A 56,720-nucleotide genomic window follows, 5' to 3' on the forward strand; every position below is an offset into this window, starting at 1 on the left:
CGCAAAGCCGCTCGCTCGCTACGGCGCTATGTAGGGGCGCGCTTCGCGAGCGGCTTTGCTAATCAGCTACACCACTCCCTGGGACACGACCCGCTTGCGAGCCTTAGGGGTGCCCAGCTGTTGGGCAGCCGCATTGAGCAGAGGCGCTATAGCGATGGCACACCAGCGGCACCTCCCCAGACCTTCAGACACGCATTCGGCATTCCTGCTCCGGTCGTATCTCCCGAAATGATTTTCTGATCAGGAAGCCAAGCAGGAATGTCTGCATTTGGCCGTCAGCTGAACACCGCGAGAGCCGTTGCCATGTCTGCGGCCGGAGGAATGCCGGACGTCGCCTAATGATGGGCAGACCACTGCTTTTGGCCCATAGCGGACCCTGCTGCAATCGTAGAAGTCAACCGCATTTGATCGATCGCGACCATCCTCAGGCGAATGCCGCCGGAGCAACGGGCTCGCTAAATTGCAGCATAGACCGCTGCAAGGTGCTAACCTCACCAGCGAATGGCGTGGCCCATACGAGGGGGGACACATGCGACGGCGGGAGTTTATTGGAAATCTCGGCATTTTTGGCGCTGCAGCAGGATCGACATTGTTTGGTCGGGGCTCAAGCGCGCAGACTGTGCGAAAACGTCCCCTCATCGCATGGGCGGGAGCTGCGCCTCCGGGGGTGACGTTGCCCCAATTCATCGTAGACTTGGCCTTCGGCAATTTCGTTAAGGGGCTCTCCGAGTTCGGCTACGAGCAAGGGCGGAACATCGATATCGTTCGGCGAACGGACATCTTCCCGGACCGGGTACCACCCATTGAGGAAATGGTGGCTCTGCTCAAACCCGATATCATCGCTGTGCCTGCAACGCTGGAAGCCGTCGCTGCCCGAAAGGCAACATCGACAATACCGATTGTCTGTCCCGCGCTTGCCGATGCGGTCCATCTCGGCTTGATTGCCAGCGAGGCTCGCCCAGGAGGAAATGTAACGGGCATTGAGCCCTACCTCGCGGGTTTGCCGACCAAGCAAATTGAACTCGCGCGAGAAATCGCTCCGAAGGCACGGCGCATCGGACTGCTGACCAACATGAACGATCCGAAGGGGCCGCCTCAAGTCGGGGATTTGAGGGCGGCTTGTGGGGCGTTGAGCCTCAGCGTGGTCGAAGCAGATACCAGTGCGGCGAAGGACATCCCGAATGCACTTGCTGCGCTGGCGAACGAAAAGGTCGATGTCGCCGTTGTCCTTCAGACCAACCTGCTGCTCAACATGAGCGAGCAGATCGGCGCTATCACGCTTGAAAAGCGGCTGCCGACGGTCTTCGGATATCGCGAGCACGTTATCCACGGCGGCCTCGTGAGCTATGGCGTCGACTTGCGCTGGTGCTTTCGTCGCGCCGGCTATTTTGTGGACAAGATACTCAGGGGGACGCACCCCGGCGACCTCCCCATCGAATTTCCAAGCAAGCTGTGGCTGGCAGTCAACCTCAAGACGGCAAAGGTACTCGACGTCGCGATACCAGCAGCACTCCTCGCCCGCGCCGACGAGGTGATTGAATAGTTCCGCTTGTGGCCCAAGGGCGACCTGCGTCAATGTTTGCTTGACGTCTCCTTTGGAGAGCAAAGCCGACCTGACATGAACTTCGAGCGCAGGCCCTAGGCAAGGCCCGCATCGACGCGAAAGCACTGGCTGGTGATGCGCTGGCTTTCGTCGGAGGCGAGGAACAGCGCCATGTTGGCGATGTCCTCGGGCGTCACAGCATCGGGAACGGCCTGACGCGAGCGCATCTCGGTGATGACACGTTCGTCCCGATACCACAGCCGGCGCTGCCGTTCGGTGACGACCATGCCGGGGGCAATCGCGTTGACGCGGATGCGGTCGGGGCCGACCGAACGCGCCAGCGAGTTGGTGAAACCGACGATCGCTGCCTTTGCCCCGGCATAAACCGGCAGCGCCGGCGCACCGCGCATCCAGGCGATCGACGACATGTTGATGATCGAGCCGCCGCCGCGCGCCTGCATCTGCGGCACCACCGCTTGCGCGGCAAAGAACACGTGCTTGAAATTGACGCCTATCATCCAGTCGAATTCGGCGGGCGTCACCTCCGCGAGCACCTGGCGCTGGTCATTGGCGGCGTTGTTGACGAGCACAGCGGCGTTACCGAGCGATCGCTGGACCTCCGCCATGGCAGCGCGCAAGGCGTCGATGTCGAGGAGGTCGCAGGGCACGAACAGCGGCGCGGTACCACATGCGGACGCGACCTCCGCAACCAACGCTCCGCCGGCTGCTTCGTCGATATCGAGGAACGCGACGTGGGCGCGCTGGGCGGCGAAGGCGCGCACGAAGGCCGCACCAATGCCGCTTGCGCCGCCGGTGATCAGCACCACGTGGTCCGCTAGGCCGGCATAGCTCGTCTTGGTCATGCGATCAGTCGCTCCGTCTCGGGGTCGAACAGGCAAACGCGGCGGGTGTCGAGCGCGAAAGAGGCGGACGCGCCGGGCACGGGCCGGATATCGGGCGAGATGCGCGCCATCGCCGTCTCGCCCCCGAGCCGCAGCGACACCATCGTCTCGGCTCCGGTCGGCTCGACCATGTCCACGGGCGCGTCGACGAGGACGGGCGCATCGTTCGAAAACGCGCGGCTGCCCTCGGCAATGCATTCCGGCCTGATCCCGAACACCACGTCGCGTCCGACAAAGGGCGCTGCGCCATCATAGTCTCTCAGGCGCAGACGGATCTCGTCCGGCCGGCCTGCGCCGATCACGACCACCAGCCCGTCGTTCTCGGCCTCGAGCCGTGCCGGTATCGTGTTCATCGGGGGCGAGCCCATGAACCGCGCGACGAACAAATTGGCGGGATAGCGGTACACGGTATCGGGCTCGGCGAATTGCTGCACGCGGCCCTGATGCATCACGGCGATCCGTGTTGCCATCGTCATGGCCTCGATCTGGTCGTGGGTGACATAGACGATGGTGGCGCCGATGCGCTGGTGCAGGCGCTTGATCTCCATCCGCATCTCCACGCGCAGCTTGGCGTCGAGATTGGAGAGCGGCTCGTCGAACAGGAAGAGCAGGGGATCCCGGACCAGTGCGCGTCCCATCGCGACGCGCTGGCGCTGGCCGCCGGAGAGCTGCGACGGCTTGCGGCCGAGCAGCGTCTCGATCTGAAGGAGTTTTGCGACATTCGCGACCGCCTTCTCCTGCTCGGCCTTGGGCACATGACGGCATTCCATGCCGAAGGTGATGTTCTGCCGCACCGTCATCGACGGATAGAGCGCGTAAGACTGGAACACCATGGCGATGTCGCGGTCCTTCGGCGGGACGTCGTTGACGACGCGTCCGCCGATCTCGATCGTCCCCGCGCTCGGGTAGTCGAGCCCAGCGACGATGTTGAGCAGTGTGGACTTGCCGCAGCCGGAGGGGCCGACCAGCACCGTGAATTCGCCGCTCTCGATGTCGAGTGCGATGTCCTTCAGCACCTCCAGATTGGCGTAGCGTTTGGACAGGGCGCGAATGCTCAGTGCTGCCATGACGACTCCATCATTTCACGGCCCCGGCAGTCAGGCCGCGGACGAAGTACTTGCCGCCGATGAGGTAGATCAGCAGCGTCGGCAGCGCGGCGATGATCACCGCTGCGCTCTGCACGCCATGCTGCGGGATATCGGCCACTGCGGCGGAGAGCGCGATGAGAGCTGCCGTGACGGGCTGCTGCTGGCCGGTTGTGAACGTGACGCCATAGAGGAACTCGTTCCAGATGTGCGTGAACTGCCAGATCACCGTGACGATCAGGATCGGCCCGGAGAGCGGCAGGATAATGCGCCAGAAGATGCGGAAGAACCCGGCGCCGTCGATTCGCGCGGCCCTTATCAATTCATGGGGAATGGCGACATAATAGTTCCGGCAGAACAGCGTGGTGAAAGAGAGACCCTGGATGGTGTGGATCAGCACGAGGCCAGCCAGCGTATTGATGAGACCGATGTCCCGCAGCACGATGGTCCAAGGCAAGAGGCGCATCTGCTGAGGCAGGAAAAGGCCAAGGGTCACGATGCCGTAGATCCAATTGTCGCCGCGAAAGCGCCAGAGCGATATGGCGTAACCGGCGATCGCGCCGAGCAAGGTCGAGAAGATCGTCGCAGGGATAGTGACCAGCGCGGAGTTCAGCATGTACGGCCGGATGCCGGAGCAGGTTTCGGCAACGCAGAATCCGCTCCAGGCCGCGGGGTAGTTGCTCCAAGCCAGATGTTGCGGCCAGCCGATCATCGACCCCTGCGCGATCTCCTCGTTGGACCGGAGCGAGTTCAGAACGACGACGGCCAGCGGCGCGAGCCAAGCCGCGGCGATCAGCGTAACGACGAGATAGATCCAGATCCGGCTCGGGGCGAAGCTATGATCACGCATGAAGGGCCCGCCGCCGCTGGACATACCGCCACGCCGCATAGGGCAGCAGCACCGCGAGAAGAATGAGCAGCATCAGCACTGCCGCCGCGGCTCCGCGGCCGAGCAGGCTGCGCTGGAACATCAGGTCATAGACGACGAGGGCGGGCAGCTGCGTCGCAATTCCCGGTCCCCCGTTGGTAAGGGCGCGGACGAGGTCGAACGTCGAGATCGCGAACTGCAGCTGGATCACGACGACGGTAACGGTGATAGGCCAAAGCGAGGGCAGAACGATGCGGCGGTAGATGCGGACCGGCCCGGCGCCGTCGATCTGCGCGGCCTTGACGATGTCGGCGTCGACGGACCTGAGGCCGGCAAGAAAGAGGGCCATGGCAAAGCCCGAGGATTGCCAGATCGCGGCGATGACGATGGTCCAGATCGCCATGTCGCGGTCGATCAACCAGTCGAACTTGAAGGAGGTCCAGCCGAGATCGTGGACCAGCTTCTGAATCCCGAGGCCAGGATTGAGCAGCCAGCTCCAGACCGTGCCGGTGACGACGAAGGACACCGCGAGGGGATAGAGGAAGATGGAGCGCAGCGCGTTTTCGCCGCGAATGCGCTGATCGAGCAGGATCGCGAGGATGAGGCCGGTCGCCGCACTCAACACGACGAACGCGCTGCCGAACAGCAGCAGATTGTCGAAGGCGATCTGCCAGTTCCGCGACGCCGCGACCGCCGTGTAGTTGCGCAAGCCCACCCAGCCCGAGACCGGGACGAGCGTGGACGGCGTGAACGAGATCCAGATCGTCCACAGCGAGAACGAGATGAGGTGCGCCGCGGACAGCAGCAGCGGCACCCAGATCATCAGGTATTCGGGCAGCCGGCGCACCCATTCAGGAAGCGCCGGCCGGCCCGGCCTTATCGCGGCGGCATTGCTCAACGCGCGCCCTCGACGGCCTCGGCGAGGCGGATGGCCGCCTGCTCGGGCTTGATCGTCTTGTTCTTCACGTACTCCGTAATCACGTCGATCATCGCAGCGGTCATGCCGTTTTCCTGCGCCATGTTGTGCGCAAGACTGAGGACGGCCTGGTTGCTGGCGATCGCGTCCTTCAGGGCTGCTGCGGTCCGCCGTTGCCCGTCCGACCAGCCTTCGCCGGACAGATCGACATCGGTGCGCACGGGGATCGATCCCGTGATCTGCGAGTACATAGTCTGGATCGCCGGATCCATGACGAGCTGGGCCATCAGCGTCTGGCCGGCCTGCAGGTCCGCCTCCTTGCGCTGCCAGAAGATGAAGGCATCGGCGTTCAACAGAAACACCGGCTTGCCGTTGTTGCTGGGGCCCGGCGCAATCGTGAAGTCCTCGAGCTTGAAGCCGGCATTGCGCAACACGCCCTGCGCCCAGCCACCCATGATCATCATGCCCATGTCGCCTTCAATGAAGCGCTTCAAATTGGTCGAGAAGTGTTGGGCGCCGACGTTGGGGTCCATCCAGTCGGCGATCTTGCGCACTTGCGCGAACGCAGCCTTGATCTCCGGACCCTCCAGAGCCTTCTTCTCGAGATTCATGATGGCGGCGCGGTATGCGAGCGGACTGATGCCGGCCAGGGCGGCCTCGAATTTCTGCCCGTCGTCCGGACGGGTGCCGCCGTTGGCGATGGGATAGGGAACTCCGCCCGCTTTCATCTTCTCGGCGAGGTCGTTGAAGTCTGCCCAGGTGACCGGGATCTTGTCGGCCTTGGCCTTGTCCATGGCGCGCTTGGACAGGAACAGCATGTTGGTGCTGTAGATCTGCAGCGGCAGTGCGATCCATTTGCCGCCCGGCTTGTGCAATTTCGCAAGGTCCGGCGCGACGACCTTCTCGTAACCGGCGGCAGCGACGACGGCGTCGAGATCGACGGTCGGGGCTATCTTCGACCAGGCCGCGATCTCTGGACCCTTGAGTTGCGAGCAGGCCGGCGGATCGCCGGCCATGATCTGAGCGCGCAGCTTGTTCATCATCTCGGTGGTGAAGCCGGGGACGGGCGAATGCTGCCAGACGCCTCCCTTCTCCTCGAATTTCTTGCCGAGTGCCGTGATGGCCGCGCCATCGCTGCCCGCCGACCATTGCGAGATGGCGGTCAGGCGCGGCTTGACCGCGCTTTGCGCGCGGGCAAATGCCGGCAGTGCGAGCGTGGCAACGGATCCAGCGAGCAGACGACGCCTTGTTGTTGTGATCGGCATGGCAGTTCCTCCCGGTGTGAAGTCTCGGCGCGTGTGGGACGTGCAGGCTCAGCGCATGTCAGGCCGCCTCCGTCGATGCCGCGGGCATGCCGCCACGGCTGGCGAGGCAAAAGGCGGCGAAGGCGAGCGCGGCCTGCGGATCGTTGCCGGTCGACGGCGGCACGAAGGCGAGGGACACTTGCGCCAATTTGCGTCCACCCAGCAGGCAGGCATCGATTCCTTCGACCACGGCGTTGCGATCGTCGTCGGCGAGAAGCGACGGCCAGCCGCTGATCGCAACGCCACCGCACGGTTTCACGTTCAGCGTGTTGCCGATCGCAAGGCCAAGCCGGAACAGCCGCCGGCGCAGCTCCTGCCGCACGCGCGATGAGAGCGGGATCGTGTTCCCCCATTCGTTGCCGAGCTGAAGCAACTCGGTTTCGGAAATGCCGAGAAGCTCGACCAGCGCCGGAATCGACGCATAGGCCTCGACGCAGCCATGATGTCCGCAGCGGCAGCGCGGTCCCTCGGGCGCGAATACCATGTGGCCGAGCTCGATCGGCTGCAGGGCATCGGCCTTCGCCGGATCGTCCATCCAGGCGCCGGCAACACCGTGGCTGACGAGCACGAACAGATGCGTGTCGTTGAATGGATAATTCTCCGTGCGGCAGCGGTGAAAGGTGGCGTGGGCGACGACCGAATTGGTGAATTCGAGCGGCACGCCGGCGAACATCTCGTCGAACATCTCGCTCACGCGCCCGACATCGCAGGGAATGATTGGATTGGCCGATATGCTGAGACGGCCAAGGCCGGGAATGGAGACGCCGATCTGGGAGAGGGTGATGCGGCGGCGCCGCGTCCAGTCGCGCAACAATGTCATGGCTTCGCGAAACACCCGGCCGACGGTCTCGGCGGTCGGCGTCCTCGGCAGGTTCACGCGCTCGGTGTAGTGCAGTTCGCCCGACAGGCCGCCGACGCCGACGCTGAGATGCTGAGTGGTCAGCTCGAAGGCTGCAAGCGCCACCGCGCCATCGAGCGACACGAGGCCGGTCGGGCCGCCGACGTAAGGGGCAGGGCGCCGCACCTCCTCGATCAGGCCTTCGGCCTTCAGGTCGAACAGGATGCGCGACAGGCTCGCTTCCGACAGGCGCACGGCCTTGGCCAGAGGCGGACGAAACGAGCCGCCCGCCTGAAGCAGATGGGTCAAAATGGCAGCGCGCGTCTGCCGCCGACTTCTCGGCTGCTCCGGCATTTCCATCCCTGTCGTCATTCTTACTTAGTGTAAGAATGCGCGCGGCGCGGTTCGACTGTCAAGCGTTCGGGGGCGTGATGCGCCGACTTGTTGTTGTGCGCGGCAGCACGCTTTGCCCACCTACGGCATCTCTGCGCAAAACGAAAACGGCGCCATCTTGCGATGGCGCCGTTCCGTTGGATTGTTCCGTCCGATCTTACTTGCGATCCTTCATCGCGACGTAGTCGCGGCGGGTGACGCCGGTGTAGAGCTGGCGGGGACGACCGATCTTCTGCTGCGGGTCCTCGATCATCTCGCTCCACTGGCTGATCCAGCCGACGGTGCGTGCGACCGCGAACAGCACGGTGAACATCGAGACCGGGAAGCCCATCGCCTTCAGCGTGATGCCCGAATAGAAGTCGACGTTCGGGTACAGCTTGCGGTCGATGAAGTACTGGTCGCTGAGCGCGATCTTCTCCAGCTCGAGCGCCACCTTCAGCATCGGATCGTCGCCATGGCCGGTCTCCTTGAGCACGGCGTGACACATCTTCTGCATGATCTTGGCGCGCGGATCGTAGTTCTTGTAGACGCGGTGGCCGAAGCCCATCAGGCGGACTTCGGAGTTCTTGTCCTTCACCTTGGCGATGAACTCGGGGATCTTGTCCACCGAGCCGATCTCGGCGAGCATCGCGAGCGCGGCCTCGTTGGCGCCGCCATGCGCCGGGCCCCAGAGGCAGGCGATGCCGGCGGCGATGCAGGCGAACGGGTTGGCGCCGGAGGAGCCGGCGATACGCACCGTCGAGGTCGAGGCGTTCTGCTCGTGGTCGGCGTGCAGGATGAAGATCTTGTCCAGCGCGTCAGCGAGCACGGGGTTGATCTTGTACTCCTCGCACGGCACGGCGAAGCACATGTGCAGGAAATTCTCGGCGAACTTGAGCGAGTTCTTCGGATACACGAAGGGCTGGCCGACCGTGTACTTGTAGGCCATCGCCGCCAGCGTCGGGATCTTGGCGATCATGCGCATGGAAGCGATCATGCGCTGCTTCGGATCGTTGATGTCGGTCGAGTCGTGGTAGAATGCGGCGAGCGCGCCGACTGCGGCCACCATGATCGCCATCGGATGGGCGTCGCGGCGGAAGCCCTGGAAGAAGCGGGCCATCTGCTCGTGCACCATCGTGTGATGGATCACGCGGTAGTCGAAATCCTTCTTTTGCGCGGCGGTCGGGAGATCGCCAAACAGCAGAAGGTAGCAGGTCTCGAGGAAGTCGCCGTTCTCGGCGAGCTGCTCGATCGGATAGCCGCGGTATTCCAGCACGCCCGCGTCGCCGTCGATATAGGTGATCTTGGACTGGCAGCTCGCGGTGGAGGTGAAGCCGGGATCGTAGGTGAACAGGCCGGACTGGCCGTAGAGCTTGCCGATATCGATGACATCAGGCCCGACGCTGCCGCTGTGGATCGGGAGATCGTAGTTCTTGTTTCCGACCGTCAGCGTAGCGGTCTTTGGGCTTGGTTTTGCGTCCATCAGAGGTCCCCGATGTATGGTGAAACGGGCCAGAGCCGGAGCCCCCTAGGCAGATCATGGGGGCAGGCCGGATGTTCCAGGAGGTTCGGGGGAGATGGGTATATTATTGCTATGTGCGCTGCAAGATCGCCGCACGCATGGTCGACTTACGTCGTAGACTGATCCTTAAGCCGGGCGAGGCTCTCCTGGCGTCCCAGGACGTCCAAAACCTCAAATATACCAGGCGACGTCGTCCGTCCGGTTAGCGCCGCCCGCAGGGGCTGGGCGACCGCGCCGAGTTTGAGACTATTTTCCTCGGCAAAAGTGCGCAGTGCGGCTTCGGTGGTGGCGCCGCTCCACGTCTCGACTTTCTCCAGCGCGGAATGAAGCTGGCCGATCAGCTTGCGGTTCTCTGGCGTCAGCAGCGCCTGCGCCTTGGGGTCGAGCTCTAGCGGGCGGTCGGCGAAGATGAAATAGGCGCCGTCGATCAGCTCGATCAACGTCTTGGCGCGCTCCTTGAGGGCCGGCATGGCCTTCACGAGCTGCGCGCGCGTGGTGTCATTTAACTTGGCCTTAAGCTCGCCCCGTCCCGGCAGGTGGTCAAGCACGTCCTCGAACATCTTCACGAGCGATTGATCGTCGGCGTGGCGGATGTAGTGGCCGTTGAGGTTTTCAAGCTTGGCGAAATCGAAGCGCGCGGCGGCGCGGCCGACGCTGGCGAGGTCGAAGGCTGCGATCATCTCCTCGGTCGAGAAGATCTCCTGGTCGCCATGGCTCCAGCCGAGCCGGACGAGGTAATTGCGCAGCGCCGCCGGGAGGTATCCCATGGCGCGGTAGGCATCGACCCCGAGCGCGCCGTGGCGCTTCGACAGCTTCGAGCCGTCCGGACCATGGATCAGGGGAATGTGGGACATGCTCGGCAGCGTCCAGCCCATCGCATCGTAAATCTGCTTCTGGCGGGCGGCGTTGATCAGATGGTCGTCGCCGCGGATCACATGGGTGACGCCCATGTCGTGGTCGTCGACCACCACGGCGAGCATGTAAGTCGGATTGCCATCGCCGCGCAGCAGGACGAGGTCGTCGAGGTTCTCGTTCTGCCAGACCACGCGGCCCTGAACCTGGTCCTCGATCACGGTCTCGCCGGTCTGCGGCGCGCGCAGGCGGATGGTCGGCTTCACATCGTTTGGGGCGGTCGCGGGATCGCGGTCGCGCCACATGCCGTCATAGAGGCGGGTGCGCCCCTCCGCGCGCGCTTTCTCGCGCATGGCGGCGAGCTCCTCGGCGGTGGCGTAACAGCGATAGGCCTTGCCGTCGGCGAGCAGCTGCTCGGCGACCTCGCGGTGACGGGCGGCGCGGCTGAACTGGTAGATGACCTCGCCCTCCCAGCCGAGCTCAAGCCATTTGAGGCCGTCGAGAATGGCGACGATCGCGGCCTCGGTGGAGCGCTCCCGGTCGGTGTCCTCGATCCGCAGCAGCATCTTGCCGCCGTGCTTCTTGGCATAGAGCCAATTGAACAGCGCCGTGCGGGCGCCCCCGATATGGAGGAAGCCGGTCGGCGAGGGGGCAAAGCGGGTGACGACGGAATCGGTCATTCTTGGCAGGGCCTATGCATTGGAGGCGGTGGTGTATAGCAGGAACGTGACATAACTAAAGCCCGTCGGCGGACCTGTGGGGGCTTGCTTGAGCCGTGCTTAAGCTCTTGGCTCAGCCTCCCGAATTTGGCAGAAGGACCGCTGATTTCCCGACAGGATTTTCGTAATGACAGAACCGGTGGCAGCTGAGGTTGGGCGCGATTTCATTCGTGACATCATCCAGGCCGACCTCGACCAGGGCAGGTACAGGGAGATCGTGACCCGGTTCCCGCCGGAGCCGAACGGCTACCTGCATATCGGCCACGCCAAGTCGATCGCACTCAACTTCGGCATCGCCCAGGAGTTTCCGGGCCGCTGCCATCTGCGCTTCGACGACACCAATCCGGTCAAGGAAGAGCAGGAATATATCGATTCCATCCAGGCCGACGTGCGCTGGCTCGGCTTCGACTGGGGCAAGAACCTGTTCTTCGCCTCCGACTATTTCGACCGCCTGTACGAATGGGCGGAGCAGCTGATCCGCGACGGGCTCGCCTATGTCGACGACCAGACCCAGGAGGAGATCCGCGCCTCCCGCGGCACGCTGACCGAGCCGGGCAAGAACTCGCCGTTCCGCGATCGCAGCATGGACGAGAACCTCGACCTGTTCCGTCGGATGAAGGCCGGCGAATTCCCGAACGGCGCGCGCGTGCTGCGGGCCAAGATCGACATGGCCGCCGGCAACATCAACCTGCGCGATCCCGTGCTGTACCGCATCCTGCACGCGCACCATCCGCGCACCGGCACGAAGTGGCACATCTATCCGAGCTACGATTATGCGCACGGCCAGTCGGACGCGATCGAAGGCATCACGCACTCGATCTGCACGCTGGAGTTCGAGGACCACCGGCCGCTCTACGACTGGTTCATCGAGAAGCTGCCGGTACCGTCCAAGCCGCACCAGTACGAGTTTGCGCGGCTGAACCTCACCTATACTCTGCTGTCCAAGCGCGTGCTGACCCAGCTCGTCCGCGACGGCCATGTCGCGGGCTGGGACGACCCGCGCATGCCGACCATGGCGGGGATGCGCCGCCGCGGCGTGCCGCCGGCGGCCTTGCGCGAGTTCGTCAAGCGCATCGGCGTCGCCAAGGCCAACAGCGTCGTCGATGTCGGCATGCTGGAGTTCTGTATCCGCGAGGAGCTGAACCGCACCGCGCAGCGGCGCATGGCGGTGCTGAAGCCGCTCAAGGTCGTGATCGAGAACTATCCGGAAGGGCAGACCGAGGAGCTCGAGGCGATCAACCACCCGGATGATCCCAGCGCGGGCACGCGGAAGATCACGTTCGGCCGCGAGCTCTATATCGAGCAGGACGACTTCATGGAGAACCCGCCGAAGAAGTTCTTCCGCCTGTCGCCGGGCAACGAGGTGCGGCTGCGCTACGCCTATTTCGTCAAGTGCACCGGCGTGATCAAGAACGACGCCGGCGAAGTGGTGGAGCTTCGCTGCACCTATGATCCCGCGACCAAGGGCGGCAACGCGCCCGACGGCCGCAAGGTCAAGGCGACCATGCATTGGCTGCCGGCGGCGGCGTCGAAGCCTGCGGAAGTCCGCATCTACAACCAGCTATTCGCCAATCCGAGCCCGGATGCCTCGAACTTCGCGGCCGATCTCAATCCGAACTCGCTGGAGATCCTGGCCGATGCGCGCATCGAGGCATCGGTGGCCGAGAGCAACTCGACCGAACCGATGCAGTTCGAGCGCCAGGGCTATTTCGTGCGCGACAAGGACTCGACACCCGGCAAGCCGGTGTTCTCGCGCACCATCGGCCTGCGCGACACCTTCGCGAAGGAAGTTGCGAAGGGCTGAACACGCATGAGCACGGAGGCCGACGTCATCGTTTCCGCCATCATCGCGAAATGGTGCGCCGGCTTCGCGAGCCTCGATGCAGCCGCGCTGTCGTCGCTGTATGCGAAGAACGCGTTCTTCTTCGGCTCGAACCCGAAACTCTATCGGGGCAGGAGCGGGGTGGCGGACTATTTCAATGGCCTGCCGCGATGGCGCCAGCCGAGCGTCGGCTTCTCCGAGGTGGCTGCGGCTCAGGTCTTGCCCGATGTGATTAACATGGCCGCGATCGCATCATTCGATCTCGACGAAGAGGCCGCGCCGCTCTCGGTCAAACTCACCTGGGTGATCGTGCGCGAAGACGGCGACTGGAAGATCGCGAGCCACCACGTGTCGTCCAGGGCTGCGCTGATCTAACGCCGGAGGCGTACTTCACCGCAACCGCTTCATCCGGTCGCTACAGTTTGTAGCCGATCTTCCTCAGGAGGTCCTTCCGCCACGCAATGTCGGCGTCGGTCTCGATACCCAGCGGTGAGGCGCCATCCACTACGCCGAGCACGCCACGGCCGAGCTCGGTTTGCGCGACGATCACCTGCGTGAGGTTGGCCGTCGCGCAGTAGATGCGGCAGACCTCCGGCACCGAGCGCACGGCAGCTAGGACGTTGACCGGAAAGAAGCCGTCGCCCAGGAAGATCAGAAAAGTGTGGCCGGCGCCGATGGCTAATGCGTTGTTGCGGGCGTGGGTGAGGGCCGCTTCGTCATTGCCCGACCAGCGCACCAGCCGCTTGCCGGAGGCCTCGCAGAAGGCCAGCCCGAAGCGGATGCCCGGAACCGTGCCAACCAGCGCCTCGTGGAGGTCTTCCACGGTCTTGATGAAATGCGACTGACCGAAGATGAAGTTGGCCGCGTCCGGCTTGACGATGGGTACGACGATGAGTTCCATGGCCGCGCTCCTCCCAGGGGAGAGCTATGCATGTTAGGCCGACGGAAAGCGATTGTCAGCCGCTGCCCGAGCCGCTTCGTGGAACCGGCGGACTCGCTCCAGGTCCTTGGCATGCGAACCGTCCCGATCCGTCTTTGTCTTGGAGTCGACGCCGGCTGGACGGACGGTTCGGATCGCTCCTGCGACGTTGTCCGGTCCAAGGCCGCCTGCGAGGACGACCGGAACACGGACGACGTCCACGATGCGGCGACTGATATTCCAATCATGCGTCACGCCGAGCGCGCCGATCTGCTTGTCCGTGGACCGATAAGTGTCGAGCAGCAGAAAGTCTGCAATGCCATCGTAGCTTTGGGCAATCTCGACGCTTTCCTCGGAGAACACCGGTATGCTTCTCATCACGACGATCCCGGGCAACATGCGTTTGAGCGAAGCAACATCTTGCGGGGAAAGCAGTTCGGCGCTGGCTCCCAAATGGACGATCGCGGGGTTGAGCTCGCGCGCCCACGACGCAATCAAGGAGAGATCGCGGGTCAGAAACAGTGCCGAGAATTTCGATGGCGGTACAATTGCCGCGCCGATCTTGGAAGCCGCTGAGATCGACAGTTCTCGCGGAAATTGGCCGTCTCCGACGAGCACGCCGATATGGTCGACACCAATGGCCGAAAGTGCTGACGCCTCTTCGGGGGTGGAGATTTCATAAATCTGGGTCAACATCGGGCGTAACCTCTCCGAGTCTCAGGCGCGAGGTGCCCCAAACGCCGCCATCACCTCGGCCAGCATCCGCTCCTGCTCTCCCGCATAGCGCGGAGAGAAGTGAAAGGGCTCGACGCGGCGGACATTGGCTTCTCGTGCGATTTCTCCGGCAGCCGTGGTGGTAAGATGAGCCCGCTCCTTCGCTATTGCGGCGTCCGCGTCCGCAAACGCCGCCTCGATGAAGAGGATGTCTGCATTCTGAATTAGCGCCACGATGGAGGCACGATTGGCCGGCGTGTCGGCAACATCGGTCACATAGGCGATTTTCTGGCCGGCAGTGACCGTCACAAGATCGCGCAGGCTTGCGAGTGGCACGAGGCGATCCGACTTGGCCGCTTCTTCGATACGGATCAAATGATCTTCCGCGCGACGCTCGACGACGGCCTTCTTTAGCGACAGCAACCAGTGTCCGACGGGTAGTCCACGCTCCGAGAGCCTGTTCTTCCATACGTTGACATGGGCCGCCTCCTGCAGCGCAAAGCAGAGGCAGGGCGTGCCATGTTCAAGGATCGCGGCTGACATGCGATGGGTAGGTTCATCGCAGAGTGCGCCCGCAATGGTCTTACGAGAGCCGGATGGCTCTGCTGCGAAGCCTTTCCTCAGATGGAACCGCGTGGCGGAAATGGAATTGTCCGCTCCAAGTTCGCTGACATCGAAAACAAGATCGCAGCGATAGTTTTCGACCAGGTTCCAGCGATAGGCCTGAAGCTTGTGAAAGACGTGCTCGGCTAAGCCGGGCGGACCGAACAGCTGCACCGATTTCTCGTGCCCGACGAGCAAACGCAGCAGATGGTCAAAGCCAACGAAATGATCGATATGCGCATGCGAGACAAAGACCTGGTCGACGCGTCGGATCTTCCGTGGCGCCAGTGAAGCAATCTCTCCAATATCGAACAGCAGACTTCGCTTCTCGAGCAGCGTTTCGACATAGACCGTCGGATCGCCGTAGCGACCGTTAACGAGGCTCGGATGGAAAAGCGGTCGCATGACGAGCTATTTTGCTGCAACAGTTCCCAATGCGTCTCCCCTCATCTTAGCTGACGGCGATGGATTCCGCACCGGGCAGGACCGAGCTAGAATACATCATTCGGATCGAGGAGAGAGCCATGAAACTCGTTTCAAGCGCCTTCGCCGATGGTGCCGCAATTCCGCGACGGTTTACCTGTGACGGCGAAAATCTTTCGCCACCTCTGCAATGGAGCGACGCGCCGGAGGGGGCGCGGAGTCTTGTCCTGCTCTGCGACGATCCCGATGCGCCTGCCGGCAAATGGCATCATTGGGCAGTCTACAACATTCCGCCGGCGGTCACGGAATTTGCGATCAACGCTGCGCAGAACGCCAGAATGAAGCAAGCCGTCAACGATTTTCGGAAGGTGGGCTATGGCGGCCCGTGTCCACCGCATGGCCATGGGCCTCATCATTATCACTTCCGACTGCTTGCCCTCTCGATCGAGGGCCTGCCGGCAAAGGCCAATGCATCCTGCGCCGACGTCGAGCGAGAGGCGCGCAAGCACGTGATCGCGGAAGCGACCCTCGTCGGTTGGTATGAGAGGTAGGCCGGCGAAAAAATGCCCTAGATGTCGTAGTAGAGATGGAACTCGTAAGGGTGAGGGCGCAGCCGGATAGGATCGACCTCTTTCTTGCGCTTGTAGTCGAGCCAGGTTTCAATCACGTCGGCGGTGAAGACATCGCCGCGCAGCAGGAATGCGTGATCGCGCTCGAGCGCGTCAAGTGCCTGATCCAGCGATCCCGGCGTCGACTTCACCTCCTTCGCCTCCGCAGGCGGGAGGTCGTACAGGTTCTTGTCGATCGGGCTGCCCGGGTCGATCCGGTTGTCGATGCCGTCAAGGCCGGCCATCAGCATTGCAGCGAAGGCCAGGTAGGGATTGCAGGACGGATCGGGTGAACGAAACTCGACGCGCTTTGCGCGTGGATTTGGCGAATACATCGGAATCCGGCAGCAGGCGGAGCGATTGCGCTGGGAGTAGACGAGGTTGATCGGAGCTTCATAACCCGGAACCAGACGCCGATAGGAGTTCGTGGTGGGGGCGCAAAGCCCGCACAACGCCCAGGCGTGGCTCAATAGCCCGCCGATATAGTAGCGGCCGAACTGGCTCAACTCGGCATAGTCAGCTTTGTCGTAGAATAGATTGGTCTCACCCCTCCACAGCGATTGGTGAACGTGCATGCCCGAAGCGTTGTCCTCGAACAGCGGCTTTGGCATGAACGTCGCGGTCTTGCCGTGCTGATGCGCGGTGTTCTTCACCACGTATTTGTAGATCATCAGATTGTCGGCCATGCGGGTGAGGGTGGTAAAGCGCATGTCTATCTCGTTTTGACCGCCGGTCGCGACCTCATGGTGATGGGCTTCAATCTGGATCCCCAGCGATTCCATCGTCAGCACCATTTCGGTGCGTAGCGCCTGCATGCTGTCGGTTGGGGGAACGGGAAAATATCCCTCCTTCGGGCGCGGTTTGTGGCCCAGATTCGGTGCTTCCTCTGCGCCGGTGTTCCAGCTGCCTTCGCTGGAATCGATTTCGTGCATGGCGTAGTTGATGCCCTGTCCGTAGCGTACGTCGTCGAATACGAAGAACTCCGCTTCCGGGCCGAAGTAGCTCGTATCGGCCCGCCCGGTGCCCTTGAGGTGGGTTTCGGCTTTCTGGGCTATGTAGCGGGCGTCCCGGCTATAGGATTGGCCGGTCACCGGGTCTCTGATGTTGCAGATGAGGACCAGCGTCTTTGCCTGACTATAGGGGTCAACGAAGGCCGTCGCCGGATCCGCGACAACCAGCATGTCGCTTTCCTGGATCTCCTGGAAGCCGCGGATCGATGAGCCATCGAATCCAATGCCCTCATTGAGGGCATCGGCATTCACCGCGCTTGGCGGGACGGAAAAATGTTGCCACATCCCCGGCAGGTCGGTGAACCGCAAATCGATCATCTGGACGTTGTCGTCCTTGATCGCCTTCACGAGATCGTCGGCTGTCGCACATTTCGCAACCATGGCTTCGCTCCCAGATCAGCGTCCTGAGATCGCGTTGCCGTTCGGCCGCAACCGAGCGGCTTGCGACGGACTGTGGTCCACGTTCAACGCTGGCGCCGCGTCAGCCTCAGTCCGGCATGGCGCAGCTCGCAGTCAGGCAGTTTTGCGCGCGCGGCGGCCGCTTCAGCTTTGGTGTGGCCCGCGCATGAGCTTCATGGCGTCTTCGATATGCCGCCAGGTTCGGGCCAGTTCGAGCTCGCCCTTTGACTCGAGATCGATGGCGTTTTGGGCGGCTTCGGCAATGGCTTTGGGGCCATGTGCTTCCAGCAACTGCCGCGCATAGTCGTGGATTTCCATTTCTCGCATGGCGTCATCTCCCTCTTGTTCCGGGCGCGAACTGGGTAGGCCGGGAGCGGTAGACATTGACACCTGTCAAGCTCGGACAATCTGCATCCTGGTGCGCCGCACTCGCAAGGGCCTTTGCAGGGCATGGGTGGCCAGGATTGAACGCAGGTTCCGGACCGGCAGTCGCGGCAACACAACGCAGGCCGGAGGGATGATTCTTCAACGGTGCGCCCCATATAAATACCAGAGGGGAGGTGAGCATTATGCGCATCCAACATTGGCAAGACGCTGCCAGCCTGTTGGTGGGCGTGTGGCTGGTCCTGTCGTCCTTCGTCCTGGGTTCATCCGGGGCGGCGGTCTGGATCACCATCGCGCTTGGGCTCGGCGTCATGCTGTTTGCCGTAGAGGCCTTTGTCATCCCGTCTTACCTGGAAGAGTGGGGCGAAATGCTGCTGGGCCTGGCGCTGTTGCTGGCGCCTTGGACCATTGGCTATGACCAGGCGTCAACCACGGCGAGCAGCGTATTGTCTGGTCTGCTGGTGATCCTGCTCAGTGGCTGGGAGCTGATGACCGATCGTGACTTCAGCGCCTGGTGGCACGATCGCTGGCATCACCCGGCCGGCTGAAACAGCAATCGGCCGAACTCTCCGCCGACCGCTATGCGCTGGCGGCCGGAGGCGAGGCTCGACTTGACCATGCCGCGGACAACGTGTGGGCGTGACGAGGATCCGAATGATCGTTATCGCGCTGAGGGGCCGATGCGGCCATGGTGCAGGGCTTGCGGTCCTGCACCAAGACTATTCCGTCACGATGCCGTTCTGGGCTCGATCGGTTGCCAGATGCTGATCTTGCGCGTCTCCGGCATTAGGAAGACAGCGAGCACGAAGCACACCGCAGGCACCGCAATCGGGTAGATCAACGCGTAGCCGATGCTCCCGGTCGCCGCAAAAGCCGCCGACGTGATGAACGGCACCAATCCACCACCCCAGCCGTTGCCGATGTGGTACGGCACCGACACTGACGTGTACCTGATCCTGCCGGGAAAGAATTCCGCCAGAAACGCGCCGACCGGCCCGTACACCATCCCGACATAGCAAACCAGGATGAAGATAATGAAGATCGCAATGGGGTAGTTGATGTTCCCGGGCTGCGTGACCGTTCCCAGCCATAGGTACAGCGGATAGTACGTGATCGCTGCGAGCAACATGCCGCCCAGGATTACCGGCTTGCGGCCGATCTGATCCGACAGCCAGCCGAAGAAAATCAGGCTCGGTGTGGCAATCAGCAGCGCGGCTCCCACGATGTAGGCGGAGGTCAGCGGGTCTACCTTGGAGACCTGCTGAAGGAAGTACAGCGCCCAGAACTGACCGCTGTACCACACCACGCCCTGTCCGATCAGGACGACGATTGCGATCCCGATGAATTTGACGTTCGAGCTGAGGAAAGCCTCCTTCCACGGATTCGTCGTCATCTGGCCGCGGGCCCTGATCTCCTGGAAGATCGGCGTCTCCTGGAGCTGGAGCCGAATATAGATCGCGATGGCTACCAACAGGAATGACACCAGGAACGGAACGCGCCATGCCCACTCGTCGAAGACCTGATTGCCGAACCAGGTCCGTGTCAGGATGATCACGCCCAGTGACACCACGATGCCGAGAGTCGGAGAGGTCTGTAGCCAGCCGGTGTAGTAGCCGCGCTTGTCATCCGGCACATGCTCCGCGACATAGGTGATGGCGCCGCCATATTCGCCGCCCAGGCACAGACCCTGGATCATGCGCAAGCCGAATAGAACGAACGCCGCCGTGAGACCGATGGACTGGTAGGTCGGGATCAACCCGATTGCCCCCGTACCCAATCCCATTCCGCTCAGCGTGACGAGGAATGTATATTTTCGCCCGACCCGGTCGCCCATCCATCCAAAGAGGAAAGCCCCCAGTGGACGGATCAGGAATCCTGCAGTGAACAGCGCGATCGTGCTGAGGAGGGCTGCAACCGCGTGGGTCTGCTCGAAGAACTTAACCGACAGAACTGCGGCCAGGCTGCCAAAGATATAGAAATCATACCATTCGATGACGTTTCCCACCGACGCGGCAACAATCACGCGGCGAAAATCGCTCGGTACTTGAACTGCCATGTGCTGCTCCTATCAAATTCAAACGCTACTCCTGGCGCCTTTCAGCGCCCATTCGCGGCGGCGTACGACGCTACAGGCGAGAATTGCGAGTTGCGTCCGCTGGTCTCAGGGCTGCTTGAGTCACCTGAGAAAGAGCTCCAGCGGTCTCTTCGGTACCGCGAGCTATCACGCCTGCCCGTCGGCCGGGGAGGCGTAGAAGCAGTGTAATCCTGCCGGGGCTGGCTTCTTATGAGACTTTCGGCTCAATCGACCTGAAGCGAGGCTGCCCCGATCCGAGATGGAACGGTCGCCCATCGCGCCGGACGGTTTTGTCACGAACGAACGGAAAGGCCTCTCAGACGTTGTGTGGGTCCAACAAGGATCCCACCATGCAGAACATCGCAGAGCATATGGAAGTCATCGGCGCCGACGGCGTCCATGTCGGCACCGTCGACAAGGTCGAAGGCAACCGCATCAAGCTGACCAAGAAGGATAGCGGTGAGGGCAGCCACAAGGGCCATCATCATTTCGTCGACAAGGGCCTCGTTGCCGATGTCGAGGGCAACAAGGTGCGGCTGTCGGCCAAGGCGTCGGTGGCCGTGACGATGGAAGAGGAAAAGTAGGGGCGCCTTCCCGCGTTCCCGATCTGTACCGCTATTCGCCTGACCGCACGTTCCGGTAGCTTCAGTGCCAATCGCGTCGCGTAAGGTGCAGGGAAATGGCGGAGCCGGGCCGGCCAGTACGCGCCCAGGGAGTTGTCGGGACGTGGCCGGTCGGCCGCGCTGCGCCCGCCCGCGGCTTTGTTCCGGCCGGCTTTGGCATCTGGCCTGCGATCGTCGAGACATTGCGGGAGTGGGCCCGCGCCGAAGCTGGCCCCGGGCGCCTGCTACCGTGGGTGCCGGTCGCCTTTGGCGACGGCATCGCGCTGTATTTTGCCGCCGATCACGAGCCGGTGCTGTGGGTTGTCGCCACGACGGCCGCCGCACTCCTGCTCGGCGCGATCCTGTTGCGGCGGAGCCGGCTGTTCGCCGCGGCGCTCATGATTGCGGCGGTCGCTTCCGGCTTTGCCGTGGCGACCTGGAAGACCGCGCGCATCGCGCATACCGTTTTGGCAAAACCGCTCTATTCGGTGTCGCTGTCGGGATTCGTCGAGACGCGCGACATCCGTGAGCGCACCGATCGCTTCGTGCTGCGCGTCACCGCCATGGAGGCGCAGCGCAGCGACGTCAAGCTGGAACGCGTCCGCCTGTCCGTGCGCAAGGGCACCGCGCCCGAGGTCGGCAGCTTCGTTCAATTGAAGGCGCGGCTGATGCCGCCGCTCTCGCCGATGCGCCCGGGCAGCTACGACTTTTCGCGCGACATGTTCTTTCAGGGCATCGGTGCCTCCGGCTTCGTGATGGGCGCGATCACGGCTTCAATACCGCCTGATGAAGGCGGCCTGCGGCTGCGCTATGCCGCCTTCATGCAGGGCCTGCGCGATGCGATCGATGCCCGCATCCGCGTAACCCTCGAGGGCGACAACCGCGCGATCGCAACCGCGCTGCTCACCGGGCGGCGCGATACGATTTCCACGCCCGTCAATGACGCGATGTTCGTCTCGGGACTCGGGCACGTTCTGTCGATCTCCGGCTATCACATGGCGGTGGTCGCGGGCGTCGTCTTCTTCGCCGTGCGCGCGCTGCTGGCGCTGATCCCGGGCCTGGCCGTCGGCTTCGCCATCAAGAAATGGTCGGCCGCCGCCGCGCTGGTGGCGGCTGCGTTCTATCTGCTGCTCTCGGGGGCAGAGGTCGCCACGCAAAGATCGTTCTTCATGACGGCGGTGGTGCTGATCGCGGTGATGGTCGATCGCCGCGCCATCACCTTCCGCACGCTGGCCGTGGCGGCGCTGATCGTGCTCGCGCTTGCGCCGGAGGCGCTGGTGCATCCGAGCTTCCAGATGTCGTTTGCGGCAACGCTCGGGCTGGTCGCGCTGGTGCAGATCGGCATGCCGAACCTGTTCGCATCGCCCGATCATTCCGCGACGGCGCGCGTCGCGCTGTGGGGCGGCCGCGAGATCGCGATGCTGTTCCTGGCCTCGCTGATCGCGGGGCTTGCGACCACGCCCTATGCCGCCTTCCACTTCCACCGCGTCACGCCCTACGGTGTGCTGGCCAATCTCGGCGCTATGCCGGTGGTCTCGGCGCTGGTGATGCCGGCGGGGCTGCTCGGCCTGCTCGCAGCGCCGTTCGGGCTCGACGGCATGTTCTGGTGGCTGATGGGCCTCGGCATCGACTGGATGGTCGCGGTTTCGCGCTGGGTGGCGGCATTGCCGGGCGCAGTGGGCCACATCCCGGCGTTCGGCATCGCGCCGCTGATCGCAGCGAGCCTCGGCATCATCCTGATGGGCCTTTTGCGCACGCCCTTGCGCTGGGGCGGTGCCGTGGTGCTGCTGACTGCCATCGCCTGGGGCCTGTCGGTGCGGCAGCCCGATATTCTCATTGCCGGGGACGGCGCGAGCGTTGCCGTGCGGGGCGGGGACGGGCGTTTGCACCTGATCAGGGCGGGCAAGGACAATTTCCTGCTGCAGGAGTGGCTGGCGGCCGACGCCGATCCGCGCGATGCCGGCAATAGCGCGTTGGCCGAAGCGGTGTCGTGCGACGAGGCCGGCTGCGTCACACCGCTCGCCGACGGGCGGCTGGTCGCGCTGGCCTCGCGCATCGACGCGCTGACGGACGATTGCAGCCGCGCCGCGCTGGTCGTGACGTCACGGTCTGCGCCACCCGATTGCGCGGCGATGGTGGTGGACCGGCAGCGGCTCGTCCGCCAGGGCGCGCTGGCTCTGACGCAGCGTGGCGACGGATTTGCCGTCCAGGCGGTGAGGGCGAGGGGCACGAACCGTCCCTGGTCGCCGGCGGCCGCCGGCGAGGGAGATTTCGAAGGCGCCCTCATGCCGAGGGCGGCAGCTCCGCGCAGCAAGGATGCGACCCCGTCCGAGGCCGATCTTCAGGCGGAGGACTGAGCCCCTGTCAGCCCATCGGCAGGGGCGTGACCGGCGGCTGGCTGTCGGCGACGATCTGCGGCTTGTGCTCGCGCTCGCCGACCGCTTGGGTCACCGGCAGCTGCAGCACGGTTGCGCGCTGGCCTTCGACGAGCTGAGTCACCAGCACGTACTTGCCATCAGGGAATTCGATCGCGTCATGATGGCGATCGGGAATGTGCGGATCGATCTTGCCGAACTTGCCGACGCGGGAGTTGACGGTGCGCGTCCAGATCCAGCGATTGTCGTAACGGACGTTGTCGGCGAAGGCGAGCTCCGTTCCCGGCAGCAGGCAGACCGCAACGGAGAGATCGGCCTCGGAGGCGAAGCCGCGCGTCGAGGTGCCGCGGAAGGTTGTCGTGACGATCGTCTCGCCGACTTCAGCGGGGCGCGTCGCGACGGCATGCAGGCTATAGTCACACATCGGGTGCTCCTCATGCGAAGATAGCGACCCGCACCCCTCTTGGAGGCGCAGGCCTCTGTCAGAGTATAAGCACCAACGCTCTGCTTGGTTGTAGGCGAATCTGCGGCTGGGATCCGTGCGCTGCGATCACATTATCTTTCCCTGATTCACTAGGAACAAAGCGGGCTGCCGTGCATTTGGACGGCGTCGTGTCTATGTCGTCGTGTCAATGACGGCAAATGCGACAGCCTGCATCCCAGCGCGATCGCGAGACTGCGTAATTGCATTGCGGGCGCTGCGGCGTGCGGCATTCACTGCCGAGTTGTTGCGGACATGGTGATGCGCTTGCGCGGCAGTGTCCCCGCGTGCCCATCCGCAATCAGCTCCGCGACGGCTGCATCTGCATCCAAACGATCCAGCGCTCGGCTGTCCTCTCGAACCCGAAAGGCCGTGAAGCGATGTTGCTTGGTACGCTCCGCCGAGGATGTCGCCTGGAGGAGGAGGCGGATAATCTGTGCAGAACCGGAAAGACTATCCAGCCGGAGCGGACATTCATCCGCTCCAATCTCTGATCGGCGATGCCGATCGAAGGAGCACGTAGGCGCCAAATACTTCCGGATCGAGTCCTTTCCGGAATCAGTACTTCCGGTAAAGCCCGATCAGCTTGCCCTGAATCTTCACGCGGTTCGGCGGCAGGATGCGCACCTCATAAGCGGCATTGGCGGGCTCGAGGGCGATCGAGGCGCCGCGGCGGCGGAAGCGCTTGAGCGTGGCCTCCTCGTCGTCGATCAGCGCCACCACGATGTCGCCGGTATCGGCGCTCTCGTTGCGCTGGATCAGCGCCATGTCGCCGTCGAGGATACCGGCTTCGACCATGGAATCGCCGCGCACCTCGAGGGCGTAGTGCTCGCCCGAGCCGAGCATGTCGGGCGGCACGCTGATGGTGTGGCTGCGGGTCTGCAACGCCTCGATTGGCGTACCCGCCGCGATGCGGCCCATCACGGGCACCGCAACGGGCCGCTCGCCCTCGTCCACCGATGGGCTGGAGCTCGCGCGGATCTTGCCGAGATTGCCCTCGATGACGCTTGGCGTGAAGCCGCGCCGGGCGCCGGCGGCAGCCTGGAGCTCCGGCAGCTTGATCACTTCGATGGCGCGGGCGCGGTTGGGCAAGCGGCGGATGAAGCCACGCTCCTCGAGCGCGGTGATCAGGCGGTGGATGCCTGACTTCGAGCGCAGGTCGAGCGCATCCTTCATCTCGTCGAAGGAGGGCGGCACGCCGCTTTCCTTCAAACGTTCGCTGATGAACCGCAGAAGCTCGTATTGTTTGCGCGTTAACATCTCGACCAAAGTCCCCCGGTTGATGTCGTTCGATTCCGAGACGATGAGTTCAGCGATAAGCCGCTACATGCTCGAAACAAATCATGAACGGACACTATATGTTCGATACATGTTCCGCAACTGCTTAATTTACCGTGAACGAAGCGAAACTCGCGCAATGCGTGTGGCCGAGCGCTCAGACGGGGAGCCGTAGCACCTCGCAAGGGCTGCCGGCCTCGGCCTTCGGCGCGAACGGTGGGCGCACGAGAAGTACCTGTGCCGCAGCAAGATTCGCAAGCAGAGAGGAGTCCTGGTGGCTGACGGGAATCGCGACGGACGTGCCGTCGTCGCGCAGCTCCAGGCGCGCGCGCAAGTAATCCTCGCGCTGGTCGTTGGCGCCGAGGTCGCGGCCCAGCACGGCGCGCTCGCGACGATGATGAAACACTGAATGGCCCGACAAAGCGCGAATCAGCGGCACCATGAACAGGAACGCGCACACGTAGGACGACACCGGATTGCCGGGCAGGCCGATCACGCGCATCGCGCCGAGCCGTCCGTGCATCATCGGCTTGCCGGGCCGAATCGCGATCTTCCAGAAGGCCATCGAGATGCCTTCGCCCCGGAGCGCCTGCTGGACCAGATCGTGGTCGCCGACCGACGCGCCGCCGGTCGTGATCAGGATGTCAGCGCCGCTCTCGCGGGCGCGGCGGATCCCGGCGGAGGTGGCCTCCATGGTGTCCGCGGCGACACCGAGGTCGATGGTCTCGGCGCCCTCGCTGCGGGCGAGCGCGTGCAGGGCGTAGCCGTTGGAATAGACGATCTGGCCGTGCCCGGGCGTGGTGCCCGGCATCACCAGTTCGTCGCCGGTGGCGAGGATTGCGACCCTCGGGCGGCGGCAGACGGCGAGCTGCGGGTGGTTCATCGCGGCCGCAAGCGCGAGATCGCGCTCTGTCAGACGGGTTCCCTTGCGCAGGAGGACGTCGCCTTCACGGAAATCGACGCCGGCCGGGCGGATGTGCCGTCCGGTGATCGCGGCTTCCTTGATCGTGACGCTGGTGCCGTCCGCGACGGTGTCCTCCTGGATCACGACCGCGTCCGCACCGTCGGGTACGACGCCGCCGGTGAAGATCCGCACGGCTTCGCCGGCGCCGACCGCTCTCGCGAAAGGACGGCCGGCTGCGACCTCGCCGATCACAATCAGCCTGGAATCGATCGTCGCCGCATCAGCCGCGCGCACGGCATAGCCGTCCATCGCCGACATGGCCTGCGGCGGCTGGGTGCGCCGCGCCGCGACATCATGCGCGAGCACGCGGTGATAGGCCTCATTGAGCGCCACCATCTGTTCAGGCAGCGGCTCTGCACCCGCCAGCACCGCAGCAAGGGCATCGGAAACCGGCATCAGGGCCACAGGCGACTCCGCAACAAATCAAGGCTGGATCGGCATGGTTCTAGCCGAGCGGAGGGACCGACGCAAAAGGGGCCCTCAGACGAGCGAGAAGACGCACTTCCTTTCGGCGCAACCTGGGCTTATCTTTCCGTCGATGACAAAATTGCTCGAAGAGGCATTCCAAGCCGTGCGGCAGCTTCCTGCGGATAGCCAGGACGAGATCGCGCGCGCGATGTTGGCTCTGACCGGCAACGTAGGGGAGCCCGAGGAAATCGACCCCAGCCATCTTCCTGCGGTCCTTGAGGGGCTCGCACAAGCGAACCTCCGGCAGTTTGCCTCTGACGCCGAGATCGAGGCCGCGTTTCACCGCTTCGAGCGATGAAGCTCAGATTCACACCACGTGCTGCACAAGATCTGATTAGCATTGCCGACTATGTTAGGGAGCGCAGCCCGCGTTGCGCGTGCGCGCTGCGATCCTCGAATCGCTTCAAAATCTTGTTCGCTTCCCGCGACTTGGGAGGCCACAGAAAGTCGAGGGCGTGCGCAAGCTGGTGACGCGACGGTACCCTTGTCTTGTTTACTGCCAACTCGACGAAGAGGCTGGTGAAATCGTCATTCTGGCGATCCGGCATCCCTCGCGGGAACGAGAGCACTCGGACGCCTGAGGCCGCTTTTGAGTCCGTCGCGGCATGATCCGGAAGGCGAGACAGACCGGGATGAGGATGACCACAGCGAGCACGAGAAGGACGAGCGCCACGGCCAGCGTCGGTCAACGTGCGCTCGGATCGTTCGGGCTGACGTCCAATGCGACGTCGGGAGGTTTAGGGCCTTGGTCCTTGTCGGGGAGCGGATCGGCCTGCGATTTCAGGTCGGCAGCCTTGCTGATCAGCTTGGCGGACAGGTCAGAATCCGAGGTGTTTCTTGCGAATTCAAGCAGGAGAGAGGCTTGCTTGGTGAGGTAGGTTTTGCCCAACACGTCGATCAGTCCGATGTAGAAGTCCCAACGGACTCAAGAGTCGGAAGGGCGGTATTCCGTTCCCGGAACTCTGTATAAAAATGCACAAAGTGATCAAGTTCCACACTTTCGGAAAATTAGTTCCAGGAAGCCCTGCTCGCAGCTGGCTTCTGGTGACGGCGGGCTGGCGTCAGATGCCCAATGCTTTCAAGGCGTTGCCGACGTCGCGCGGCGACCTCACGTGCACTGCTGTCAATCCACGCGCCCGCGCCCCCTCGATGTTCTCTTCGAGGTCGTCGAAGAACACGATGCGCCCCGCAGGCAGGCCGATCGCGGCGACCACATGGTCGAAAGCCTCCGCGTCCGGTTTGCGCAGGCCGATGCTGGACGACAGATACAACTCGCGGAAATGACCGAGCAGATCGGCATATGCCTTAGAGAAATGATCGACATGCGGCCGGTTGGTGTTGGAGAAGGCGTAGAGCGGCATCTGTTTCGCTGCGCGCGGCAACAGCTCGGCGATGTCAGGCATCTCGCCGGCGAAGATCGCGTTCCAGCCTTCGAGGAACTGCGCGTCGGAAATCGCGATCCCGAGCGAGGAGCGCAGCGAGGCGAAATAGTCCGCGTCGCTGATCTTGCCCACTTCGTGCAGCCGATAGGCTTCGCTATCGCGTACATAGCGCGCGACGATACTTTCGGGTTGGCAGCCGGCATGCCCCGCCCAGCAGGCGATCGCCTTGGAGAAGTCGATGTCGAGCACCACGCGCCCGAGGTCGAACAAAAGCGCATCCGCGCTGCCGGGAGAGATCGATGTCATTGCGTCCTTTTCACTCGGTATCTGCCAATCAGTACCGATAAGGCTCGTGGTCGAACAGCGGGAATGCGCTGAACACGCTCGGCGCGTTGGTGGCGGTCGCCGGATGCAGGCAGGCTCTGTCGATCTCTGCAAACGACGTGGCGCCGAGCAGGCCGAGGCAGCGCAGCACCTCGTCCTCCAGGAGCTCCAGCATCCGCGCGATGCCGGCTTCGCCGGCCGCCGCCAGCGCCCAGCATTGCAGTCGGCCGATGCCGACCAGATCTGCGCCTGCCGCGATCGCCTTGACGATGTCGGTGCCGCGACAGATGCCGCCGTCGACCATGATCTTGGCGCGACCCTTCACGGCTTCGACGATCTCGGGCAGCACATGCATGGCACCGCGGCCATGGTCGAGCTGGCGGCCGCCATGGTTGGAGACATAGATCCATTCGACGCCGTGATCGACCGCGATCAGGGCGTCCTCGGCGGTGGCGATGCCCTTCAGGATCAGCGGGATCTTGAACTTGTCCTTGATCATCTTCACGGTCCGCCACTCCAGACCCTTCTGGAAATCGCCGCCGGTGGCGCGCAGGCGGCTCTCGCGAACGTAGCGCTTGGCGATGTCGCGTTCGCGACGGCTGTAATGGGCGGTGTCGACGGTCAGGCAGAACGCGGCGTAACCGTTCTTCTCGCTTCGGCTGACGACATCCGCGACGAAGGAATCGTTGCCGCGAACATAGAGCTGATAGAGCCGGAGCGCATCGGGCGCGGCCTCGGCGGTCTGCTCCAGGCCCGGCTCGGACACCGAGCTCAGCATGTGCGCCGCACCGAAGGTGCCGGCACCGCGCGCGACGCTCGCCGCACCATCCGGATCGAAGATTTCGAGCGCGCCGACGGGAGCCAGCACCACCGGAAGGCGCATCTTGCGGCCGAACTGCTGAACCGAGCCATCCACCTTGCGGACATCGCGCAGCACGCGCGGGCGAAAGGCGATCTCGTCCAGCGCCATGCGATTGCGGCGCATCGTGGTTTCGGTCTCGGCGGCGCCGACGATGTAGTCCCAGGCGTTCTGATTGAGGTTGGCCCGCGCTTTCCGGACGAATTCGTGCAGATTCTGGAACGGCTCGTTGCTGGCGCCGAGTTCGACGTTGCGTTCCGGCCGGATGCGGGGTGCTTCGTTCATTGTTGTCCTCCCGAGAATTTGAAGCCTTATGCCATCGCCTAACCCGTCCAGCCCTCCAAAACTATCCTAAAATTGCATAGCTGCGAGGCGTGGACCGGCCGATGATTCCCCTTGCGGGTGGCCAGTCCTGTAACGTTGCCAAAAGTTTAGGTCCGGGCGAAAGCGATTTCTGCGGTGGTCCCGTGGGCGTGGCATCCCGGCCTTGAAGAAACCAGAATGGTATTGTGAGAAGCGGACTGGATCGCCAATTGCATGGCGCCTCCCAAGTCTCGAGAGACAAGCTTAAAGCGAACCGCCCAAGCAAAAAGGCCAGCCCATCCATGCGGAAATCCCTGCTGTTCCCTCTGGGCACGCTCACTGGAGCGTGTCTCACCCTTCTGGTAGCCAGTCCGCACGGCGGCGTATGGGCGGCGCGGGCGGCAGCGAACGCGAATGATGCCTATTCCCAGCTCAATCTGTTCGGCGAAGTGTTCGAGCGCGTGAAGGCGAGCTATGTCGAGAAGCCCGACAATGCCAAGCTGGTCGAAGGCGCGATCACCGGCATGGTGACCTCGCTCGATCCGCATTCGCGCTACATGAACGCGAAGGCCTGGACCGAGATGCAGGAGACCACCTCCGGCGAGTTCGGCGGCCTCGGCATCGAGGTCACGATGGAGGACGGCCTCGTCAAGGTCGTCTCGCCGATCGACGATACGCCGGCCTCGAAGGCCGGCCTCATGTCCGGCGACCTCATCAGCAAGATCGACGGCGAGGCCGTGCAGGGCATGACGCTCGAGCAGGCCGTCAACAAGATGAAGGGCCCGGTCGATACCCAGACCAAGCTCAGCATCGTGCGCAAGGGCGCCGACGCTCCACTCGACGTCGCGATCAAGCGCGAGATCATCCATGTGCGCCCGGTGCGTTTCCATGTCGAGAACGGTGACATCGGCTATGTCCGCATCACCTCGTTCAACGAGCAGACCACCGACGGCCTGAAGAAGGCGATCGCCTCGATCACCAGGGACGTTCCGCAGGAGAAGCTCGTCGGTTACGTGGTAGATCTGCGCAACAATCCGGGTGGATTGCTCGACCAAGCCGTGTCGGTGTCGAGCGCCTTCCTGCAACGCGGCGAGGTCGTTTCGACCCGTGGCCGCAATCCGGAGGAGACCCAACGCTTCACCGCCCATGGCGGCGACCTCACCAAGGGCAAGCCGCTGGTGGTGCTGGTCAATGGCGGCTCGGCCTCGGCCTCGGAGATCGTGGCCGGCGCGCTGCATGACCACAAGCGTGCCACGATCATCGGCACGCGCTCGTTCGGCAAGGGCTCGGTGCAGACGATCATTCCGCTGGGCGCGGGAAATGGCGCGCTGGCGCTGACCACGGCGCGCTACTACACGCCGTCGGGCCGCTCGATCCAGGCCCAGGGCATCGCGCCCGACATCGAAATCCTGCAGGACGTGCCGCCGGAGCTGAAGGGCCGCATGGACACCATGGCGGAGTCTCAAATGCGCGGGCATCTGTCGGCCGGCGAAGGTGGCGAGCAGACGGGGTCACAGTCCTACGTCCCGCCCAAGGACGAGGACGACAAGGCCTTGCATGCGGCCTACGACTTCCTGCACGGCGTCACCGCGAACGCGGTTGCGGCGAAGCCCGCGTCGAAGGCTGCGGTGCCGAATTAGGACTTACCGCTTCGAGACATCGATTGTCGCCCGGGGTGCATCACCGCTCCCGGGCGGTTTCGTATGGGGACCTTGGCGGTGATCCGTCGCCGGACCTAACCGGCTTCGCGGCGACGGCTTTCCTTGCCGCTGCGCTGGGCGAGCCGGCTGCGATGCAGCGCGAACAGCTCCAGCACCTTGTCGGCGGGCTTGGCGGCGCTGAACAGATAGCCCTGCATCTCGGAACAGCCGAGCGCCCGCAGCAGGCGCTGCTGCTCCTCGGTCTCGACGCCCTCGGCCGTGGTGGTCATGCGGCGCGCGGTCGCCAGATTGACGACGGCCTGGACGATGCTGGCGGAGCCGTCGGGACCGGCGATGTCGTCGACGAAACAGCGGTCGATCTTGATCTTGTCGAACGGGAAGCGGTGCAAATAGCTCAGCGACGAGTAACCGGTGCCGAAATCGTCGAGCGCGATGCGCACGCCGATGGCGCGGAGCTGGTGCAGTATCGTGAGCGCGGCATCGTCGTCGCGGATCAGTACCGCCTCGGTGATCTCGAGCTCCAGCCGGCTCGCCGGCAGGTTCGAAGCGGCGAGCGCCGCCATGATTTTCAGCGCCAGCGTGCCGCTCTTGAATTGCACCGGCGAGACGTTGACCGCGAGGCGGATGTCGTCGGGCCAGTTCGCAGCGTCCCGGCAGGCAGTCGCCAGCACCCATTCGCCGATCTCGTTGATCAGGCCGGTATCTTCGGCGATCGGGATGAACTCCGCCGGCGAGACCATGCCGCGCTCGGGATGGCGCCAGCGCACCAGGGCCTCGCAGCCGGTGATACGATCATCCTTCAGGCTGAGGCAGGGCTGGTAATAAACCTCGAGGCCGCCTTCGAGACCTCCTAGGGCGATGGCGTGGCGCAGATCGCTCTCGAGCTGCCGGCGCTCGCGCACCTTGGCATCCATCTCCGGCTCGAAGAAGCGGTAAGTGCGCCGTCCCGCCGACTTGGCGGCGTACATCGCCATGTCCGCGTTCTTGAGGATCTGGTCGAGCACCGTACCGTGTTCCGGCGCGAGCGCGATGCCGATGCTGGCGTCGGTGGTGAGATGATGGCCCAAGCAGTCGAACGGCGCGCGGATGGCCGCGAAGACCCGCGCGACGAGCTCGTCGACCTGGTCCCGCGACGTCACCGCGCTCTGGACGATGGCGAATTCGTCGCCGCCGAGCCGCGCCACGAAATCCGCCGGGCCCGCACAGCAGCGCAGGCTTGCGGCAATCGATTTCAACAGTTCGTCGCCGACGAGATGGCCGAGTGCGTCGTTGACTCCTTTGAACTCGTCGATGTCGATGTAATGCACCGCGATCTCTTCGCCGTTGCCGACGGCGGCCAGCTCTTCGCGCAGGTGCTCGTGGAACATGGTGCGGTTGGGCAGATCGGTCAGCGCGTCGTAATGGGCGAGGTGGGTGATGCGTTCCTCGATGCGGCGGCGCTCGGTGATGTCCTCATGGGTCGCCACCCAGCCGCCGTCCGCGAGCGGCTCGTTGAGGATGTGGATCGAGCGGCCATCGGAGGTGTCGACCACCATGGAGTTGCGCGTATGGATGCCCTTCAGCACGCGCGCGACATAGCCGTCGACGTCGCCCGTGAACGAGCCGGTTGCCTTGCGATGGGCGATGATGTCGTGAAAACTGCAGCCGGGCTTCACGATCTCGGCCGACAATCCATACATTTCGATGTAGCGCTGGTTGCAGACCACCATCCGCCGCTCGGCGTCGAACAGCAAGAGACCCTGCGTCATGTTGTTGACGGCGCGGTCGAGCCGCTGCTTCTCCAGCGTCAGCCGTTCGCGCGAGGCGCGGTGTTGCTCCAGCAGCTTGCGCACGATCGCGATCAGCACGCCGGCGATGGCGAGCGCGGAGGCGCCGGCGACCGAGATCAGCATGCCGATCTGCTCGCGCCAGTCGGTCAGGGCCGCCGCACGCGTCGTGGTGGCCATCATCAGGATCGGGAAATGGGGCAGTGCGCGCGAGGCGATTAGTCGATCTTCGCCGTCGATGGGGCTCGTGAAACGGCCAGCGAAATGATCGAGCCCGAAAACCCTCTGCTGTTCGAACGGACCGGTCTTGAAGTTTCGCCCCATCAATTCGCTGGAATGGGGATAACGGGCGAGCAGCGTGCCGTCCCGATGCAGCATCGAGATCGTCGCGCCTTCGCCGAGCGCAACGGTGGCGAAGAACTTCTCGAAGTTGGCGGGCTCGATGCCGCGTCCGACCACACCCAGGAACTCGCCGTTCGGCCCGACGATCTTGCGCACGATCAGGACGGTCCAGGCACCCGAGATGCGGCTGTGCAGCGGCTCGATCAGGACATCCGGCGAATTGGGATCGTACTTGAAGGTGCGAAAATAGGCGCGGTCGGCCATGTTGACCTTTGGGACCGGCCAGGCCGTCGACGAATTGATCAGATTGCCTTCGGCGTCGATGATGTTGACGCCGCCGATATAGGGCAGTGCCTCGATCTTCGAACGCAGCATCTGGTGGACGCCCTGACCAGAGAGGCGGGTGCGGAAGTCCGCAACGCTGGCAATGCCGATCGAACGTGCGTGATCGACGAAGTCTCTCTGGATGACCGCGAAATCCTGCAATTGCTGGTCGAAGTGATGGGCGAGCATCAGCACGGTGTTCTCCAGCTCGCGGCTGGAATTGCGCAGCGCCCGCTCGCGGAAGTTCTGCGCCATCAGGACCGAGCCTACGGCGATGGCCGCGATCAGCAGCGTGCCGCCCACCACCAGCCAGCGGATCGGTCCGCTGCGCACGAAGGCTTGGTCAAACAGGCGACTGCCGAATCTCGTCATCATGCTGGATCATTGCCGTGCACACGCCGGGATCAATTCTCGGCCCCGAAAACATCCGTGGGTTTACGGGAACGGTGTGGAGGCGAAGTTAGGAAGCGAGGTTAACGGAGCGTGAACGGTCGCGTGCAAAAGCAATCGATGGGCGCGATGCAGCAGGCGTTCGCTGAAATGAGCGTGCTTCAGGCGCGGTAATGGCCGGACTTGCCGCCGAGCTTCTCGACCAGATGGATGCCTTCGATACGCACGCCGCGCTCGACCGCCTTGATCATGTCGTAGATGGTGAGGCAGGTGACAGACACCGCGGTGAGTGCCTCCATCTCCACGCCGGTCGGTCCGGTCACTTTCACGCTGGCCCGCACCACACAGCCCGGCAGCTTTGCGTCGGGCTCGATGTCGACAATGACCTTCGACAGCGCGAGCGGATGACAGAGCGGGATCAGCTCCGAGGTGCGCTTGGCGGCCATGATGCCGGCGATGCGCGCGGTGCCGAGCACGTCGCCCTTCTTGGCGTTGCCTGAGACGATCAGGTCGAGCGTCGCCTTGGTCATGACGACGCGGCCTTCCGCGACCGCGAGCCGCTCGGTCGCCGGCTTGTCCGACACGTCGACCATTCGGGCCTCGCCGGAGGCGCCGATATGGGTGAGGGCGGGGCCTGCCTTGGTCCTCGAGGATTTGGTCTTGGACGGCGAAGCCTTGCGCGCCATGTCAGCGCGTACCGGTCGCGCGCGCGCCCGTCTCGCGCGCGAGCAAGGTGCGCGTCGCCGCGGTGACGTCGGCCTGCCGCATCAGGCTTTCACCGACCAGGAAGGTCGACATGCCGACGCGCTCGAGCCGGGCGAGATCGGCGGGCGTGAAGATGCCGCTCTCGCCGACCATCAGCCGGTCGGCAGGGATCAGCGGCGCCAGGGCCTCGCTGGTGGCAAGCGTGGTCTCGAAGGTGCGAAGATTGCGGTTGTTGACCCCGATCATCGGCGAACGAAGTTTCAGCGCCCGATCGAGCTCGGCGCGGTCGTGGATTTCGATCAGCACGTCCATGCCGTAGGCGAAAGCGGCGTCTTCGAGATCCTTGGCGGTGGCATCGTCGAGCGCCGCCATGATGATCAGGATGCAATCGGCGCCGTGCGCGCGGGCCTCGACCACCTGATAGGGGTCGAACATGAAATCCTTCCGCAGCACCGGCAGCAACGTCGCCGCACGCGCCGCCACCATGAAATCGAGATGCCCCTGGAACGAGGGCGTGTCGGTCAGCACCGACAGACAGGCCGCGCCGCCGGCCTCATAGGCCTTGGCGAGCTGGGGCGGGTCGAAATCGGCGCGGATCAGCCCTTTCGAGGGCGAGGCCTTCTTCACCTCCGCGATCAGCGCGTAATCGCCGTTGGCGTGCTTGGCCTTGATCGCGCCCACGAAGCCGCGCGGAGCCCCTTGCGCCTTGGCTCTTGCCTCAATCGCCGCGAGCGGCTGCGCGCGCTTGGCGGCTGCGATCTCCTCGCGCTTGTAGGCTTCGATCTTGGTCAGGATGTCCGACATGTCAGGCTCAGCCGTTCGAGACCGCGATCAGGTGCTTCAGCTTCGCGTTGGCTGCGCCGCTGTCGATCGACTTCATGCCGATCGCGACGCCTTCCTTGAGGTCCTTGGCGCGCCCGGCCACGACCAGTGCAGCTGCGGCGTTCATCAGGGCGACGTCGCGGTAGGCGCTCGGCTTGCCGTCGAGCACGCTTTGCAGCGCGATCGCATTGGCATCGGCGTCACCGCCCTTGAGCGCGCCGGCCTCGCAACGCGGCAGGCCGGCGTCTTCCGGCGTCACCTCGAAATTCCGGATCTCGCCATTGTGGAGCGTGGAGACGAAGGTCGGGCCGGTGAGGGTAATCTCGTCGAGGCCATCGGAGCCGTGCACCACCCAGGCGGATTCGCAGCCGAGATTCTTCAGCACCTGCGCCAGCGGCTGCACCCATTGCCTGGAGAAGACGCCGACCATCTGCCGCTTCACGCCGGCCGGATTGGACAGCGGGCCGAGCAGATTGAAGATCGTGCGCGTCGCAAGCTCGACCCGGGTCGGACCGACGTTCTTCATGGCGGGATGGTGGGCGGGAGCGAACATGAAGCCGATGCCGCATTCGCGCACGCAACGGCCGACCTGATCGGGCCTGAGGTCGATCTTGACGCCGAGCGAGGCCAGCACGTCGGCGGCGCCCGAGCGCGACGACAGCGCGCGGTTGCCGTGCTTGGCCACCGGCACGCCGGCGCCCGAGACGATGAAGGAGGCGCAGGTCGAGACGTTGACCGAGCCGGAGCCGTCGCCGCCGGTGCCGACGATGTCGACCGCGTCAGGCGGTGCCGTCACGGTCAGCATCTTGGAACGCATCGCCGAGACCGCGCCGGTGATCTCGTCGACGGTTTCGCCGCGCACCCGCAGCGCCATCAACAGGCCACCCATCTGGGAGGGCGTGGCCTCGCCACTCATCATGGCGTCGAAGGCGGAAGCCGCTTCGTCACGCGACAGGCTGGCGCCGGTCGCCACTTTTCCAATGATCGATTTCAGGTCGTCCATCGCGTGCTTTCAACTCACTGGTTCGCGCCGGTCACCTGCGCGAAGGCGGCCTGATTAATGGTGGTCCCGATGTCGGTTTCAAGCTTGTTGACGTAGGAGGCGACCTGCTCCTCGGTCTGGGCGCGGTCGAGGCTCTCCTTCAGCTTCTTGACCGCGTCTGAGGCAACGTCGACCGCGGGATCGACGATATCGGTGACGCGGAAGACGATGACCTCGGTGCCGCCGGTCACCGGCGTCTGTCCGACGCCATCCTTGGCGGCGCGGAAGGCGGCCGCCACGACGGAAGCGGGCACGCTGGCGGGCGTATCGTCGCGCTTGAAGCCGGTCGCGGTCTCGACCTTGGCGCCGATGGCGGAGGCTTCATCGGCGAGCTTGCCGCCCGCTTCGAGCTTCTGCACCATCTCGGTCGCCTTGGTCTTGAGCTTGGTCGCGATCTGGTCCTGGCGCCAGCGCGCCTCGACCTGGTCGCGGACCTCGTCGAGATTGCGGTCGCGTGAGGGCGTGATGGCGAGCACGTCGTACCAGACATAGCCGCCCTTGAACGAGATCGAGTCGTTGTCGACGCCGACATCGGTGTTGAAGGCCTGCGACACCACGTCGAGGCCCTGCGGGATATTCGCGACCGGCTGGCCGTCCGGGGCGCGGCCGGAGCGGTCGACCGCGTCGATGGTCACGGCGGTGAGGCCGAGCTTCTGCGCCGCGTCGATCACGCTGGCGCCGCCGCCACGCTCGTCCTCCATCTTGTCGCGGAGATCGTTGACCTTGACGCGCGCGCGCTCGGTTGCGATCTCGCGCTTGATGTCGCCGGCAAGGGTTGCGTAGTCCGCCTCTTTGCCCGGCTCGATCTTGTCGACCTTGACGATGGATGTGCCGAGAGCGCCCTGGATCGGCTGGCTGATCTCGCCGGCGGGAAGCGCGAAGGCGGCTTCGCCTACCGCGGCATCCAGCGAAGATTTGGTGACGAGGCCAAGGTCGACATCGGAGGCGCTGAGCCCGCGCTCCTTGCCGAGGTCCTCGAACGACATGCCGCCGACGAGGCGCTCCCGGGCGGCCTGCGCTTCCGCCGCGTTGGGGAAGACGATCTGCTGGATCTGGCGCTTCTCTGGCGCGCCGAGCCGGTCCTTGCGCTGCTCGAACACTTTCTTGGCGTCCTCGTCCGACACCTCGCTCCACTTGCCGATTTCTTCCGGCGAGACCACCACGAAGGCGATCTTGCGATATTCGGGCGCGCGGAACTGAACCTTGTGATCCTCGAAATAGGCCGCGAGCGCCTCGGGCGAGGGCGCGTCGATCTGGCCTGCCTGGGCGGCATCGAGCCTGACGAACTCAATGGCGCGCTGCTCGTTCTGGAAGCGCGTCAGCACGTCGATCATGGCCTTCGGCGGCTCGAGGCCGGCGCCGATCGTGCCGGTGATCTGCCGGCGCAGCGACACCTTGCGCTGCTCGGACACGTAGCGCTGCTCGGTATAGCCGAAATTGCGGATCACGGCCTGGAAGCGGTTCGCATCGAAGTTGCCGCCAACACCCTTGAAGTTAGGGTCGTTCATGATGACCTGGCGGATCTGGTCATCGGACTGACCGAGCCCGAGCCGGCGTGCCTCCTCGTCGAGGGCAGCTTCCGCGATGGTCTGCTGCAGCACCTGGCGGTCGAGGCCGAAGGCGCGCGCCTGGTCGGGCGTCAACGGACGGCCGAACTGCCGGCTGATCTGCTGCAGGCGGTCGGTATAGATCTGGCGGAACTCGTTCAGCGAAATCTCGGTGTGGCCGATCTTGGCGACTGTGGACTGCCCGAAGCCGCGGAAGATGTCGGCGATGCCCCAAATGCCGAAACTGACGATCAACACGCCCATCACCACGGCCATAATGGTCTTGCCGAGCCAGTTTGATGAGGCTTTGCGCATTCCTCGAAGCATTTGGTCCAACTTGTCTGAGCAGGAGGGGAACGGGAACGCGTCTTAATGCAGATTCCGCAAAAGCGCGTCACCAAATTGATCAATCATCATAAAGTGGCGGCTTTCGCCCCGCAACCTCGGGTCCGCCGACGCTGACGGCGGCGGTTAAGAACCTCTGGTCTCTGGAACTGCGCCGGGTCCTCTGCTAGCGCATGCACAAACCTCATTCTGCTGGGAATCGACATGACCGACGCCATCCGCCCCCTGATCGCCGGCAATTGGAAAATGAACGGGCTGAAGGCCCAGGCTGCCGAGTTCGACGCCATGCTCAACGGTGCGGCAGATGTGGCCGCAAAGGCCGACCTGCTGGTCTGCCCGCCGGTGACCCTGATCGCAGGCTTTGCCGAGAAGGTGCGCGGCAAGACGGTCGCGGTCGGGGCTCAGGATTGCCATCCCAAGGCCTCCGGCGCGCATACCGGCGATATCTCCGCCGAAATGCTGGTGGATGCCGGGGCGAGCGCCATCATCGTTGGCCATTCTGAGCGTCGCGCCGACCACGGCGAGGGCGATGGCCTGATCCGCCAGAAGGCGGAAGCCGCCTGGCGCGCCGGGGCGACAGCGATCGTCTGCATCGGCGAGACGCAAGGCCAGCGCGACGCCGGTCAGACCCTGGACATTCTGCGCGGGCAGCTCGTGGGCTCGTTGCCGGATGGCTCGACCGCCGCGAATCTCGTCGTGGCCTATGAGCCGGTCTGGGCCATCGGCACCGGCCTGACCCCCACGGTCAAGGATGTCGAGCAGATTCATGGGTTTATCCGGGAGCTCCTGACCATCAGGTTCAAGGCCGACGGTGCCAGGATGCGCATCCTCTACGGCGGCTCGGTCAAGCCTTCGAATGCGGCCGAGCTGATGGCGGTCAAGAACGTCAACGGGGCGCTTGTTGGCGGCGCCAGCCTGAAGGCGGCTGATTTCCTTGCCATTGCCAAGGGCTGCCCCTAGCTAAGTCCAAACCGCGGGACCGGCCCGATCGGGGGTGGCAATACCCCCTCCGATCGTGTAACACCGCGCAACTTCAGGAAAACCCGCGAAGCGCGATCGGCCGCCGTCAGGCGCCGCCCGCTTGTGACGGAAGGGCACTATGCAGACCGTTGTCATCGTCATTCACCTCATGATCGTCACTGTGATGATCGGCGCCGTCCTGCTCCAGAAGTCGGAAGGCGGCGGCCTCGGCATGGGTGGCGGCGCGGGCTTCATGTCGAGCCGAGGCACCGCGAATCTCCTGACGCGGACCACCGCGATCCTGGCTGGGCTCTTCTTCCTCACCAGCCTGTTCCTGTCATGGCACGCGGGCTACAGCCGCGCACCGTCGTCGATCATCGGCACCCCGGCGTCGCAGGGCCAGCCGGCCGGCGGATCGCCGATCGCGCCGCCGACCTCGGGCGGCATCCTGGATTCGCTCAAGAAGGCCGACGAGCAGCAGCAGGCCCCGGCCCCGACCGGCCCGCAGGTGCCGCGTTCGCAATAAAGCAGGGGGGCCATGCAGGGCGGCTGCTACCGTCCTGCATCAACAATCCCCATCAAGGCACTGTCACCACTCTTAGTTTTGGCTCACCCACAGGCCCGCAGAATCTTTGGGGCGGAATACGAATCGCTTTGGCGAATCGAATTCGAGGGATTAGAGGTTAAGTCCCATGGCGCGGTACATATTCATCACCGGCGGCGTGGTTTCTTCGCTCGGCAAGGGTCTGGCTTCAGCGGCACTCGGTGCGCTGTTGCAAGCCCGGGGCTACAAGGTCCGCCTCCGCAAGCTCGATCCCTATCTCAATCTCGATCCCGGAACGATGTCGCCGTATCAGCACGGCGAAGTGTTCGTGACCGATGACGGCGCGGAGACCGATCTCGATCTCGGTCACTACGAGCGATTCACCGGCCGACCGGCGACGAAGCAAGACAACATCACGACGGGGCGCATCTACCAGGACATCATCTCCAAGGAACGCCGCGGCGATTATCTCGGCGCGACCATCCAGGTGGTTCCGCACGTCACCAACGCCATCAAGGAATTCGTCCTCTCCGGCAACGATGACTACGATTTCGTGCTGGTCGAGATCGGCGGCACCGTCGGCGACATCGAGGGCCTGCCGTTCTTCGAGGCGATCCGCCAGCTCAAGAACGAGCTGCCGCGCGATCACGCCGTCTACATCCATCTGACGCTGCTGCCCTATATTCCGAGCGCCGGTGAATTGAAGACCAAGCCGACGCAGCACTCGGTGAAGGAGCTGCGCTCCATCGGCATTCAGCCGGACATCCTGCTCTGCCGTACCGACCGTGAGATCCCGAAGGAGGAGCGGCGCAAGTTAGGGCTGTTCTGCAACGTGCGCGAAAGCGCCGTGATCGAGGCGCGCGACGTCGACAACATCTATGCCGTGCCTGAGGCCTATCACAACGCGGGCCTCGACGACGAAGTGCTCGCCGCCTTCGGCATCGGCTCGCGGATTCCGCCGGAGCTGCGCAGCTGGCAAGAGATCAACGAGCGCGTCCGCAATCCCGAAGGCAACGTCACCATCGCCATCGTCGGCAAATACACCGGCATGAAGGATGCGTATAAGTCGCTGATCGAGGCGCTCTCGCATGGCGGCATCGCCAACAAGGTGAAGGTCAATCTCGACTGGATCGAGAGCGAGATCTTCGAGAAGGAAGATCCCGCGCCGTTCCTCGAGCACGTCAACGGCATCCTGGTCCCCGGTGGATTTGGCCAGCGCGGCGCGGAAGGCAAGATCAAGGCAGCGCAGTTCGCGCGCGAGCGCGACGTGCCGTATTTCGGCATCTGCTTCGGCATGCAGATGGCGGTGATCGAGGCCGCGCGAAACCTCGTCGGTATCGAGGACGCCAATTCCACGGAGTTCGGCCCGACCAAGGAGCCCTTGGTCGGCCTGATGACGGAATGGCTGCGCGGCAACGAGCTCGAGAAGCGTTCGCAGGCCGGCGACCTTGGCGGCACGATGCGGCTTGGCGCATACCCTGCGGCGCTGAGCCGCGGCAGCCGTGTCTCCCAGGTCTATGGCGGCGCCACCGAGATCTCCGAGCGCCACCGCCATCGCTACGAGGTCAACACCGCCTACAAGGATCGTCTCGAGCAGCACGGCCTGAAATTCTCAGGGCTCTCGCCCGATGGCGTGCTGCCGGAGATCGTCGAATACGAGGATCACCCCTGGTTCATCGGCGTCCAGTTCCACCCCGAGCTGAAGTCGCGGCCGTTCGAGCCGCATCCCCTGTTCGCCTCGTTCATTCAGGCGGCGATGGTGCAGAGCCGGCTGGTGTAGTCGGCTCGCCCGCCTTTGAAGGGCGAGCAATTTGTTGCGACAACTCCCCCGCCGCAAAAACAACAATGCATGGAGTGAACTCCGATGATCTACGAAATGCGCGTCTATCGCTGCTTGCCCGGCCGGCTGCCGGCGCTCTTGAAGCGGTTCGAGACCGCCACGCTGAAAATCTGGGAGAAGCACGGCATCAAGCAGGCCGGGTTCTTCACGACGCTGATCGGCGAATCCAATCAGGACCTGACCTATTTCCTGGCCTGGGACTCGCTCGCCGAGCGCGAGAAGAAGTGGGGCGCGTTCGCGACCGATCCGGACTGGATGAAGGCCCGCGCCGAGAGCGAAGCCGACGGTCAGATCGTCGCCAATATCGTCAGCCAAATCCTGACGCCAACGGCGTTCTCGGCGGTGAAGTAGCGATTCCCGCCGCAGCGGGGAACCCCAGCGCAACCCTGATATTCTGACGGCCCGGACCGAATAGGGTTGATCCGACCCTTATCGCGGCTATGGTCGCGCCGAAACGAGGGATTTGCCTTGAGCTCTTCGCATTCAGCGGCGCCGGTCGTCACCATTGGCAGCGTCAAATTCGGCAATGACCTGCCGATCTCGGTCATTGCCGGACCCTGCCAGCTCGAAAGCCGCCAGCATGCGCTGGAGGTTGCCTCGGCGCTGAAGGAGATCGCGGCGCGGCTGAACATCGGCCTCGTCTACAAGACCTCGTTCGACAAGGCCAACCGCACCAGCGCGTCGGCGGCGCGCGGGCTGGGCCTTTCGCAGTCGCTGCCGATCTTCGCCGAAATCCGCGCCTCGCTCGGCCTGCCTGTGCTGACCGACGTGCATGAGGCCACGCAATGCGCCGAGGTCGCGCAGGCGGTGGACATCCTGCAGATACCCGCCTTCCTGTGCCGGCAGACCGATCTGCTGCTGGCTGCGGCTGCGACCGGCAAGGTCGTCAACGTCAAGAAGGGCCAGTTCCTCGCGCCCTGGGACATGGCGAATGTCGTCACCAAGATTACCAGCGCTGATAATCCCAACGTGCTCGTCACCGAGCGCGGAGCGTCCTTCGGCTACAACACGCTGGTCTCCGACATGCGCGCGCTGCCGATCCTGGCGCGCACCACCGGCGCGCCCGTCATCTTCGACGCCACCCATTCGGTGCAGCAGCCGGGCGGGAAGGGGACCTCGTCGGGTGGCGAGCGCGAATTCGTGCCGGTGCTCGCGCGTGCTGCAGTTGCGGTCGGCGTCGCCGGCGTCTTCATCGAGACCCATCCCGATCCTGATCGCGCCCCCTCCGACGGCCCCAACATGGTGCCGCTGCGCGAGTTCGAAGGGCTGATCGCCAGGCTGATGGCGTTCGACGCGCTGGCAAAGAATCCGCGCTGATGCAGCAAGGCGAGCTGCGGCCGCACGATCACGGCTTGCCGACGGCGCTCTACGTCATCTCAGGGGCAAGCTTCGCCGCAGCATTGTCGGCGCGCGCGCTCGATCCGGTGCTGCCGCACGTCGCCGAGGATTTCGGCGTCAGCATCGCCACCGCCGCGGGCTTTGCCGCAGTGTTCGCCTTCACCTTCTCGATCATCCAGCCCATCGTCGGCGCCGCCGCCGATCTGTTCGGCAAGACGCGGCTGATGATCGGCTGCCTCGCGCTGCTCGGCCTCGCCAACATCCTGGGCGCGCTCTCGTCCTCGTTCTCGGTTTTGTTCGCGACCCGCATCCTCGCCGGCATCGGCTCGGGCGGCGTGTTTCCGGTGGCGCTCAGCCTGACCAGCGACCTCGTCGGGCCCGAGAAGCGCCAGGTTGCGATCAGCCGCACGCTTGCGGGGGCCATGACCGGCAATCTGCTCGGCGCCTCGGCTTCAGGTCTGATCGGCGATTTCCTCGGCTGGCGCGGTGTGCTGGCGGTGCTCGGGGGGCTCGTGATCGTGGCGTCGATTGCGGTCGCGGCCGGCTTTCGTGGCGCCAAGGTCAAGCACCCGCCGAAGACGAGCCTGTCGGCGCTGAAGGCCGGCTATCGCACCATCTTCACCAACCCGAATGCCTATGTTTGTTATTCGGCGGTGTTCATCGAAGGCTGCTGCGTGCTCGGCCTGTTTCCCTACGTCGCCTCATTTCTGTTCGAGCTCGGCCAGACCTCGCTCTCGATCGCCGGTGTGGTCATCGCAGGCTTTGCGGTCGGCGGCCTGTTCTACACGCTGACGGTGTCGCGCCTGCTGCCGTGGCTCGGCGTGAAGGGAATGATGATCGCCGGCATGACGCTGGTCGCCTCGCAGCTCGTCGCCGTGGCCTTCGGCCCGCGCTGGGAGATTCAGGCGCTGAACCTCGTCGTCATGGGCTGGGGATTCTATATTGCCCATGGCTGTCTTCAGGTGTTCGCAAGCGAACTCTCGATTGGGGCGCGGGCGACGGCGCTGTCGCTGCATTCGTTCTTCTTCTTCATGGGGCAGACCGTGGGACCGCTCGCCTACGGCTTCGGGCTCGAACACGCTGGCAAGCTCCCGACCCTGTTTGCCAGCGCCGCGGTCATGGTCGTGCTGGGCCTTGTCTGTGCCCGGCTGCTCAAGCCGCGGGCACCCTCCGACGCGCGCACCTGACGGACGGCGATACGATGCAGTCCGGTTGGATCGCTGGACTCGGTGGAGGAGGCTAGCTCACGCAGTTCTTGCGATACTCGGCCGGCGTGACGTTCATGTGTCTGCGGAAAATCCGATTGAGATGGCTTTGATCGGAAAATCCGCTCAAGAGCGCAATTTCCTTCAACGCGAGCCGATCCTTGCGCAGATGTTGGCGGGCGCGCTCCACCTTGCGGCTCAGGACATAGGCATGCGGCCGCATGCCATAGTGCACCTGGAACTTGCGCGCGAACTGCACCGGCGAGCAGTTGCAGATATTGGCCAGCTCCTCGAGCGTGATGTTCCTGGAGATGTTCTGTTCGACATAGTCCTCGATCAGCCTTGCATGGGCTGGCCTGAAGCGCCCCTGCGGACAGGGCAGCTTGAATTCCACCGAGGCATATTTTCGCAAGATGTGCACGCTCGCCTGAAGCGCCAGCGCATCGTAGCAGAGCCGGCCGCCCGGACCGCCTTCGGACACTTCCTGCACCATCCGGTCGCCGATCCAGGTCAGCACCGGATCTTCGATTCTGAGCAGATCGTGGAGTTCGACGCTTCCTGAGTCGCGGTCGAATGCCTCGCTCGCGGTCTTCGTCATCAGGCTCGGCGAGATGTAGAAATGGCTGACTTCGAGGTCATTGCTCCAGCGCCAGTTCGAAGGCTCCGCACGTGTCAGCAGGGTTGTGACACCACGTCCAACGTGATCCTGCTTCCAGGCGCCGGTCACACGGCGGTTCATCGACGTTGTGCCTTCGCGATAGACGACGATCAGGAAGTTCTCCGACGGCGGCACCCAAATGTCGGACGGCGCATAGCGGAAGACGCGCAGCCGAAAGTCAGTGTTGCCCACCGCGGAACTGTCCAGCATCAATTGGCCGGGAGCGTAGCGTGGCAGCTCCTCGACCGTGATGAATTGGCCCATCGCGCGAGACTCCTTCCCCGAATTCTAAGGCGCGGTTGACCGCTTCTGCTTCTCATTGGCCGAACGGCGGAGACGAGCATAAGCCGGTTTTGCCATTTGCCAAGCGAGCCGTGTTGCTGAACTGCAGTACCGGCAAGAGAGCGTGCGGCTTCGTTCAAAGAAATGTCCGATTTGTTCAAGCTCCAGCCGCCGGAATACTCATAGCTTTCCCCCAATCCCGTACTGACGGGATCAACAATGACGCGCTGCACCACCATCCGATCGTATGACGGGTGGGGAAGGTCGTGCGCACTCAAAACCATCGAGGAGGAAAAAATGGCGGAAGCGCTGACCAAATCCAACGGAAGCAACGGTTCGCATGGAACCGCGAGGCTCGATGCCGTGATTGTCGGAGCCGGCGTCGCCGGGCTCTACCAACTCTATCGTCTGCGCGAGCAGGGATTGAGCGTCAGGGGATCGACGCCGCGTCGGGCGTCGGGGGCACCTGGTATTGGAATCGATATCCCGGCGCGCGCTTCGACTCCGAGGCCTACATCTATCAGTATCTCTTCTCAGAGGAGCTCTACAAGGGTTGGAGCTGGAGCGAGAAGTTTCCGGGCCAGCCCGAAATCGAACGCTGGATGAATTACGTCGCCGACCGTCTCGATCTGCGCAAGGACATCCAGTTCAGCACGACGGTCGAGAGCGCGCATTTCAACGAGGCCACGCAGCGCTGGCTGGTCACGACCGACCGGGGTGACGTGATCGACACCCAGTTTCTAGTCACCTGCTGCGGCATGCTGTCGGCTCCCTACGTTCCGTTTCCGGGGCAGGAGACTTTCAAGGGGCAGTTGTTCCATACGGCGCGCTGGCCGAAGCAGCCTGTCGACCTCGCAGGCAAGCGCGTCGGAGTTATCGGCAACGGTGCGACCGGCATCCAGGTCATCCAGACGATCGCCGGCGATGTCGGCCATCTCAAGGTGTTCATCCGCACGCCGCAGTACATCATCCCGATGAAGAATCCGAAATTTGGAGCCGCGGATGTCGAGGACTACAAGGCGAGATTCAAGTCGCTCACCGAACGCCTGCCGCGCACCTTCACCGGCTTTGAATACGACTTCGAGCACGCCTGGGCAGACCTCACGCCGGAGCGCCGCCGCGCGGTCATCGAGGCTTGCTGGAATGACGGTTCCCTGAAGCTATGGATATCCTCGTTCGCCGAGCTGTTCTTCGACCCGGAGGTCAATGCCGAGATCTCCGCATTCGTGCGCGGGAAGATGCGCGAGCGGCTCGGGGATCCGAAACTGTGCGAAGCGTTGATTCCCGCCGAATATGGGTTCGGAACGCACCGTGTACCTCTCGAGCAGAACTTCCTCGAGGTCTTCCATCGTCCCAACGTCGAGATCGTCAGCGTCAAGAGCAATCCGATCGATCGCGTAACGCCCACGGGTATTCAGACCGCTGACGGTACGGTCCATGAGCTGGATGTCATTATCCTTGCAACCGGCTTCGACGCCGGCACCGGTGCCTTGACGCGCATCGATATCAGGGGCCGCGGCGGCCGATCGCTGAGGGAGGACTGGGGCAGCGACATCCGCACCACGATGGGCCTGCAGGTTCACGGCTATCCCAACCTGTTCACGACCGCCGTTCCGCTCGCACCGTCGGCCGCGCTGTGCAACATGACCACGTGCCTGCAGCAGCAGGTCGAATGGATCGATGACTGCATCAAGTACATGCGCAGCAAGGATCTGAAGGTGGTCGAGCCGACAAAGGACGCCCAGGACGGCTGGGTGGCCCATCACGACGAGATCGCGAACGCGACGCTGATCGCGAAAACCAATTCCTGGTACCTGGGCTCGAACGTCGAAGGCAAGCCGCGCCGTGTCCTGTCGTATTGCGGCGGCGTCGGCGCGTATCGGCAGAAGTGCGACGAGGTCGCGGTGAACGGTTACGAGGGCTTCGCGATGCAATGAGCGCTCGCCACGCGAGCATCGACCACATCAATCAATTCAGCACGGGAGGGAAGATCATGATCATGAATTTTGGCGCGACGGCAGATGCCGTTCTCGACGGCGTCGTCACATCCACACCGCGCGTGCCCGGCGTTGTTGCAATGGTGACGGACCGCCGGCGCAACATCTATGAAGGCGCGGCCGGCAAACGCCGTCTCGATCAGACGGCGGACATGACCACCGACAGCGTCTTTGCCATTTTCTCCACGACCAAGGCGATTACCGGCACGGCCGTTCTGCAACTCGTCGAGGAGGGCAAGCTCGATCTCGATGCGCCCGCGAAGCGCTACGCGAACGAGATCGGAGAGCTGCAGGTGATCGAGGGCTTCGATGCGGCGGGTGAGCCAATCCTGCGTGCACCGAAGCGCGATATTACCACGCGCATGCTGATGACCCACACGGCGGGCCTGAGCTACGATTTCATCAACCACACCTATAACCGACTGGCCCAGGAGAAGGGGCAGCCCAACGTGATCACCGCGACCAAGGCCTGCCTGATGACCCCGCTGCTGTTCGATCCCGGCGAGCGCTGGGACTATGGGACAAATCTCGACTGGTGCGGCCAGATCGTCGAGGCCATCACGGGCAAGCGACTCGGTGAAGTCTTCAAGACGCGCATCTTCGAACCGCTCGGGATCAAGGACATGACCTTCGAGCTGACCGACGCGATGCGCCAGAAACTGGCCGGCATCCACGCGCGAAACGCCGACGGGTCGCTGACGCCGATGGATTTCGAGCTTCCGGCAAAGCCCGAAGTCCATATGGGCGGCCACGGCCTGTACGGCACGGTCGGCGACTACATGCGTTTCATCCGCATGTGGCTGAATGACGGGGCTGGCGAGCACGGGCGCGTGCTGAAAGCCGAAACCGTGCGGATGGCGGAGAAGAACCATCTGGGCGACAGGAAGGTAACGCCGATCACGGGTGTCATCCCGTCGCTGTGCAACGACGCGGAATTCTTTCCGGGCCAATCCAAATCCTGGGCGCTGAGCTTCATGGTCAACGACGAGGAAGCCCCGACGGGACGTCCCGCCGGCGCGCTGGGCTGGGCCGGGCTGGCCAACCTGTTCTACTGGATCGATCGGCAGAACAACGTCGGCGGGTTCTGGGCCACCCAGATTCTGCCCTTCGGCGATCCGACATCGTTCATCGGCTATATGAACTTCGAGACGGCGTTCTACCAGAGCCTGAGGCAGCGCTTGGCGAGCTAGGACCATGATGCGAGAGCGACCTCGTCGCTGTCGACCGAGGCCGTTTCTCTCGATGGTCAAACGTGACCGAGCTAGGCCCTGACCCCGCCCGCGATACGGCGCGACGCCTTGCTCGGGCACCCACAGGCCCTTAGACCGTGGGACCGCTCGCCTACGGCTTCGGGCTCCAGCACGCCGGCAAGGTTCCAACCCTGTTTGCCAGCGCCGCGGTCATGGTCGTGCTCGGCCTTGTCTGTGCCCGGCTGCTCAAGCCGCGGGCACCCTCCGACGCGCGTACCTGACGAAGGCGCGCCGGACCCCTGCAACTCAATCGGACGCCCTGCCTTCGGCGTGCTACAGCCAGGGATGACAAAGTTTCTGATCGCCGCGCTGCTCGCCATTGCTCCGGTCGCCGCGCAGACGTCTCAAGCACAGCCCAAGCCACCCGTAACGGATCGCGAGCAGGTGCAAGCTGACCGCGCGAAAGCGGCTGCCGAGGACAAGAACGCGCCGACCACGCGTCCATGGGACAGAGATGCCAGCGGCAAACGTCCCTGGGAAAGGTCATCCATCTCCAAGTAGCACGGCGCGAGTCGTGACCGGGTTCGCGCGCTTCGCTATTCGTCGATCTCAGCCCCGCCCGCGATAGGGCGCGACGCCTTGCTCGGGCACCCACAGGCCCTTCGGCACGCGGCCGGTCTGCCAGAACACGTCGATCGGAATGCCGCCGCGCGGATACCAATAGCCGCCGATGCGCAAGAATTTCGGCTTGATCTCTCTCGCGATGCGCTTGCCGATCATCACGGTACAGTCCTCGTGGAAGGCACCATGGTTGCGGAAGCTCGCGATGTAGAGTTTGAGCGATTTCGACTCCAGCAGCCACGCACCTGGCGCGTAGTCGATCATCAGATGCGCGAAATCCGGTTGGCCCGTGACCGGACAAAGTGAGGTGAATTCCGGCACGGTGAAGCGCACCAGATAGTCGGTGCCCTTTTGCGGATTGGGCACGCGGTCGAGCTGAGCGTCTTCCGGTGTGTGCGGCCACTCGACCGCACGGCCGAGCTGGAGGGATTTCTTCGCCATCGTCGTCACATCCTGTGGAGCATGATCCGGACCCGGAGGGCCGCGTTAGCGCAAAGTGGGCACCGGTTTTCCGAAAGATCATGCTCAGTCAAAAACAGCTAGAGCGCGATAAGATCGCGCTCTAGAGGATGCCGGGATGGACGCAAATGCCGCGGCCGTCAACCGGCGGCGATCGTCTGGATCATGACAATGCGATCGTTACCGGACTCGCAGCCCCAGAGCTCACCCGCTCGTCCGTCGAGCTGGCGCACATTGGCATTGGCCTTGTCGCTGGCGAACGCGTTGAACGTCTCGGTCGAAGGATCGAAGCGGACGATGGCGTTGGCGGAGAAATCGCTCAGCCAGACCTTGTCCTTGTCGTCGACATAGACCGCGTAGGGGCGGGGGCGCTCGCCCGGCAGCTTCCACGTCTTCCACGACCCATCGGCGGGATCGTGCACCGAGACATGGCCGCTGTTCCATTCGCTGACCCAGATCCGGCTTTTCGAGTCCGACCACACGCGCCGTGAGCCCTGGCCCGGGGTCGGTGGCTCGACGATGCTGGCATTGCCGGTCGCACGGTCGATCCTTGCGATATGGCTGCCGGCGAGCGAGGCGTACCAGACATCGCCCTTGGGGGTGACCGTGATGCCGTACGGGCCGACGCCCTTGGGCGCCCTGAACACCTTCATGTCGCCAGACGTCGGCGCGAGGCGGCCGTAATAGCCGGACTGGCCGGTGAACCAGTAGGTGCCTTCCTTGTCGAACACGCCGGTGTTGAGATTGGCGGCAGCGAACTTTTCGGGCAGGCGGAACAGCATGACCGCGAGGTCGGACGGATCGACCCGCGCGATGGCGTTCTGGCCGCCCTCGGCGATCCAGGGCGCGCCGTCGGGGCCGATGGTCACGCCATGCGGAGCCGCGCCCTGACCGAGGCTGACCGTCTTGAAATGGCCATCGCGGGGATCGAGCCTGCCGAGCAGGCCCTTGCCCTGCGCCGTGAACCAGACCGAGCCGTCAGGGGCGGGGGCCAGATCGTGCAGGCCGATGCCGGCACTGATTTGGAAGTATTTTGTCCGGAACGGGCTCTCCTGGGCAAAACCTGGGCGGGCCGCCAGCAGGGCGGCGCTCGAGGCGAGAAACTGGCGGCGATTCATGGCGTTACCCCGACTGTTTGGGATTGAGGATGGACGCACGGATCTGGTCCTCAAACCTAATCCTGGGGACTTCACGCGTCAGTCGAAGCCCGCCGTCCAAGCGTTCACATTTGCTTGCGGCCCGTGTAAGACCCGCGGCACCGATCAGCCCTAACGAACGGAAGTGCACATCATGACCGCCATTATCGACATCATCGGCCGCGAAATCCTCGATAGCCGGGGCAATCCCACCGTCGAGGTCGATGTCGTGCTGGAGGATGGCGCGCTCGGCCGCGCTGCCGTGCCCTCCGGCGCGTCCACGGGTGCCCATGAGGCCGTCGAGCTGCGCGACGGCGACAAGGCCCGCTATCTCGGCAAGGGCGTCACCAAAGCGGTCGGCGCCGTCAACGGCGAGATCTTCGAGGCCCTCAGCGGCCTCGATGTCGAGCAGCAGGCCCAGATCGACCAGATCATGATCGACCTCGACGGCACGGCGAACAAGAGCCGGCTGGGCGCCAACGCCATCCTCGGCGTCTCGCTGGCTTGCGCCAAGGCGGCCGCGAACTCGCTCGACATGCCGCTCTATCGTTACGTCGGCGGCACCTCGGCGCGCCTGTTGCCGGTGCCGATGATGAACATCATCAATGGCGGCGTCCACGCAGACAACCCGATCGACTTCCAGGAATTCATGATCCTCCCCGTCGGCGCCTCGTCCTTCGCCGAGGGTCTGCGCTACGGCGCGGAAGTCTTCCACACGCTGAAGTCCGAATTGAAGAAGGCCGGCCACAACACCAATGTCGGCGACGAGGGCGGCTTTGCCCCGAACCTGCCCTCGGCCGACGCCGCGCTCGACTTCGTCATGAACGCGATCGGCAAGGCCGGCTTTAAGGCGGGAAGCGACATCGTGCTCGGCCTCGACTGCGCCTCGACCGAGTTCTTCAGGGACGGCAAGTACGTCTATGAAGGCGAGGGCAAGGCCCGCTCGATCTCCGAGCAGGCCAAGTACCTTGCTGACCTGGCCTCGCGCTATCCCATCGTGACGATTGAAGACGGCATGTCGGAAGACGACATGGACGGCTGGAAGGAGCTCACCGACCTCGTCGGCAAGAAGTGCCAGCTGGTCGGCGACGACCTCTTCGTCACCAACGTCAAGCGCCTCGCCGACGGCATCAAGGCCGGCCGCGCCAACTCGATCCTGATCAAGGTCAACCAGATCGGCACGCTGACCGAGACGCTCGCCGCCGTCGAGATGGCGCACAAGGCCGGCTACACCTCGGTGATGTCGCATCGCTCCGGCGAGACCGAGGATTCCACCATCGCCGACCTCGCGGTCGCCACGAATTGCGGTCAGATCAAGACCGGCTCCCTTGCACGTTCCGACCGCACCGCCAAATACAACCAGCTCCTGCGCATCGAGCAGCAGCTCGGCAAGCAGGCGCTCTACGGCGGCAAGGCGGCACTGAAGGCGCTGGCATAAGCCAGCGTCACCGCGCGAGGCGCGAAAAACGAAGACAGGGGAGGACCGACATGAGCGACGGCAGGACCGGACTGCAACTGCGTTCGCTGCTCAAGAAGAGCGGCGAGCTGGAATTGTCCCTCGTGAATGTCCCGACGCCGGAGCCGGCCGACGACGAGGTCGTGGTTCGGGTCGAGGCCACCCCGATCAACCCCTCCGACCTCGGGCTCCTGATCGGGCCCGCCGACATGTCGGCCGCCAAGGCCTCCGGCACCAAGGAGATGCCGGTCATCACCGCGACGATGCCGGAGGCCGCGATGCGAATGATGGGGGCCCGGCTCGATCAATCGCTGCCGGTCGGCAACGAGGGGGCCGGCACGGTGATCGGTGCCGGATCGTCGGACGCGGCGAAAGCCCTGATGGGCAAGACCGTGTCGATGATCGGCGGTGCGATGTACACGCAATATCGCGTGCTGAAAGTGCGCGACGTCATGGAGCTGCCGGCGGGCACCACGGCGGCCGACGGCGCGTCCTGGTTCGTCAATCCGCTGACCGCGCTCGGCATGACCGAGACGATGCGGCGGGAGAACCACAAGGCGCTCGTGCACACCGCGGCTGCGTCCAATCTCGGCCAGATGCTCAACAAGGTCTGCATCAAGGACGGCATCGGCCTCGTCAACATCGTCAGGAGCAAGGAGCAGGCCGACATCCTGCACACGATCGGCGCCAAATACGTCGTGGATTCCAGCGCACCAAGCTTTACGGACGATCTTACCAATGCGCTGGTCGAGACCGGCGCCACGATCGCGTTCGATGCCATCGGCGGCGGCAAGCTGGCCAGCCAGATCCTGACCGCCATGGAAGTTGCGGCCAACAAGACCGCGAAGGAATACAGCCGCTATGGCTCCAACGTGTACAAGCAGGTCTACATCTACGGCAGCCTGGACAACCGTCCGACCGAATTGAGCCGGTCGTTCGGACTGACCTGGGGCGTCGGTGGTTGGCTGCTGACGCCGTTCCTCCAGAAGATCGGTCCGGCCGAGATCAGCCGCCTGCGCCAGCGCGTGGCGTCCGAGCTCAAGACCACCTTCGCCAGTCACTACACCAAGGTGGTGTCGCTGACCGAGGCGCTCGATCCCGCCAACATCGCCGTCTACGCCAAACGCGCCACCGGCGAAAAATTCCTCATCAACCCAAATAAATAATCGTGATGTGCGAGGGCACGTCACCGCAGGAAGGTCTTGCCTTCTGAGCAAAGCGGGAGATTATTTCGCCGCTATTGAATGCGGAAACCGCAAGGGCTCAGAAGGGGACCTCTCCATGACCGATTTCAATCGTCGTCATCTGCTCGCAGGCGCCGCTGCCGCCGCTGCGGCTGCCGTGACCGGGCTTCGCCCGTCCATGATCAATGCCGCAGTGCCGCAAGCGGGGATGCAGGCGCCGGGCTTCTATCGCTACAAGGTCGGCAGCTACGAATGCACCTCGATCAACGACGGCGCGCGCACATTTCCGATGCCGGACAAGTTCGTCGCCAATCTGTCGAAGGACGAAGCGCTGGCCGCGGGCGCGGCGGCCTACATGCCGAAGGGCATGGTCACGGTGCCGTTCAACCCGCAACTCGTCAATACCGGCTCCAAGCTTGTCCTGATCGACACCGGCAACGGCATTGCGAATTTCGAGGCGAGCAAGGGTGCGGTCGGCCGCACGCTGCAAAACCTCCAGGCTGCAGGCGTCGAGGCGAAGAACATCGACGTCGTGCTGCTCTCGCATCTGCACCCCGATCACACCAACGGCATTCGCCTTGCCGACGGCGCGCTCGCGTTCCCCAATGCGGAGATCATGGTGCCGGGCAAGGACTGGGAATTCTGGACCAGCGAGGACAACGCGGCCAAGGCCGAGTCCAATCCGATGATGAAGAACTACTTCGCCAACGTGAAGAAGACCTTTGCCGGCCTGGAGTCCAAGGTCACCAAATACGAGTGGGGTAAGGAGGTCGCGCCGGGCATCACCTCGATCGCAACGCCGGGCCATACGCCGGGCCACACCTCGTTCGCGGTCGCATCGGGCGATGCCAAGGTGCTGATCCAGTCCGACGTCACCAACATTCCGGAATTCTTCCTGCGCAATCCCGACTGGCACGTGATGTTCGACAACGATGCCGCGCTGGCGCAGGAGACGCGCCACAAGTTCTACGACATGGCGGCGGCGGAGAAAGCGACCGTGATCGGCTTCCACTTCACGTTCCCGTCGGTCGGCCACGTCGAGAAGGACGGCGCCAAATATCGCCTGATCCCGTCGGCCTGGAATCCGACGATCTGACCGGGTGGGACGTCTGTGCCAGAGATCAGGCCGCCGCATGGCGGCCTGATTGTTTTGGGCGACCATCTGCTTTCGCGAAACACAGCGTTTCCAAATCGGGTCAGTTCATGCACTTGCATCAATTGGCCCGGATCGCTTAAGTGGCCCGGCACTTCCCCTCAAGGTTTCAAGGACACCTCATGGCTCACACCATCGTCACGATCGCCGGCAGCCTGCGCAAGGAGAGCTTTTCGCTGAAGATCGCCAACGCGCTCGCCAAGCTCGCGCCTGATACGCTGAAGCTCGAGGTTATCACGCCGGCGGGGATCTCGTTCTTCAATCAGGACCTTGAGGGTGCACCGCCCGCGGACTGGCTGGCCTTCCGCGACAAGCTTCAGAAATCGAACGGCGTCCTGTTCGTCACCCCCGAATACAATCGCTCGATCCCGGGCGTCCTCAAGAACGCCATCGACGTCGCCTCGCGTCCCTATGGCAAGAGCTCGCTCCTCGGCAAGCCGGTCGGCATCATCTCGAACTCGCCGGGACCGCTTGGCGGCGTCAGCGCGGCCAAGCATCTGCAGAATATCCTGCCGGGCATTTCCGGTCTGCTGCTCCAGCAGCCGGAAATCTACCTCAACGCCGTCGGCGATGCGTTTGATGCGGACGGCAACCTGATCAAGGACTCCCTGAAGACGGTGCTGCAGCAGTACATCGGCGCCTTCGCCGCGCACGTGGCGAAGAACCAAGGCTGAGCACGTACTCTCTCCGTCATGGCCGGGCTTGTCCCGGCCATCCACGTCTTTGCGGATCAAGACCAAGAACGTGGATGGCCGGGACAAGCCCGGGCATGACGACAGGTGGGGGCTTGAATTAGCACTCCCTTAACCAACCTGTCCCATCTTCCCAGGATGGTCTCCCGCGCACGCCTGAAATCGATCCTGACCGGACTTGCCCTCTACGCGATGGCGGCCGCGATCGTCGGCTATTTCGGCATCAACGCCTATACCGGCAAATACGGCCTCAACGCCCGTCAGGAACTCGACCAGGAGATCATCGCACTGACCAGCGAACTGGCCCAGCTCAAGCGCGAGCGCGCCAAGAGCGAGCAGCGGGTGTCGCTGCTGCGGTCCGAGCGGATCGACCCCGACATGCTGGACGAGCGGGCGCGCTTCCAGCTCGACTATGTCAATCCGCGCGATTTGGTTCGGATGATCCCGGCGAAGTAGCGTTTTCCGCAAGCTTCGAAACCGACACGAAAGCCGCTGCCGAAATCCGACCATTGTGCCCGCGGCTCCTGCGAAGGTCGTAAGTCCGAAACCTGCCGGTTGCCTTGACGGCAGCGTCGCGACGGGCTCATGGCTTTCCGTGGCGCTCTTTCGAAGTTGACGCAGATCAAACAGGTGGCGCCGGCACGTTCTAGTCTGTCATCCGGAGGAAACTGTGATGAATGGGTCGGTGCCCCGGCATCACGCGGCCCGTGTCGAGGCCGCCATCGCGTCAGGCCAGGCGGCACGATCCGCGCTCGTGGCCTCGTGGCGCCGTTCGTCCAGATTGCATCATCTCGATCCCGGCGGCCGCACCTCGCCGATACGGCTGACCGAAACCGAGCTGCACCAGGCGCGCGAGCGCGTCGCGCCGCTTCTGGCTGCCGCGCAAGGCGCGATGGACCGGCTGTATCAGGCCGTTGGCGCCAGCGGCTGCTGCGTGCTGCTTGCCGACGGCGAGGGTGTGCCGGTCGATCGTCGCGGCACAGCGGCGGATGACGCGACGTTTCAGTCCTGGGGCCTGTGGACCGGTGCGCTCTGGAGCGAGGAGCACGAAGGCACCAACGGCATCGGCACCTGTCTCGTCGAGCAGCGTGCGCTGACGATCGACCGCGACCAGCATTTCTTCGCCCGCAACACGCTTCTGAGTTGCACCGCGGTTCCGATCTACGACCATGAGGCGGCGCTTGCCGGCGTGCTCGACGTCTCCTCCTGCCGCGCCGACCGGACCGATGCATTTTCCAGTCTGATCGCGCTCGCGGCGGGCGAGGCGGCCAAGCGGATCGAAGCCGATCTGTTCCGTAAGGCGTTCGCCCATGCCCGCATCGTGCTGACGCAGGCCGCGGACGGTCAATGCGGGGGACTCGTCGCGGTCAATGCGGACGATCTCGTGATCGGCGCGACCCGCTCCGCCCGGCTGGCGCTCGGAATTGCCCCTGGCCGGGCATTGCAGCCGGTACCCGCAGCCGATCTGCTCGGCGGCGATACCGCGCGCGATCATCTTGCCAGCGGTCAGCGCGCCGTGGTGCAGCGGGCGTTGCTCCGCGCCGGCGGCAATGTCTCGGCGGCCGCCAAGGCCCTCGGCGTCAGCCGGGCCACGCTGCATCGGAAGCTGAAGCGGTTCGAGCTGAACCACTGAGCCGCGCCGTATCTCTCAGCCGTCATCGCGAGGAGCCTGCGACAAAATTGCGAAGCAATTTTGCGCTGGCGACGAAGCAATCCAGAGCCCCTCCATGGAAAGATTCTGGATTGCTTCGCTGCGCTCGCAATGACGCCGTGGAAGCTGCCAGCTCTCAATCTCGCACTGCCTTGCCCCCCGACCTGTCGCAGAACTGCGACAGGTCTGCTCCGCCATCGCTCCTACCTGGGCTGACAAAAAACACCTCTCGCATCATCGTCCGCGCAAGTCGCGGGCCACGCGACGAATTGCGCAAATAGCAATCAACGGGAGTGATCAATGAACAAGGTGGAATTCCTCAATCTCACGAAGAATCCCTTCGCCGCGAGCTACGACAATTTCATCGGCGGCAAATGGGTGGCCCCGCGTTCCGGCAAGTACTTCGACAACGTCTCCCCGGTGACCGGCCAGGTCGTCTGCAAGATCGCGCGCTCCGACGCGCAGGACATCGAGGCCGCGCTCGATGCGGCGCATGC

The 56,720-nt window shown here is 63.9% G+C and carries 53 protein-coding genes and 1 pseudogene (1 of these 54 running past the window's edge); 26 read left to right on the forward strand and 28 right to left on the reverse strand.

The window, feature by feature from the left end; translation table 11 throughout:
* Positions 1-667: 667 nt before the first annotated feature.
* Positions 668-1,543 carry an ABC transporter substrate-binding protein gene (locus XH84_RS27840; protein ID WP_245471882.1) on the forward strand — a complete coding sequence of 292 codons (876 nt, stop codon included), beginning with the start codon at positions 668-670 and terminating at the stop codon, positions 1,541-1,543.
* 95 nt (positions 1,544-1,638) lie between these two features.
* Here the strand turns inward: XH84_RS27840 and XH84_RS27845 are convergent, their stop codons facing one another.
* The 8 genes from XH84_RS27845 to gltX all read right to left on the reverse strand — a co-directional run bounded on the left by XH84_RS27845 (position 1,639) and on the right by gltX (position 10,882).
* A complete protein-coding gene (locus XH84_RS27845; protein WP_128919341.1) occupies positions 1,639-2,406 on the reverse strand; it encodes an SDR family NAD(P)-dependent oxidoreductase in 768 nt (255 codons plus the stop codon).
* On the reverse strand, positions 2,403-3,512 hold the full coding sequence (locus XH84_RS27850) for an ABC transporter ATP-binding protein (protein WP_128919342.1): 1,110 nt from the start codon (positions 3,510-3,512) through the stop codon (positions 2,403-2,405). The genes XH84_RS27845 and XH84_RS27850 overlap by 4 nt, the downstream gene beginning before the upstream one ends.
* 10 nt (positions 3,513-3,522) lie before the next feature.
* Positions 3,523-4,380 (reverse strand): carbohydrate ABC transporter permease, encoded by an 858-nt coding sequence (locus tag XH84_RS27855; RefSeq protein WP_164936242.1) that lies wholly within the window; start codon positions 4,378-4,380, stop codon positions 3,523-3,525.
* Positions 4,373-5,296: a carbohydrate ABC transporter permease gene (locus tag XH84_RS27860; RefSeq protein ID WP_164936243.1), complete on the reverse strand. Its 924-nt coding sequence runs from the start codon at positions 5,294-5,296 to the stop codon at positions 4,373-4,375. The genes XH84_RS27855 and XH84_RS27860 overlap by 8 nt, the downstream gene beginning before the upstream one ends.
* Complete coding sequence (locus XH84_RS27865) at positions 5,293-6,579, reverse strand: ABC transporter substrate-binding protein (RefSeq protein WP_128919344.1); 1,287 nt, start codon at positions 6,577-6,579, stop codon at positions 5,293-5,295. The genes XH84_RS27860 and XH84_RS27865 overlap by 4 nt, the downstream gene beginning before the upstream one ends.
* A gap of 58 nt (positions 6,580-6,637) precedes the next feature.
* On the reverse strand, positions 6,638-7,816 hold the full coding sequence (locus XH84_RS27870) for an ROK family transcriptional regulator (RefSeq protein ID WP_206734128.1): 1,179 nt from the start codon (positions 7,814-7,816) through the stop codon (positions 6,638-6,640).
* A gap of 190 nt (positions 7,817-8,006) precedes the next feature.
* Complete coding sequence (gene gltA / locus XH84_RS27875; RefSeq protein ID WP_128919346.1) at positions 8,007-9,311, reverse strand: citrate synthase; 1,305 nt, start codon at positions 9,309-9,311, stop codon at positions 8,007-8,009.
* Between the two features lie 146 nt (positions 9,312-9,457).
* The gene (gltX, locus tag XH84_RS27880) at positions 9,458-10,882 is read right to left on the reverse strand and encodes a glutamate--tRNA ligase (protein ID WP_128919347.1); all 1,425 of its coding nucleotides are present in this window, start codon (positions 10,880-10,882) and stop codon (positions 9,458-9,460) included.
* A gap of 166 nt (positions 10,883-11,048) precedes the next feature.
* On the opposite strand from gltX, the gene XH84_RS27885 reads away from it, so the two are divergent.
* Positions 11,049-12,725: a glutamine--tRNA ligase/YqeY domain fusion protein gene (locus XH84_RS27885; RefSeq protein WP_128919348.1), complete on the forward strand. Its 1,677-nt coding sequence runs from the start codon at positions 11,049-11,051 to the stop codon at positions 12,723-12,725.
* A 6-nt stretch (positions 12,726-12,731) separates the two neighbouring features.
* Positions 12,732-13,118 (forward strand): SgcJ/EcaC family oxidoreductase, encoded by a 387-nt coding sequence (locus XH84_RS27890; RefSeq protein WP_128919349.1) that lies wholly within the window; start codon positions 12,732-12,734, stop codon positions 13,116-13,118.
* 40 nt (positions 13,119-13,158) lie between these two features.
* Here the strand turns inward: XH84_RS27890 and XH84_RS27895 are convergent, their stop codons facing one another.
* Genes XH84_RS27895 through XH84_RS27905 form a run of 3 tightly spaced genes read right to left on the reverse strand, consistent with a single transcriptional unit; the run spans position 13,159 to position 15,384 of the window.
* Positions 13,159-13,644 carry an adenosine-specific kinase gene (locus XH84_RS27895; protein ID WP_128919350.1) on the reverse strand — a complete coding sequence of 162 codons (486 nt, stop codon included), beginning with the start codon at positions 13,642-13,644 and terminating at the stop codon, positions 13,159-13,161.
* Between the two features lie 33 nt (positions 13,645-13,677).
* Positions 13,678-14,358, reverse strand: coding sequence for a phosphoribosylanthranilate isomerase (locus tag XH84_RS27900; RefSeq protein WP_128919351.1), 681 nt, complete (start codon positions 14,356-14,358; stop codon positions 13,678-13,680).
* Between the two features lie 21 nt (positions 14,359-14,379).
* Positions 14,380-15,384: a ribonuclease Z gene (locus XH84_RS27905; protein ID WP_128919352.1), complete on the reverse strand. Its 1,005-nt coding sequence runs from the start codon at positions 15,382-15,384 to the stop codon at positions 14,380-14,382.
* A 119-nt stretch (positions 15,385-15,503) separates the two neighbouring features.
* On the opposite strand from XH84_RS27905, the gene XH84_RS27910 reads away from it, so the two are divergent.
* Positions 15,504-15,953 carry a YbhB/YbcL family Raf kinase inhibitor-like protein gene (locus XH84_RS27910; RefSeq protein WP_128919353.1) on the forward strand — a complete coding sequence of 150 codons (450 nt, stop codon included), beginning with the start codon at positions 15,504-15,506 and terminating at the stop codon, positions 15,951-15,953.
* Positions 15,954-15,970: 17 nt separating this feature from the next.
* Here XH84_RS27910 and glnA read toward each other — a convergent pair whose 3' ends face one another.
* Together glnA and XH84_RS27920 are read right to left on the reverse strand one after the other, a co-directional pair.
* Positions 15,971-17,401, reverse strand: a complete 1,431-nt coding sequence (gene glnA / locus XH84_RS27915; RefSeq protein ID WP_128919354.1) for a type I glutamate--ammonia ligase — start codon at positions 17,399-17,401, stop codon at positions 15,971-15,973.
* 162 nt (positions 17,402-17,563) lie between these two features.
* Complete coding sequence (locus XH84_RS27920; RefSeq protein ID WP_157334255.1) at positions 17,564-17,746, reverse strand: hypothetical protein; 183 nt, start codon at positions 17,744-17,746, stop codon at positions 17,564-17,566.
* 242 nt (positions 17,747-17,988) lie between these two features.
* On the opposite strand from XH84_RS27920, the gene XH84_RS27925 reads away from it, so the two are divergent.
* Positions 17,989-18,351: an SPW repeat domain-containing protein gene (locus tag XH84_RS27925; protein WP_164936245.1), complete on the forward strand. Its 363-nt coding sequence runs from the start codon at positions 17,989-17,991 to the stop codon at positions 18,349-18,351.
* A 179-nt stretch (positions 18,352-18,530) separates the two neighbouring features.
* Here XH84_RS27925 and XH84_RS27930 read toward each other — a convergent pair whose 3' ends face one another.
* Positions 18,531-19,859, reverse strand: coding sequence for an MFS transporter (locus tag XH84_RS27930; RefSeq protein ID WP_128919357.1), 1,329 nt, complete (start codon positions 19,857-19,859; stop codon positions 18,531-18,533).
* Positions 19,860-20,227: 368 nt separating this feature from the next.
* Between XH84_RS27930 and XH84_RS27935 the strand changes: the two genes are divergently transcribed.
* Together XH84_RS27935 and XH84_RS27940 are read left to right on the forward strand one after the other, a co-directional pair.
* A complete protein-coding gene (locus XH84_RS27935) occupies positions 20,228-20,461 on the forward strand; it encodes a DUF2171 domain-containing protein (protein WP_128919358.1) in 234 nt (77 codons plus the stop codon).
* Between the two features lie 95 nt (positions 20,462-20,556).
* Positions 20,557-22,836: a ComEC/Rec2 family competence protein gene (locus XH84_RS27940; protein ID WP_128919359.1), complete on the forward strand. Its 2,280-nt coding sequence runs from the start codon at positions 20,557-20,559 to the stop codon at positions 22,834-22,836.
* 7 nt (positions 22,837-22,843) lie between these two features.
* On the opposite strand, the gene XH84_RS40065 is transcribed toward XH84_RS27940, so the two are convergent.
* The 3 genes from XH84_RS40065 to XH84_RS27955 all read right to left on the reverse strand — a co-directional run bounded on the left by XH84_RS40065 (position 22,844) and on the right by XH84_RS27955 (position 25,982).
* Entirely contained in the window at positions 22,844-23,278 is a 435-nt protein-coding gene (locus tag XH84_RS40065; protein ID WP_164936246.1) for a hypothetical protein, read from the reverse strand.
* A gap of 615 nt (positions 23,279-23,893) precedes the next feature.
* Positions 23,894-24,595, reverse strand: a complete 702-nt coding sequence (gene lexA, locus XH84_RS27950; protein WP_128919360.1) for a transcriptional repressor LexA — start codon at positions 24,593-24,595, stop codon at positions 23,894-23,896.
* A 175-nt stretch (positions 24,596-24,770) separates the two neighbouring features.
* Positions 24,771-25,982 carry a molybdopterin molybdotransferase MoeA gene (locus XH84_RS27955; RefSeq protein WP_128919361.1) on the reverse strand — a complete coding sequence of 404 codons (1,212 nt, stop codon included), beginning with the start codon at positions 25,980-25,982 and terminating at the stop codon, positions 24,771-24,773.
* Between the two features lie 133 nt (positions 25,983-26,115).
* On the opposite strand from XH84_RS27955, the gene XH84_RS27960 reads away from it, so the two are divergent.
* Both XH84_RS27960 and XH84_RS27965 read left to right on the forward strand, forming a co-directional pair.
* A complete protein-coding gene (locus XH84_RS27960; RefSeq protein WP_128919362.1) occupies positions 26,116-26,343 on the forward strand; it encodes a hypothetical protein in 228 nt (75 codons plus the stop codon).
* 79 nt (positions 26,344-26,422) lie between these two features.
* Positions 26,423-26,626, forward strand: a complete 204-nt coding sequence (locus XH84_RS27965; protein ID WP_245471874.1) for a type II toxin-antitoxin system RelE/ParE family toxin — start codon at positions 26,423-26,425, stop codon at positions 26,624-26,626.
* 104 nt (positions 26,627-26,730) lie between these two features.
* On the opposite strand, the gene XH84_RS27970 is transcribed toward XH84_RS27965, so the two are convergent.
* From XH84_RS27970 to XH84_RS27980, 3 genes are all read right to left on the reverse strand, one after another.
* Positions 26,731-26,937 carry a hypothetical protein gene (locus XH84_RS27970; RefSeq protein ID WP_128919363.1) on the reverse strand — a complete coding sequence of 69 codons (207 nt, stop codon included), beginning with the start codon at positions 26,935-26,937 and terminating at the stop codon, positions 26,731-26,733.
* A 169-nt stretch (positions 26,938-27,106) separates the two neighbouring features.
* A complete protein-coding gene (locus XH84_RS27975) occupies positions 27,107-27,733 on the reverse strand; it encodes an HAD family hydrolase (protein ID WP_128919364.1) in 627 nt (208 codons plus the stop codon).
* Positions 27,734-27,761: 28 nt separating this feature from the next.
* Positions 27,762-28,895, reverse strand: a complete 1,134-nt coding sequence (locus XH84_RS27980) for an alpha-hydroxy acid oxidase (RefSeq protein ID WP_128919365.1) — start codon at positions 28,893-28,895, stop codon at positions 27,762-27,764.
* A 320-nt stretch (positions 28,896-29,215) separates the two neighbouring features.
* On the opposite strand from XH84_RS27980, the gene XH84_RS27985 reads away from it, so the two are divergent.
* Positions 29,216-30,553, forward strand: coding sequence for a S41 family peptidase (locus XH84_RS27985; RefSeq protein ID WP_128919366.1), 1,338 nt, complete (start codon positions 29,216-29,218; stop codon positions 30,551-30,553).
* Positions 30,554-30,648: 95 nt separating this feature from the next.
* On the opposite strand, the gene XH84_RS27990 is transcribed toward XH84_RS27985, so the two are convergent.
* The 5 genes from XH84_RS27990 to XH84_RS28010 all read right to left on the reverse strand — a co-directional run bounded on the left by XH84_RS27990 (position 30,649) and on the right by XH84_RS28010 (position 37,839).
* Positions 30,649-33,381, reverse strand: a complete 2,733-nt coding sequence (locus XH84_RS27990; protein ID WP_128919367.1) for a bifunctional diguanylate cyclase/phosphodiesterase — start codon at positions 33,379-33,381, stop codon at positions 30,649-30,651.
* A gap of 176 nt (positions 33,382-33,557) precedes the next feature.
* The gene (moaC, locus tag XH84_RS27995; protein WP_128919368.1) at positions 33,558-34,082 is read right to left on the reverse strand and encodes a cyclic pyranopterin monophosphate synthase MoaC; all 525 of its coding nucleotides are present in this window, start codon (positions 34,080-34,082) and stop codon (positions 33,558-33,560) included.
* A gap of 1 nt (position 34,083) precedes the next feature.
* Positions 34,084-34,905 carry an indole-3-glycerol phosphate synthase TrpC gene (gene trpC / locus XH84_RS28000; protein WP_128919369.1) on the reverse strand — a complete coding sequence of 274 codons (822 nt, stop codon included), beginning with the start codon at positions 34,903-34,905 and terminating at the stop codon, positions 34,084-34,086.
* A 7-nt stretch (positions 34,906-34,912) separates the two neighbouring features.
* A complete protein-coding gene (trpD, locus tag XH84_RS28005) occupies positions 34,913-35,926 on the reverse strand; it encodes an anthranilate phosphoribosyltransferase (protein WP_128919370.1) in 1,014 nt (337 codons plus the stop codon).
* 14 nt (positions 35,927-35,940) lie between these two features.
* Complete coding sequence (locus XH84_RS28010; RefSeq protein ID WP_128919371.1) at positions 35,941-37,839, reverse strand: peptidylprolyl isomerase; 1,899 nt, start codon at positions 37,837-37,839, stop codon at positions 35,941-35,943.
* Between the two features lie 222 nt (positions 37,840-38,061).
* Here XH84_RS28010 and tpiA point away from each other — a divergent pair, with 222 nt between their 5' ends.
* The 6 genes from tpiA (at position 38,062) to XH84_RS28040 (ending at position 43,726) form a co-directional block, all read left to right on the forward strand.
* Positions 38,062-38,817 carry a triose-phosphate isomerase gene (gene tpiA, locus XH84_RS28015; RefSeq protein WP_128919372.1) on the forward strand — a complete coding sequence of 252 codons (756 nt, stop codon included), beginning with the start codon at positions 38,062-38,064 and terminating at the stop codon, positions 38,815-38,817.
* Between the two features lie 139 nt (positions 38,818-38,956).
* Positions 38,957-39,343, forward strand: a complete 387-nt coding sequence (gene secG / locus XH84_RS28020) for a preprotein translocase subunit SecG (protein WP_128919373.1) — start codon at positions 38,957-38,959, stop codon at positions 39,341-39,343.
* Between the two features lie 166 nt (positions 39,344-39,509).
* Positions 39,510-41,141: a CTP synthase gene (pyrG, locus tag XH84_RS28025; protein WP_128919374.1), complete on the forward strand. Its 1,632-nt coding sequence runs from the start codon at positions 39,510-39,512 to the stop codon at positions 41,139-41,141.
* 84 nt (positions 41,142-41,225) lie between these two features.
* Positions 41,226-41,552, forward strand: a complete 327-nt coding sequence (locus tag XH84_RS28030; protein WP_128919375.1) for an NIPSNAP family protein — start codon at positions 41,226-41,228, stop codon at positions 41,550-41,552.
* 117 nt (positions 41,553-41,669) lie between these two features.
* Positions 41,670-42,518 carry a 3-deoxy-8-phosphooctulonate synthase gene (gene kdsA, locus XH84_RS28035; RefSeq protein ID WP_128919376.1) on the forward strand — a complete coding sequence of 283 codons (849 nt, stop codon included), beginning with the start codon at positions 41,670-41,672 and terminating at the stop codon, positions 42,516-42,518.
* Positions 42,518-43,726, forward strand: coding sequence for an MFS transporter (locus XH84_RS28040; protein WP_128919377.1), 1,209 nt, complete (start codon positions 42,518-42,520; stop codon positions 43,724-43,726). Before kdsA ends, XH84_RS28040 begins: the two co-directional genes overlap by 1 nt.
* Before the next feature lie 52 nt (positions 43,727-43,778).
* On the opposite strand, the gene XH84_RS28045 is transcribed toward XH84_RS28040, so the two are convergent.
* Entirely contained in the window at positions 43,779-44,666 is an 888-nt protein-coding gene (locus XH84_RS28045) for a helix-turn-helix domain-containing protein (RefSeq protein WP_128919378.1), read from the reverse strand.
* Positions 44,667-44,981: 315 nt separating this feature from the next.
* Between XH84_RS28045 and XH84_RS28050 the strand changes: the two are divergent.
* The 3 genes and pseudogenes from XH84_RS28050 to XH84_RS28065 all read left to right on the forward strand — a co-directional run bounded on the left by XH84_RS28050 (position 44,982) and on the right by XH84_RS28065 (position 48,432).
* A pseudogene (locus XH84_RS28050) lies at positions 44,982-46,621 on the forward strand (flavin-containing monooxygenase).
* Between the two features lie 56 nt (positions 46,622-46,677).
* Positions 46,678-47,871, forward strand: coding sequence for a methyl acetate hydrolase AcmB (acmB, locus tag XH84_RS28055; protein WP_128919379.1), 1,194 nt, complete (start codon positions 46,678-46,680; stop codon positions 47,869-47,871).
* Between the two features lie 345 nt (positions 47,872-48,216).
* Positions 48,217-48,432 (forward strand): hypothetical protein, encoded by a 216-nt coding sequence (locus XH84_RS28065; protein WP_128919380.1) that lies wholly within the window; start codon positions 48,217-48,219, stop codon positions 48,430-48,432.
* Between the two features lie 48 nt (positions 48,433-48,480).
* Here the strand turns inward: XH84_RS28065 and queF are convergent, their stop codons facing one another.
* Positions 48,481-48,933: a preQ(1) synthase gene (queF, locus tag XH84_RS28070; RefSeq protein WP_164936247.1), complete on the reverse strand. Its 453-nt coding sequence runs from the start codon at positions 48,931-48,933 to the stop codon at positions 48,481-48,483.
* Positions 48,934-49,091: 158 nt separating this feature from the next.
* Positions 49,092-50,069: a Vgb family protein gene (locus XH84_RS28075; protein ID WP_128919382.1), complete on the reverse strand. Its 978-nt coding sequence runs from the start codon at positions 50,067-50,069 to the stop codon at positions 49,092-49,094.
* A 172-nt stretch (positions 50,070-50,241) separates the two neighbouring features.
* Between XH84_RS28075 and eno the strand changes: the two genes are divergently transcribed.
* The 7 genes from eno to adh form a co-directional block, all read left to right on the forward strand.
* Entirely contained in the window at positions 50,242-51,525 is a 1,284-nt protein-coding gene (gene eno, locus XH84_RS28080) for a phosphopyruvate hydratase (RefSeq protein ID WP_128919383.1), read from the forward strand.
* 50 nt (positions 51,526-51,575) lie between these two features.
* On the forward strand, positions 51,576-52,709 hold the full coding sequence (locus tag XH84_RS28085; protein WP_128919384.1) for a zinc-binding dehydrogenase: 1,134 nt from the start codon (positions 51,576-51,578) through the stop codon (positions 52,707-52,709).
* Between the two features lie 115 nt (positions 52,710-52,824).
* A complete protein-coding gene (locus tag XH84_RS28090) occupies positions 52,825-53,823 on the forward strand; it encodes an MBL fold metallo-hydrolase (RefSeq protein WP_128948515.1) in 999 nt (332 codons plus the stop codon).
* A 179-nt stretch (positions 53,824-54,002) separates the two neighbouring features.
* A complete protein-coding gene (locus XH84_RS28095) occupies positions 54,003-54,554 on the forward strand; it encodes an NADPH-dependent FMN reductase (protein ID WP_128919386.1) in 552 nt (183 codons plus the stop codon).
* A gap of 156 nt (positions 54,555-54,710) precedes the next feature.
* Positions 54,711-55,028 carry an FtsB family cell division protein gene (locus tag XH84_RS28100; RefSeq protein WP_128919387.1) on the forward strand — a complete coding sequence of 106 codons (318 nt, stop codon included), beginning with the start codon at positions 54,711-54,713 and terminating at the stop codon, positions 55,026-55,028.
* 217 nt (positions 55,029-55,245) lie between these two features.
* Positions 55,246-56,205, forward strand: coding sequence for a helix-turn-helix domain-containing protein (locus tag XH84_RS28105; protein WP_164936248.1), 960 nt, complete (start codon positions 55,246-55,248; stop codon positions 56,203-56,205).
* Between the two features lie 318 nt (positions 56,206-56,523).
* A protein-coding gene (adh, locus tag XH84_RS28110; protein WP_128919389.1) for an aldehyde dehydrogenase crosses the window boundary here: on the forward strand, positions 56,524-56,720 show its 5' portion. The gene runs 1,321 nt beyond the window's last position; 197 of the gene's 1,518 nt are visible here — the first part of the coding sequence; the start codon lies at positions 56,524-56,526; its stop codon lies off the right edge, out of view.

The organism is Bradyrhizobium nanningense, assembly GCF_004114535.1.
GTDB lineage: Bacteria > Pseudomonadota > Alphaproteobacteria > Rhizobiales > Xanthobacteraceae > Bradyrhizobium > Bradyrhizobium nanningense.

Bases quoted from the DNA above. Each gene is read 5' to 3' on its own strand.
- tpiA (WP_128919372.1), top strand. From the start codon at position 38,062: ATGACCGACGCCATCCGCCCCCTGATCGCCGGCAATTGGAAAATGAAC.
- XH84_RS27885 (WP_128919348.1), top strand. From the start codon at position 11,049: ATGACAGAACCGGTGGCAGCTGAGGTTGGGCGCGATTTCATTCGTGAC.
- XH84_RS27900 (WP_128919351.1), bottom strand. From the start codon at position 14,358: ATGTTGACCCAGATTTATGAAATCTCCACCCCCGAAGAGGCGTCAGCA.
- XH84_RS27920 (WP_157334255.1), bottom strand. From the start codon at position 17,746: ATGCGAGAAATGGAAATCCACGACTATGCGCGGCAGTTGCTGGAAGCA.
- XH84_RS27985 (WP_128919366.1), top strand. From the start codon at position 29,216: ATGCGGAAATCCCTGCTGTTCCCTCTGGGCACGCTCACTGGAGCGTGT.
- trpC (WP_128919369.1), bottom strand. From the start codon at position 34,905: ATGTCGGACATCCTGACCAAGATCGAAGCCTACAAGCGCGAGGAGATC.
- XH84_RS27925 (WP_164936245.1), top strand. From the start codon at position 17,989: ATGCGCATCCAACATTGGCAAGACGCTGCCAGCCTGTTGGTGGGCGTG.
- XH84_RS27865 (WP_128919344.1), bottom strand. From the start codon at position 6,579: ATGCCGATCACAACAACAAGGCGTCGTCTGCTCGCTGGATCCGTTGCC.
- lexA (WP_128919360.1), bottom strand. From the start codon at position 24,595: ATGTTAACGCGCAAACAATACGAGCTTCTGCGGTTCATCAGCGAACGT.
- XH84_RS28010 (WP_128919371.1), bottom strand. From the start codon at position 37,839: ATGCTTCGAGGAATGCGCAAAGCCTCATCAAACTGGCTCGGCAAGACC.
- XH84_RS28085 (WP_128919384.1), top strand. From the start codon at position 51,576: ATGAGCGACGGCAGGACCGGACTGCAACTGCGTTCGCTGCTCAAGAAG.
- gltA (WP_128919346.1), bottom strand. From the start codon at position 9,311: ATGGACGCAAAACCAAGCCCAAAGACCGCTACGCTGACGGTCGGAAAC.
- XH84_RS27870 (WP_206734128.1), bottom strand. From the start codon at position 7,816: ATGGAAATGCCGGAGCAGCCGAGAAGTCGGCGGCAGACGCGCGCTGCC.
- acmB (WP_128919379.1), top strand. From the start codon at position 46,678: ATGATCATGAATTTTGGCGCGACGGCAGATGCCGTTCTCGACGGCGTC.
- XH84_RS28030 (WP_128919375.1), top strand. From the start codon at position 41,226: ATGATCTACGAAATGCGCGTCTATCGCTGCTTGCCCGGCCGGCTGCCG.
- XH84_RS28040 (WP_128919377.1), top strand. From the start codon at position 42,518: ATGCAGCAAGGCGAGCTGCGGCCGCACGATCACGGCTTGCCGACGGCG.
- XH84_RS28105 (WP_164936248.1), top strand. From the start codon at position 55,246: ATGAATGGGTCGGTGCCCCGGCATCACGCGGCCCGTGTCGAGGCCGCC.
- XH84_RS27855 (WP_164936242.1), bottom strand. From the start codon at position 4,380: ATGCGTGATCATAGCTTCGCCCCGAGCCGGATCTGGATCTATCTCGTC.
- XH84_RS27890 (WP_128919349.1), top strand. From the start codon at position 12,732: ATGAGCACGGAGGCCGACGTCATCGTTTCCGCCATCATCGCGAAATGG.
- XH84_RS27905 (WP_128919352.1), bottom strand. From the start codon at position 15,384: ATGCGACCGCTTTTCCATCCGAGCCTCGTTAACGGTCGCTACGGCGAT.
- XH84_RS27895 (WP_128919350.1), bottom strand. From the start codon at position 13,644: ATGGAACTCATCGTCGTACCCATCGTCAAGCCGGACGCGGCCAACTTC.
- XH84_RS40065 (WP_164936246.1), bottom strand. From the start codon at position 23,278: ATGTGTGACTATAGCCTGCATGCCGTCGCGACGCGCCCCGCTGAAGTC.
- trpD (WP_128919370.1), bottom strand. From the start codon at position 35,926: ATGGACGACCTGAAATCGATCATTGGAAAAGTGGCGACCGGCGCCAGC.
- XH84_RS28090 (WP_128948515.1), top strand. From the start codon at position 52,825: ATGACCGATTTCAATCGTCGTCATCTGCTCGCAGGCGCCGCTGCCGCC.
- XH84_RS28095 (WP_128919386.1), top strand. From the start codon at position 54,003: ATGGCTCACACCATCGTCACGATCGCCGGCAGCCTGCGCAAGGAGAGC.
- moaC (WP_128919368.1), bottom strand. From the start codon at position 34,082: ATGGCGCGCAAGGCTTCGCCGTCCAAGACCAAATCCTCGAGGACCAAG.
- XH84_RS27960 (WP_128919362.1), top strand. From the start codon at position 26,116: ATGACAAAATTGCTCGAAGAGGCATTCCAAGCCGTGCGGCAGCTTCCT.
- XH84_RS27975 (WP_128919364.1), bottom strand. From the start codon at position 27,733: ATGACATCGATCTCTCCCGGCAGCGCGGATGCGCTTTTGTTCGACCTC.
- XH84_RS27940 (WP_128919359.1), top strand. From the start codon at position 20,557: ATGGCGGAGCCGGGCCGGCCAGTACGCGCCCAGGGAGTTGTCGGGACG.
- pyrG (WP_128919374.1), top strand. From the start codon at position 39,510: ATGGCGCGGTACATATTCATCACCGGCGGCGTGGTTTCTTCGCTCGGC.
- XH84_RS27910 (WP_128919353.1), top strand. From the start codon at position 15,504: ATGAAACTCGTTTCAAGCGCCTTCGCCGATGGTGCCGCAATTCCGCGA.
- XH84_RS27850 (WP_128919342.1), bottom strand. From the start codon at position 3,512: ATGGCAGCACTGAGCATTCGCGCCCTGTCCAAACGCTACGCCAATCTG.
- secG (WP_128919373.1), top strand. From the start codon at position 38,957: ATGCAGACCGTTGTCATCGTCATTCACCTCATGATCGTCACTGTGATG.
- eno (WP_128919383.1), top strand. From the start codon at position 50,242: ATGACCGCCATTATCGACATCATCGGCCGCGAAATCCTCGATAGCCGG.
- queF (WP_164936247.1), bottom strand. From the start codon at position 48,933: ATGGCGAAGAAATCCCTCCAGCTCGGCCGTGCGGTCGAGTGGCCGCAC.
- XH84_RS28065 (WP_128919380.1), top strand. From the start codon at position 48,217: ATGACAAAGTTTCTGATCGCCGCGCTGCTCGCCATTGCTCCGGTCGCC.
- gltX (WP_128919347.1), bottom strand. From the start codon at position 10,882: ATGACCGATTCCGTCGTCACCCGCTTTGCCCCCTCGCCGACCGGCTTC.
- XH84_RS28100 (WP_128919387.1), top strand. From the start codon at position 54,711: ATGGTCTCCCGCGCACGCCTGAAATCGATCCTGACCGGACTTGCCCTC.
- XH84_RS27845 (WP_128919341.1), bottom strand. From the start codon at position 2,406: ATGACCAAGACGAGCTATGCCGGCCTAGCGGACCACGTGGTGCTGATC.
- XH84_RS28045 (WP_128919378.1), bottom strand. From the start codon at position 44,666: ATGGGCCAATTCATCACGGTCGAGGAGCTGCCACGCTACGCTCCCGGC.
- XH84_RS27930 (WP_128919357.1), bottom strand. From the start codon at position 19,859: ATGGCAGTTCAAGTACCGAGCGATTTTCGCCGCGTGATTGTTGCCGCG.
- glnA (WP_128919354.1), bottom strand. From the start codon at position 17,401: ATGGTTGCGAAATGTGCGACAGCCGACGATCTCGTGAAGGCGATCAAG.
- XH84_RS27935 (WP_128919358.1), top strand. From the start codon at position 20,228: ATGCAGAACATCGCAGAGCATATGGAAGTCATCGGCGCCGACGGCGTC.
- XH84_RS28075 (WP_128919382.1), bottom strand. From the start codon at position 50,069: ATGAATCGCCGCCAGTTTCTCGCCTCGAGCGCCGCCCTGCTGGCGGCC.
- XH84_RS27980 (WP_128919365.1), bottom strand. From the start codon at position 28,895: ATGAACGAAGCACCCCGCATCCGGCCGGAACGCAACGTCGAACTCGGC.
- XH84_RS27990 (WP_128919367.1), bottom strand. From the start codon at position 33,381: ATGATGACGAGATTCGGCAGTCGCCTGTTTGACCAAGCCTTCGTGCGC.